Here is a 57671-nt window from a genome sequence, read left to right as displayed (position 1 = left end):
TCCCTTAAGTGCACTTCGAGGCCTCTGTTTTCCCTTGTCGTGCCGCATCGGTGCTCCTACGATCAGCAGCGGACGACGAGCGGCATTCGAACGCTCCGGTGCGGAGCGAGGCAAGGTCGTCGTGAAATTCCTGGCTCATTGAGCATTTCCACAAAGAGGTGAGTTGAGACGTCATGACCGCACACGAGCGCACCCGTCCGCAGAAAGAGAGTTCCGGCCTGGTGGTCGAGAGCGCTTTTCTCTGGCGGGCGCGGCGGGCCGACTGCCGCCATCGACTGATCTGCTTTCCGTACGCGGGTGGCGGCGCCGGCGCGTTCACCGGCTGGGCGAATGCGTTCCCCGACGGGATCGAGCTGACCGCCGTACAGTTGCCGGGCCGGCAGAACCGCCTGCTGGAGGACCCTGCGGCCGACGTGGACACCCTGGTCCGCGAGGTGACGCTCGCCCTGCGGCCGCTGCTCGACCGGCCGTTCTCCTTCTTCGGGCACTCCTGCGGCGCCCTGCTGGCCCACGAGGTGGCACGATCGCTGCGGGCCAAGGGCGAGCCGGGACCGGCCCACCTCTTCGTGTCGGGTGAATCCTCGCCCGCGGCGGCTCTGGACCGGCCCAGGCTGAGCGAGCTGTCGGACGGGGAATTCCGCTCGAAGGTGCTGAGCCTGGGCGGATTCGACGAAGAGGTCGTCGAGGACGAGGACGCCCTGGAGGTCCTGCTGCCGCCGGTGATGGCGGACTTCCGGCTGTGGGAACGGCACAGGACCGCGCCCGGTACCAGGCTCGACTGCCCGCTCACGGTGCTGGCCGGGGAATCGGACGAACGGGCGCCGCTGGAAACACTCGGTCAATGGCAGGATCAGACGACCGGGAAGTTCGAGCAGCGGATCTATCCCGGCGGCCACTTCTATCTTTTCGACGGCGATGGCGGCGCGAATGCCGAACTCGTCGCATTCATCAGCGATGAGCTGATGGCCGGACACGACCAGAACGTGGCCTAAGAAAAAGCCCGTTCAATTTCTGATGTGCACAGGAAAACGAGACCGGCGTTCGGTGTGCCGGAAAAACGGACCGTGAACGGTCCGGACGACATCACGTCCGACGTCAGGACCCCTGGGGGATGGTCGCTTTGTGCTCTGTTGAGAAGGCTGGGCAAGTGGGTAATCCCCGGAGCCCGGCGGTACCGGTGGCGACGATTCCCGAATTGTTCGAGCGCCGCGTCGCGGCGGCGCCGGACGCGCCCGCCCTGGTGTCCGGTGAACAGTCCCTGACGTACCGCGAGCTGGACGAGCGGTCGGGCCTGCTGGCCCGGGCGCTGACCGCCCGGGGCGTGGGACCGGAGTCGGTGGTGGGCGTATCGCTGCGGCGGTCCCCCGAGCTGTGGGTGACGGTCCTGGCGGTGCTCAAGGCGGGCGGCGCCTATCTGCCGCTGGACCTGGCGCACCCCGCCGAGCGGCTCGCCTTCATGGTCGAGGACTCCGCGGCCCGTCTGATCCTGGCCGACGCGGACACCGCCGAGCGGCTGCCGGAACTGCCCGCCCCCGTGCTCCGCGTCGCCGAACTGACCGACGAGACCCACCCGCCGGCCGACACCGTGCCCGTCCTGCCCGGGGCGGCCCGTGCCGCGTACGTCATCTACACCTCCGGCTCCACCGGACGCCCCAAGGGTGTGGTGGTCACCCACAACGGGCTGGCGAGCCTTCTCGCCGTGCACCAGGACCGGTTGAAGGTGACCGCCGGCAGCCGGGTGCTCCAGTTCGCCTCGCCGAGCTTCGACGCCTCGGTCTGGGAGATGTGCATGGGCCTGCTGTCCGGCGCCACCCTGGTGGTCGCCGACAGCGACGAACTGGCCCCGGGCAGCCCGGTCGCCGACACGATCGAACGGCACCGCGTCACTCATGTGACCCTGCCCCCGCCGGTGCTCGCCGCGATCCCCGCGGGCTCGCTGCGCACCGTACGGACCCTGGTCGTCGCCGGCGACGCCACCTCTCCGGAGCTGGCCGAGACCTGGGCACCCGGCCGCCGCATGATCAACGCCTACGGACCGACCGAGACGACCGTCTGCGCCACCATGAGCGAACCGCTGCCCGGTGACGGCACGATGCCGTCGATCGGCGGGGCCGTCACCGACAGCCGCGTCCATGTGCTGGACGACGGCCTGCGGCCCGTCGGCACCGGTGTGGTCGGTGAACTGTACGTGTCCGGTGCCTCGTTGGCCCGCGGCTATCTCGGCCGGCCGGACCTGTCCGCCGTGCGCTTCGTGGCCTGCCCGTTCGGCGGGGCCGGGGAGCGCATGTACCGCACCGGAGACCTGGTGGAGCGCACTCCGGGCGGCGACCTGGTGTTCCACGGCCGCGCCGACAGCCAGGTGAAGATCCGCGGCATCCGCGTCGAACCGCGCGAGGTCGAGGCGGTCCTGACCGCCCATCCCGGCGTCGCCCAGGCCGCCGTGGTCGGTGTCGAGGGACGGACGGCAGGCACCAGGCAACTGGTGGGTTATGTGGTCCCGGTCCGATCCGGCGACCACACGGTGACCGGCGGCACCGCGTACGGCGCCGTCTCGTTCGACTCCGGCTTCACCGCCGGCGAGCTGCGCGGTTTCGTGGCGCGGCGACTGCCGGACGTCATGGTTCCGGCGGCCTTCGTGGTGCTCGACGCGCTGCCGCTCAACCCCAACGGCAAACTGGACAAGGCCGCGTTGCCCGCACCGGAGTTCAAGGGCGGCGTGTACCGCGCACCGGGCACGGCGCGGGAGGAGATCCTCGCGGGACTGTTCGCCGAGGTCCTCGGTGTGGAGCGGGTCGGTGTCGACGACGACTTCTTCGCGCTGGGCGGCGACAGCATCCAGTCGATCCAGGTGGTCTCCCGGGGCCGCGCCCAGGGTGTGGACGTCGGCACGCGGGACGTCTTCGAGCACCGCACCGTCGCGGCGCTGGCCGCGATCTCCGAGACACGCGGACGGTCCGACGCCCAACCGGTGCTCGCCGAGCCGGACGGTGACGGCACCGGCTGGATGCCACTGCTTCCGGTGGCGAGCTGGATCCGCGATTGGGGGCCGGGTTTCGACCGGTTCCTGCAGGCGATGGTGCTGGAACTGCCGGCCGGCATGGACCGCTCCCGGCTGACCGCCACCCTCGGCGCCGTACTGGACCGCCACGACCTGCTCCGCTGCCGCCTGGCACCGAAGCCGGACGGGGAGACCGGCGACCCGACCGGCGGCACCGGCCTGCTGGTGGCCCCGCCCGGCACGGTCGACCCGGACGGGCTGCTCCGCCGGGTGGCCTGCGACGGGCGGTGGGAGCACGAGCCCTGGCGCGAGATGCTGCTCGGCGAGCTGGACGCCGCCGCGGAACGCCTCGCCCCCGCCGCCGGCACGGTCGCGCAGTTCGTCTGGTTCGACGCCGCGGAGGGTCCCGGCCGACTGCTCGTCGTGCTGCACCACCTGGTGGTCGATGGTGTGTCCTGGCGGATCCTGATGCCCGACCTCGCCGCGGCCTGGCAGGCCGTCCGCGACGGTGCCACCCCCCGGCTGCGGCCGGTCGCGACCTCGGTGAGGCGGTGGACGCACGCCCTGGCGGAGGAGGCCGCCCGCCCGCACCGCACGGCGGAGCTGGAGCTGTGGCAGTCGATCGTCACCGGCCCCGACCCGGTGCTCGGCACCCGGCGCCTCGACCCCGCCGTCGATGTGGTCTCCACCGTCCGCGAGACCCGCGTCGAGCTGCCCGTGCCGGTCACCGAGGCACTGCTCGGCACGGTGCCGGCCGCCTACCACGGCGGGGTCAACGACGGCCTGCTCGCCGCACTCGCCCTGGCGGTCGCCCGCTGGCGCCAGGACCGCGGCGTCGACGAACCGTCCGCGCTGATCCGCATGGAGGGCCACGGCCGTGAGGAGAGCGTCGCGCCCGGCGCCGATCTGACCCGCACCGTGGGCTGGTTCACCAGCGTCTTCCCGGTACGTCTGGACCTGGCGGGCGTGGACCTGGCCGACGCCTTCGCCGGCGGGCCCGCCGCCGGGACCGTCATCAAGACCGTCAAGGAGCAGCTCCGGGCCGTCCCCGACAAGGGCATCGGCTACGGTCTGCTGCGCTTCCTCAACCCGGACACCGCCGAGGCCCTGCGCGCCCACCCCATCGGCCAGATCGGCTTCAACTATCTGGGCCGCTTCTCGGCCGCCGACATGCCCGAGGAGTTCCGCGGGCTCGGCTTCACCCAGGTCACCGACGTGGCCGAACTCGCCGAACTCGACGCCGCCCAGGACCCGCGGATGCCCGCGCCCGCCGAGCTCGACATCAACGCCACGGTCACCGACACCCCCGAAGGGCCCCGGCTGTCCGCCCGGTTCACCGCCCCGGAGGGCGTGCTCGACCCGGCCGAGGTGGCGGAGCTGGCGCAGCTGTGGTGCGCCGCGCTCAAGGGCCTCGCCCGGCACGCCACCGCCCCCGGCGCCGGCGGTCTGACCCCCTCGGACGTGCCGCTGGTGCACGCACGGCAGAGCGACCTCGACGCCTGGCAGCGGCAGTACCCGGGGCTGACCGACGCCTGGCCGCTGACCCCGCTCCAGGCGGGGCTGCTGTTCCATTCCATGCTCAACGACTCCGAGTTCGACGCCTACCAGGTCCAGTACGCGCTGCATCTGTCCGGGCGGGTCGACGCCGACCGGCTGCGGGCGGCCGGACAGACGCTCCTGAACCGTCATCCGAGCCTGCGCACCGCCTATCCGACGGACGCCGGCGGTGACCTCGTCCAACTGGTCCTGGAGAGTGCCGAACTGCCCTGGGCGACCGTCGACCTGACGGGGCTGGACGAGGACGCGCGCACCGCGGCCTTCGAACGGGTGCTGGCGGACGACCTCCGGGCCCACTTCGACCCCGCCGCCCCGCCGCTGCTGCGGATGACCCTGGTCGGCACCGGCCCCGAGCGGGCCGAACTCGTCCTGACCGCCCACCATGTGCTGTTCGACGGCTGGTCGGTGCCGCTGCTGGTCCAGGACCTGCTGCGGCTGTACGGCTCCGGCGGCGACCCCTCCGTGCTGCCGCCGGCGCGAAGCCACCGGGACTTCCTGGCCTGGAGCGCCCGGCGGGACCCCGCGGAGTCGGCCCGGGTGTGGACCGCCGAACTGGAGGGGATCGACGAGCCCACCCTGCTGGTCCCGGGTGCGGAGGCCGCCGCGGGCGCCGGCACCGGCAAGGTCGACGTACCGCTGTCGGCGGACGACGCCCGGAGCCTGGTACGCCGGGCCGCCGAACTGGGTGTCACCCTCAACACGGTGGTGCAGGCGGCCTGGGGTCTCCTGCTGGGCCGGCTCACCGGACGCCAGGACGTGCTGTTCGCCTCCACCGTCGCCGGTCGGCCGCCCGCCGTGCCGGGCGTCGACTCGGTCGTCGGCACCTTCCTCAACACCCTCCCCGTACGGGTGCGGTGCACTCCCGCCAGCACCTTCGCCGAGCTGCTGACCGGCCTCCAGGACCGGCAGGCCGCTCTGCTGGATCACCATCACTACGGGCTCAGTGACATCCACCAGGCCGTCGGCCTCGACCGGCTGTTCGACACCATCATCGGCTTCGAGTCCTTCCCGATGGACCGTGCCGGAATCGTCGAGGCCAACCGGGCGGCCGGGATATCGATCACCGGCATCCGCTCCTTCACCGCGAGCCACTATCCGGTGACGGTGCTCGTCTTCCTGGACTCCGACCGGCTGCGGCTGACCGTGCAGTACCAGCAGCAGGCGCTCGACCACACGGCGGCGACCGCGATCGCCGGCCGCTACGGACGGATCCTGGGCGACCTCGCGGCCGACCCAGGGCGCACGGTGGGCACCGTCGACATCCTGACGTCCGCCGAACGCGAGCACCTGCTCGGTGAGCGGACCGCCACCGAGGAGACCGCCCAGGAGACCGGGACCGTCGTCGCGCTCTTCGAACGCCGCGCCGCCGCCTCCCCGGACACCACGGCCGTGGTGTCCGGAGAGGAGTCCCTGACCTACCGCGAGCTGAACTCCCGGGCGAACCGGCTGGCGCGCACGCTGATCGGGCGCGGCATCGGACCCGACGCCGTGGTGGCGGCGGCCCTGCCCCGCTCGGCCGCCATGGTGACCGCGCTGCTGGCCGTGCTGAAGGCCGGCGGCGGCTACCTCGCGCTGAACCCGGACGACCCGGGGGAGTACCGGCGCCACCTCGTCGCCGAGGCCGCCCCGGACCTGCTCCTCACCGCCACCGCCACCGCCACCGCCACCGCCTCCGGCGCCCCGCCCGGCGACGGACCGCCGCACCTGGGCCTCGACGAGATCACCCCCGTCGGAACGGACCCTGACCAGGGCGACACGGCCGACCCGGGCGACGCGGACCGCGTCGCGCCGCCGCACCCGGACCACCTGGCACTGGTGACGGTCACCTCCGGACATCCCGGCGGCCCGCGTGGTGTGGAGCTCACCCACGGCAACCTCGCAGCCGGGGTGGCCGGGCTGGCCGCGTGCCTCGGCGCCCCGGACGGCGCACGCCTGCTGGCCGGCGCGCCCGCCGCCTTCGAGGCCACCGTGTTCGAGGTCTTCGCGACGCTGTGCGCGGGCGGCACCGTCGAACTCGCCGCGGCCCCCGGCACGCCGGGCGAGGAGAAGGGCTGGCGCGGCGACGTCGTCAGCACCGTCCCCTCGGCGTTCGCCGCGCTGCTGGACCGCACGACCGGCGACATCGCCGTGGACACCGTGGTGTTCACCGGTGAAGCACCGACAGCCGCACTGGCGCAGCGCATCCGGGAGACGGTCCCCGGCGCCCGGCTGGTCGGCGCGTACGGCCTGAGCGAGACCGGCTACGTCGCCGCCCACATCACAGCCGGCGAGGACACCCGGCCCGGCCGGCCGGCCGCCGCCTTCGGCACACCGCTGGCCCGCGCCCGGCTCCACGTGCTGAGCACGGGACTCACGCCGGTACCGCCGGGCGCGGTCGGGGAGGTGTATGTCGCCGGCCCCACGGTGGCCCGCGGCTACCGGAACCGGACCGGCCCGACCGCTGAACGGTTCGTCGCCGACCCCTACGGTCCGCCCGGCTCCCGGATGTACCGCACCGGCGATCTGGCCCGGCGCACGGCCGACGGCAGGCTCGAACACATCGGCCGGTACGACTCCCAGGCCACGGTCCACGGCGTACGCGTCGAACCGGACACGATCCAGGCCCTGTTGGCCGCACAGCCCGGTGTGGCGGAGGCGGTGGTGGTGTCCGGCGAGGACCGGCGCGCCGGCGGAACCCCGCAGCTGGTGGCCTACGTGGTGCCCGGGGGCGCGGACGCGTCCGACGGGGCCGTGGGCACCGACAAGCTCGCCGGCCTCCTCGCCGAACGGCTGCCGCACCCTCTTGTGCCCGCCGCCCTGGTGGAGCTGGACCGGCTGCCGCGCAGACCCGACGGCCGCCTGGACCGGGCGGCCCTGCCCGCCCCGGACTCCGGCGGCCATGTGTACCGGCCTCCGAGGACACCGGAGGAGGAGGCGCTCTGCTCGCTGATGGCGGAGGTCCTGGAGCTGGAGCGGGTCGGTATCGGCGACGACTTCTTCGAACTAGGCGGCAACTCGATCACCGCCACCCGGCTCACCAGCCGCATCAGGAAAACACTCGGCGTGAACGTGCCGATCAGAGACATCTTCCAGTTCCGCACCATCGCCGAACTGTCGCGCACCGTAAAGAACGCGACGAGGTCGAGCCGGCCCCGTCTGCGCAAGATGAACAGGAGTGGACAGTAATGATCCCGTTGTCCTTCGCGCAGCGTCGCCTTTGGTTTATCGACCGCTTCGAGGGCCCCTCGGCGACCTACAACGTGCCGTTCGTCATGCGGCTCTCCGGCGAACTCGACGTGGTGGCCCTCGAATCGGCCGTACGTGACGTGGTGACGCGGCACGAGAGCCTGCGCACCCTGGTCGTCGAGGACGCACAGGGCGTGGCGTTCCAGCAGGTCGTGCCGGTCGCCGAGGCGACGGTCGACCTGCCGGTGACCGAGGTCGCCCCGGACCGGCTCGACGACACCCTCGCGGAGATGGCCGCGGCGCATCTCTTCGATCTCTCGGCGGAGATCCCGTTGCGCGCGCGGCTGTTGCGAGTGGGCGCGCACGAACACGTACTGCTGCTGCTGGTCCACCACATAGCCGCCGACGGCGAGTCGATGGGACCGTTGGCACGGGACCTGGGGGCTGCGTACTCGGCGCGGGCGCGGGGTGCCGCTCCGGGATGGGCCGATCTCCCGGTGCAGTACGTCGACTACACGATGTGGCAGCGCGAGGTGCTCGGGGACGAGTCCGATGCGCAGAGTGTGCTGTCGGGTCAGGTGGCCCACTGGCGCGATGAGCTGGCCGGAGTCCCGCAGCCGGTGCGGCTTCCGGCGGACCGCCCGCGCCCGCCGGTGGCCTCGCATCGGGGCAGCATGGTCGAGTTCGCGGTGGACGGCGGTCTGCTGGGGCGCGTGGAGTCGCTGGCGCGCGACCGGGACGTGACGGTCCCCATGGTGATGCAGGCCGCGCTGGCGGTGGCGTTGCAGCAGTTCGGGGCGGGCGAGGACATACCGATCGGGTCGACCATCGCCGGGCGTACGGACGACGAACTGGTCGACCTGGTGGGGTTCTTCGTCAACACGTGGGTGCTGCGCGCGGATCTGTCGGGGCGTCCGTCGTTCGTGGACGTTCTGGAGCGCGTGCAGGCGAAGGCGCTCGCGGCGTACGACAATCAGGACGCGCCCTTCGAGCGTCTGGTGGAGATGCTGAACCCGGAGCGGTCGACGGCGTACCACCCGTTGTTCCAGGTGATGTTCACCTGGGAGAACGATGCCTGGATCGATGTGGACATGCCGGGTCTGGCGGCGCGGTTCGAGGTCCTGTCGACGCCGACGGCGAAGTTCGATCTGGAGTTCAACTACTTCTCGGATCCGGCGAAGCCGGGGCTGCTGTGCTACCTGGAGTACGCGACCGATCTGTTCGACGCGGCGACCGCGCAGCGCATCGCGGACGGGTACGTGCGGGTGATCCGTGCGCTGGTCGAGGACCCGGCCCGCCCGGTGGCCGCCGTCCAGGCGCTGGACGACGCGCAGCGGGAGCTGGTGCTGCGCGGCTTCAACGCCACCGACGAGCCGACACCGCGCGTGTCCGTACCGGAGTTGGTGGCGCGCCGGGTCGCGGAGGCTCCGGACGCGGTCGCGGTGGAGTGCGACGGGACGACACTGACGTACCGGGAGCTGGGCGACCGGTCCGACGCACTCGCGTCGGTGCTGGCTGCGCACGGGGTGGGTCCGGGCGCGCTCGTCGGTCTCGCACTGCCGCGTACCGCGATGCTGCCGGTCGCGCTGCTGGCCGTCCTCAAGGCGGGCGGAGCCTATCTGCCGATCGATCCGCGGTATCCGAGTGGGCGGCTGGACTTCATCGTCGGCGATGCCGCTCCGGTGCTGCTGCTGACCGACCGGGACACCGAACACGTCCTGCCCGCCGGAGACACCCCCCGGCTCCACCTCGACTCCCTCGACCTCACCGAGCCGGATGAGCCGCACGACCCGGTCCGGGTCACCCTGCGGCCGGACGACGTGGCGTACGTGATGTACACGTCCGGCTCGACGGGCACCCCGAAGGGCGTCGCGGTCACCCACGGCAATGTCGTCAACGGCGTGCTGCGCCTGGCCACCACGATGGACATCGGCGCGCACACCCGGATGCTCGCCGCGACCTCGGTCAACTTCGACGTGTCCGTCTTCGAGGTCTTCACGACCCTTGCCGCGGGCGGCACGGTCGAGATCGCCCGCGACGTGCTGGTGATCGCCGAGCGCGGGGACTGGCAGGGCGGCGTCGTGTCCACCGTGCCGTCCGTGTTCTCCGAACTCCTCGACCAGGTGGCGGGGAAGATCACCGCCGACACCGTCGTGTTCGCGGGCGAGGCGCTGCCCGCCGCTCTGGTGACCCGGGTCCGCGAGGCCATCCCCGGCGTCCGGGTCGTCAACGCCTACGGGCAGACCGAGAGCTTCTACGCCACGGCGTTCCCGATCCCCGCCGACCAGGAATGGGCCGGTGCCTCCAGCGCGCCCATCGGGGCGCCGCTGGGCAACATGCGCACCTATGTCCTCGGCTCCGGTCTGGGGCCGGTGCCGGTGGGTGTGGTGGGTGAGTTGTACGTCGCGGGGAGCGTCGCGCGTGGTTATCACGGGCGGGCGGCGCTGACCGCGGAGCGTTTCGTGGCCGATCCGTACGGTCCGGCCGGGGCGCGGATGTACCGGACCGGGGACCTGGCCCGCTGGACCTCCGACGGGCAGCTGGAGTACGTCGGACGCGGTGACGCCCAGGTCAAGATCCGCGGCCTGCGTATCGAACCCGGCGAGATCGAGGCCGCCCTCACCGCACACCCCGGCATCACCCACGCCGCCGTCACCGTCCACGACGGTCCCGACGGCAGCAGACAACTGGTCGGTCACGTCGTCCCGGTGGACGCGGACGCCAGCGGCTTCGGCACCGTGGAGAGCCTGAGCGAGCTGGACGTGGACCTGACGACCGGACTGTCCGTCCGTGAGCTGCGCCGCTTCGTCGCGGGCCGGCTGCCGGAGTTCATGGTCCCGGCCACCTTCGTCGTACTGGACCGGCTGCCGCTCGCCCCCAACGGCAAGCTCGACCGCGCCGCCCTGCCCGCCCCCGAGTTCACCGGCCAGGCCTACCGGGCCCCGCGCACGCCTGCGGAAGAGATCCTGACCGCCGTCTACGCCGAGGTCCTCGGCGCCGACCGGGTCGGCGTCGACGACGACTTCTTCGCCATCGGCGGCGACAGCATCCGCTCCATCCAGGTCGTCTCCCGGGCCCGCGCCCAGGGCATCGAGGTCACCCCCCGCCAGATATTCGAATGCCGCACCGTCGCCGAACTGGCGCACCTGGCGGGGTCCGGCGACGGGCAGGGCGTCGAATCCGTCCTGGCGGAGCTCGACGGCGGCGGCGTGGGCCGGATGCCCCTGCTGCCGGTCGGCAGGTACCTGCTCGAACTCGGCGGCGGCATCGACCGGTTCGCCATGTCGATGACCGTCGACCTGCCGGACGGCATCGACCACCGGGCCCTGAGCGCGACACTGACCGCGCTCCTGGACCGCCACGACCTGCTGCGCTCCCGTCTCGACCGCCGGAACGGCGGCGCCCTGGAGGTGACCCCGGCAGGCGGCGTCGACGCCTCGGACCTCATCCACCAGGTCGCCTGCGACGGCACCTGGGACGAGGACTGGCAGCGCTCCGCCCGGGACGAGCTGGACGCCGCCACCGCCCGGCTGGACCCGGCCGCCGGAGTGATGGCGCAGTTCATCTGGTTCGACCCCGAACGGACAGGCACCCCCGGCCGGCTGGTGATCGTGCTGCACCACTTCGTGGTGGACGGCGTGTCCTGGCGCATCCTGCTCCCGGACCTCGCCGCCGCCTGGCAACAGGTCGAACAGGGCACCACGCCCGTACTCGCTCCGGTGACCACCTCCGCACGCCGCTGGGCCCACGCCCTCACCGACGAGGCGGCCGACCCGCAGCGGGTCGCCGAGCTGGACGCCTGGCGCGCGACCGTGGACGGCCCCGATCCGCTGCTCGGCGACCGGCGGCTCGACCCGGTGACCGACGTCGTCTCCACCGTGGCCCATGTCTGGGTCCGGCTGCCCGCAGCCGTGACGGAGGCGATGCTGACCACCGTGCCCGCGGCGTTCCGCACCGGCGTCAACGACGGGCTGCTCACCGCCCTCGCCCTCGCGGTGGCGCGCTGGCGCCGCGCCCGGGGCACCGAGGAGTCCTCGGCGCTGGTCCGCCTCGAAGGACACGGCCGTGAGGAGACCGTCGCCCCCGGCGCCGATCTGTCCCGCACCGTGGGCTGGTTCACCAGCATGTTCCCCGTCCGCCTGGACATCGCCGGAGCGGACCTGGACGAGGCCTTCGCCGGCGGCGCCGCCGCCGGAGCCGCACTCAAGGCCGTCAAGGAACAGCTCCTCGCCGTTCCCGACAAGGGCGTCGGCTACGGCCTGCTCCGCTACCTCAACCCCGAGACCGCCGACGTCCTGCGCCGGTACCCGACCGGCCAGATCGGCTTCAACTACCTGGGCCGGTACGCGGCTTCGGACATGCCGGAGAACCTGCGCGGTCTCGGCTGGACGCAGGCCGAGGGCACCGCGGAACTGGTCGCGGAACCCGACCCCGCCATGCCCGCCCTGTCCGTGCTGGACGTCAACGCACTGGTGACCGACACCCCGCAGGGCCCGCGGCTCGCCGCCCGTCTCGGCTTCGCCTCGGGCATCCTCGCCGAGGACGACGTACGGGAACTGGCCGACCTGTGGTGCGAGGCCCTGGAAGCCCTCGCCCGGCACGCCGCCGCCCCCGGCGCCGGCGGGCTCACCCCCTCCGACGTGCCGCTGGTACCCGTGACACAGGGCGAGCTGGAGACCTGGGAGCGGCGCCTCCCGGACCTGGCCGACGTGTGGCCGCTGACCACCATGCAGTCCGGGCTGCTGTTCCACGCGCAGCTCGCGGGATCGACCTTCGACGCCTATCAGATGCAGCTGGTGTTCCACCTCTCCGGCGACGTGGACGCCGACCGGATGCGGGCGGCCGGGCAGGCGCTGCTGGACCGCTACCCGAACCTTCGGGCCGCGTTCGTCCAGGACGCCGCCGGGGACCGGGTGCAGCTGGTGCCGGAACGGGTCGAGCTGCCCTGGCACGAGGCCGACCTCAGCACCCTCGGCGAGGACATCCGTGAGGAGACCCTCAAGCAGTTCCTGGCCGACGACCACGACGACCACTTCGACCTCGCCACCGCGCCGCTGGTACGGATGAGCCTGCTGAAGACCGCCGAGGAACGCTGGGAACTGGTCTTCACCGCGCACCACGTCCTGTTCGACGGCTGGTCGGTGCCGCTGCTGATGAAGGACCTGTTGCGGCTGTACGCATCCGGCGGCGACGCCTCCGCGCTGCCCCGGGCCCACGGCTTCCGCGAATTCCTGGAATGGCTGAACGGGCAGGACCGTGCGGCGGCGGCCCGCGCCTGGTCCGCCGAGCTGTCAGGCGTGGAGGAACCCACCCTGCTCGCCCCCGACGCGCTGTCCGGCGCCGACCCGGCCGGCATCGGACAGGTCGACGTGCCGCTCACCGCCGACGCCGCGCGCGAACTGGCGCGCCGCGCCGCCGAGCTGGGGCTGACGCTGAACACGCTGGTGCAGGGCACCTGGGCCGTCCTGCTCGCCAGGCTCACCGGCCGTGAGGAGGTCGTCTTCGGCGCCACCGTGTCCGGCCGCCCGCCGGCCGTGCCGGGCGTCGACTCGATGGTCGGCCTGTTCATCAACACCCTGCCCGTGCGGGTGCGCTGCGCCCCCGCCGACACCCTGCGCGGCATGCTCGCCGACCTTCAGGAGCGGCAGAGCGCGCTGCTGGACCATCACCACCACGGGCTGCTGGAGATCCACAAGGCCACCGGGCTGAACGTGCTGTTCGACACCCTGGTCGGCTTCGAGTCCTACCCGATCGACAGCGTGGGCCTGACCGAGGCCAACCAGGCGGCCGGCATCGAGGTGACCGGCATCAGCCCGCTCAGCGGCGCGCACTACCCGCTGGTCGTGATGGCCTTCGCCGAACCGCACCTGCGGGTCGGTCTCCAGTACCAGCACCACCTGTTCGACCGCGAACGGGCGGAGGGCATCGCCGCCCGGTTCGCCGCTGTGCTGCGGCAGCTGGTGACCGACCCCGACACTCCCGTCGGCGCACTGGACGTCCTGGAGCCCGCCGAACGGGACCGGCTGCTGCACGGCCTCAACGACACCGGCGCACCGGTCCCCGAGCGGACCGTGCACGAACTGTTCGCCGAACAGGCCGCCGCCACGCCCGACGCGACGGCGGTGGTCTTCGGCGACGAGGAGCTGACCTACCGCGAACTCAACTCCCGGGCCGGCCGGCTGGCCCGGGTGCTGGCCGACCGCGGAGTGCGGTCCGAGTCCGTCGTCGGGCTGGCCCTGCCCCGTTCCACGGAACTGATCGTCGCCCTGCTGGCCGTTCTCAAGGCAGGCGGGGCCTATCTTCCGATCGACCCCGACTACCCGTCCGGGCGCATCGAGTTCATGCTGGCCGACGCCCGGCCCACGGTCCTCCTGACCGACCGGGAGACCGCCGCGAAGCTGCCCGCGGGCGACTGCCCGCAGCTGGTCCTCGACGATCCCGCGACACGGGAGGCCGTGGACCGCGCGCCGGACGACTCCGACCTGCCAGCCGGGCCCGGGTCCGGTGACCGGCTCGCCTACGTGATGTACACCTCCGGCTCCACCGGCGTCCCCAAGGGTGTCGCGGTCACCCACCGGGCCGTGGCCGGACTGGCCCTGGACCGCCGCTACCGCGGCGCCGCCCACCAGCGGGTGCTGCTGCACTCACCACAGTCCTTCGACGCCGCGACGTACGAACTGTGGGCCCCGCTGCTGGGCGGCGGCAGGGTCGTCGTGTCCCCGCCCGGCCGGCTGAGCCCGGCAGAGCTGGGCGCGCTGCTGGTCCGGCACCAGGTCACCGCGCTGTGGCTGACCGCCGGCCTGTTCAAGTCGATCTCCGACGAGGACCCGGAGTGCTTCGCCGGCGTGCACGAGATCTGGACCGGCGGTGACGTGGTCTCCCCGGCCGCCGCGCGGCGCGTGCTGCGGGCATGCCCGGACGTCACGATCGTGGACGGTTACGGACCCACCGAGACCACCACGTTCGCCACCTGCCACCCGATGCCCACCGCCGAGGACGTCGGCGAGACGGTGCCGATCGGCCGGCCCATGGACAACATGCGGGTCTATGTGCTGGACGCCGCACTGCGCCCGGCGCTGCCCGGCGTGCCCGGCGAGCTGTACATCGCGGGTGCCGGACTGGCCCGCGGCTATGTGAACCGTGCCGCGCAGACCTCGGACCGCTTCGTGGCCTGCCCCTTCGGCGAGCCCGGGACACGCATGTACCGCACCGGCGACATCGTCGTCTGGACCGAGGACGACACCCTGGCCTTCCGTGGCCGCGGCGACACCCAACTGAAGATCCGCGGCTTCCGCATCGAGCCCGGGGAGGTCGAGGCCGCCCTGATGTCCCACCCCGGCGTGGCCCAGTCCGTGGTCACCTGGGACGAGGACCGGACCGGCGACCGGCGCCTGGTGGGCTATGTGGTGCCCGCCGCGGACGCCTCCGACACCGCGGGTGCCGAGGAGCAGGTCGACGAGTGGGAGCAGATCTACGACGACATGTACGCCGTCTCCGACGCGCGTTGGGGCGAGGACTTCTCCGGCTGGAACTCCAGCTACTCCGGGCAGCCGATCGCGCTGCACGAGATGGCGCTGTGGCGGGACGCGGCGGTGGAACAGATCACCCGCTGGTCCCCGCGCCGGGTGCTGGAGATCGGCGTCGGCACCGGCCTGCTGATGTCCCAGCTCCTGGAGCGCACCGAGGAGTTCTGGGGAACCGACATGTCGTCCGCGGTCATCGGACGGCTCGGTGAACAGGTCGCCCGGACCGGGTTCGCCGACCGGGTGCACCTGCGGCACCGGCACGCCGACGACATGTCGGGCCTGCCGCGCGAGCACTTCGACATCGTGGTGCTGAACTCGGTGGTGCAGTACTTCCCCGACGCCGACTACCTGGACCAGGTGCTCACCCGGGCACTGGAACTGCTGGCACCCGGCGGCCGGGTCCTCGTCGGCGACGTACGCAACGCCGGCTCGCTGAGACTGTTCAGGACCGGCGTGCAGCGCGCCCACCACCCGGAGGCCGCCGCGTCGGCGACCCGCGCCGCGGTCGCCCGCGCCATGCTGATGGAGAAGGAACTCGTCCTCGACCCCGAGTGGTTCGCCCGCTGGGGCGAGCGGCGGGGCGCGGGCGTCGACATCCGCCTCAAGCCCGGCCGGTTCCACAACGAACTGACCCGGCACCGGTACGAGGTCGTACTGCACAAGGCGTCGGCCGACGCGCTGCGGCTGGACGACGCCCCCGTCGTGCGGTGGGGCCGCCCGGTGGACGACCTGACCGGTCTGGAACACGCGTGCCGCACCCTCGGCGACGGGCCGGTGCGCGTCACCCGTATCCCCAACGCCCGGCTGGCCGCCGAGGTCGAGGCCGCCGCGGCGGTCTCGCTGATCCCCGAACCCGCCGCAGGCGGCGGCCCCGCGCTGGATCCGCAGGAGGTGTGCGACTGGGCCGCGGAACACGGCTGGGGCGCGCTGGTGACGTGGTCCGCGGACGCCGCGGAGTGCTTCGACGCGGTGCTCCTTCCCGGCGGCCCCGCCGCCGACCGGGTGACCACCGGCGGCTTCGCGCCGTCCGGCCGCGCCGACCGGACGCTGGCCAACGAGCCGGCCGCCGCCGGCCGGATCGGCACCCTGGTCACCTCGCTGCGCGGCTACCTCAAGGACCGGCTGCCGGACCACCTGGTGCCCTCGACGGTGATCGCCATCGCCGAGGTCCCGCTGACCGTCAACGGCAAGCTGGACCGGCGGGCCCTGCCCGCGCCCGACTACACCGGCACCGCCGGCGGCCGGGCGCCACGCACCCCGCAGGAAGAGCTGCTGTGCGGGCTGTTCGCCGAGGTGCTGGGTCTTGACCGGGTGGGCATCGACGACGACTTCTTCGCACTGGGCGGCCACTCGCTGCTCGCCACCCGCCTCGTCAGCCGCATCCGCACGGCGCTCGGCGCCGAACTCCCCATCCGGGTGGTCTTCGAGTCGCCCACGGTCGTGGAACTGACCGCGCAGTTGTCGGCCGGCGCGCCGGTACGGCCGCCCCTGCGGCGCGCCGAGCACCGCGGGGAGAACGTCCCGCTGTCCTACGCGCAGCGGCGGCTGTGGTTCATCGACCGCTTCGAGGGCCCCTCGGCGACCTACAACGCCCCGTTCCCGCTGCGGCTGTCCGGCGCACTCGACCCGGCCGCCCTGGAGCTGGCGGTGCGTGACGTGGTCGCACGGCACGAGAGCCTGCGCACCCTCATCACCGTCGACGACCAGGGCATTCCGTCCCAGCGGATCCTCCCGGTGGCACAGGCGCACCTGACGGTCCCCGTCGTGGACGTGGCGCCCGACGGTTTCGACGACGCCATGGCCGAGGCCGCGGGCCAGCCGTTCGACCTTGCCACCGAGATTCCGCTGCGGGCCACCCTGCTGCGGCTCGGCGCACAGGAACACGTCCTGATGCTGCTGATCCACCACATCGCCAGCGACGGCTCGTCCATGGCTCCGCTCGCGCGGGACCTGACCACCGCCTACGCCGCCCGCCAGGAGGGCACCGCCCCCCAGTGGCCGGAACTGCCGGTGCAGTACGTGGACTACACCCTGTGGCAGACCGAACTGCTGGGGGAGGAGTCCGACCCGGACAGTGTGCTGGCCGGCCAGGTCGCCTACTGGCGTGCGGAACTGGCCGATGTGCCGCAACCGCTGCGGTTGCCGTCGGACCGGCCCCGGCCGCCGGTGGCCTCGCACCGGGGCGCGGCGGTCGAGTTCGCGCTGGACGCGGAGACGACGGCGGCGGTGGAGGACCTGGCGCGGGAGCGTGGTGCTACGGCGTCGATGGTGCTGGAGTCGGCACTGGCGGTGCTGCTCCACGCGCTCGGCGGCGGGGACGACGTGACGATCGGTTCGCCGATCGCGAACCGGACCGATGAGGCGCTGGCCGATCTGGTCGGGTTCTTCGTCAACACCTGGGTGCTGCGGGCCGACCTGTCGGGCAATCCGTCGTTCACGGACGTGCTGGCGCAGGTGCGGGGCAAGTCGCTGGCCGCGTACGACAATCAGGACGTGCCGTTCGAGCGGCTGGTGGAGGTGCTGAACCCGGAGCGCTCGACGGCGTACTCGCCGTTGTTCCAGGTGATGTTCGCCTGGCAGAACTTCGCGCGCAGGGACTTCGCGCTGCCCGGTCTGCGGGTGGAGTTCGAGCGGGTCCGCACCGAGACCGCCAAGTTCGATCTGTTCTTCAACATGGCGGACCTCCCGGGCCGGGGCGTGGTGGGGCTCCTGGAATACGCCTCCGACCTCTTCGACCACGACACCGCCCAGGCGGTCGTGGACCGCTATCTGCGCCTGGTCCGCGAGCTGGTGGTCGAGCCGTCGCGGCCGGTGGGCCTCGCCGAACTGCTGGAGCCTGCCGAGCGCGAGCTGGTGCTGTACGGCCTCAACGACACCGCGCAGCCCACCCCCGCGGTGACCGTGCCGGGCCTGGTGGAACGGCAGGCGGCCCTGACCCCGCAGGCGAAGGCGGTGGTCTTCGGCGAGGACGCGCTGAGCTATCTCGAACTGGACGCACGGTCCGACGTCCTCGCGTCGGTGCTGGCCGGGCACGGAGTGGTGCCCGGGTCGGTGGTGGGTGTCGCGCTGCCGCGTACCGACTCGCTGCCGGTCGCGTTGCTGGGGGTCCTCAAGGCGGGCGGAGCCTATCTGCCGATCGATCCGCGGTATCCGAGTGGGCGGTTGGACTTCATCGTCGGCGATGCCGCTCCGGTGCTGCTGCTGACCGACCGGGACACCGAACACGTCCTGCCCGCCGGTGACACCCCCCGGCTCCATCTCGACGACCTGGACCTCACCGAGCCGGATGAGCCGCACGACCCGGTCCGGGTGGCGCTGCGGCCGGACGACGTGGCGTACGTGATGTACACGTCGGGCTCGACGGGCACTCCGAAGGGCGTCGCGGTCACCCACGGCAATGTCGTCAACGGCGTGCTGCGCCTGGCCGCGACGATGGACGTCAGTGCGCGGACCCGGATGCTGGCCGCGACCTCGGTCAATTTCGACGTGTCCGTGTTCGAGATGTTCACGACCCTTGCTGCGGGCGGCACCGTCGAGATCGTCCGGGACGTGCTGGCGGTCGCCGAGCGCGGCGGCTGGCAGGGCGGCGTCGTGTCCACCGTGCCGTCCGTGTTCTCCGAACTCCTGGACCAGGTGGCGGGGAAGATCACCGCCGACACCGTCGTGTTCGCGGGCGAGGCGCTGCCGGCCGCTCTGGTGACCCGGGTCCGCGAGGCCATCCCCGGCGTCCGGGTCGTCAACGCTTACGGGCAGACGGAGAGTTTCTACGCCACGGCGTTCCCGGTCCCCGCCGGTGAGGAGTGGGCGGGTGGCGGGAGCGCGCCGATCGGAGCCCCGCTGGGCAACATGCGCACCTATGTCCTCGGCTCCGGTCTGACCCCGGTGCCGGTGGGTGTGGTGGGTGAGTTGTACGTCGCGGGGAGCGTCGCGCGTGGTTATCACGGGCGGGCGGCGCTGACCGCGGAGCGTTTCGTGGCGGATCCGTACGGTCCGGCCGGGGCGCGGATGTACCGGACCGGGGACCTGGCCCGCTGGACCTCCGACGGGCAGCTGGAGTACGTCGGACGCGGTGACGCCCAGGTCAAGATCCGCGGCCTGCGTATCGAACCCGGCGAGATCGAGGCCGCCCTCACCGCACACCCCGGCGTCGCCCAGGCGGTCGTGATCAGCCACCAAGGCCACGAGCGGAGCGGCAGCAGGCAACTGGTCGGCTATGTCGTCCCGGTGAGCACCGACTCCGGCGGCACGGTGGACGAGCAGGGCGTGTTCGCGGCCCCGATGACCGCCGGTGTCTCCGATCGCGAGCTGCGCCGCTTCGTCGCGGGCCGGCTGCCGGAGTTCATGGTCCCGGCCGTCTTCGTCATGCTGGACCGGCTGCCGCTCGCCCCCAACGGCAAACTGGACCGCGCCGCGCTGCCCGAACCCGACTTCGGGGGCGAGTCGTACCGCGCGCCCCGTACCGAGGCCGAACACGTCCTGGCCGCCGTCTACGCCGAGGTCCTCGGCGTGGACCGGGTCGGCGTCGACGACGACTTCTTCGCCATCGGCGGCGACAGCATCCGCTCCATCCAGATCGTCTCCCGGGCCCGCGCCCAGGGCGTCGAGGTCAACGCGCGGCAGATCTTCGAGCTGCGGACCGTCGCCGAACTGGCCGAGGCGGCGGGCGGCGAACTCACCGCCGGCCCGGTGCTCACGGAACTGGCGGGCGGCGGCGTCGGCGAGCTGCCCCTGCCTCCGATAGGCCGCTACCTGCTCGAACTCGGCGGCGGCTACGACCGGTTCGCCATGTCGGTGGCACTGGAACTGCCCGCCGGCATCGACGAGGACGGGCTGCTCGCCACCCTCGGCGCGGTCCTGGACCGCCACGACGTGCTGCGCTCCCGGCTGGACCCGGAGGGCGACGCCCTGGTGGTGGCCCCCGCCGGCACCGTCGACCTCGCGAGCCTGGTCCGCACGGTGGCCTGCGACGGCACCTGGGACGAGGACTGGCTGCGGACGGCCAGGTCCGAACTCGACGCCGCCACCGGCCGACTGGACCCGGTCGGCGCGGTGATGGCGCAGTTCGTGTGGTTCGCCCCCGAGCAGGCCGGCGTCCCCGGCCGGCTGCTGGTGGTCCTCCACCACTTCGTGGTCGACGGCGTGTCCTGGCGCATCCTGGTGCCGGACCTCGCCGCCGCCTGGGAGCAGGTCCGTGCAGGCAGGACCCCCAGCCTGCCCGAGGTCGGCACCTCGGTGCGCCGCTGGGCGCACGCCCTGCAGGACGAGGCGTACGAGGAGGACCGCCTCGCCGAACTGCAGCACTGGCTCGACACGGTCGAGCGCCCCGACCCGCTGCTCGGCTCACGCGCGCTGAACCCGGCCGTGGACCTGATGTCCACCGTGGAGTCCGTCTCGGTGGAGCTGCCGGAGCCGCTGACCGAGTCGCTGCTGACCACCGTACCCACGGCGTTCCACGGCGGAGTCAACGACGGACTGCTGTCCGCGCTGGCCGTCGCCACCGCCAAGTGGCGCGCCGCCCGGGGCATCGAGGAGACCTCGGCGCTGATCCGCCTCGAAGGACACGGCCGCGAGGAACAGGTCGTGCCCGGCGCCGATCTGTCGCGCACCGTGGGCTGGTTCACCAGCATGTTCCCCGTCCGGGTGGACACCGCGGGCGTCGACCTCGACGACGCGCTGGCCGGCGGACCGGCCGCCGGGCGGGTGATCAAGAACGTCAAGGAGCAACTGCTGGCCGTCCCCGACAAGGGCATCGGCTTCGGTCTGCTGCGCCATCTCAACCCGGCGACCGCGGCCGAACTGGACTGGCAGCCGACACCGCAGATCTCCTTCAACTATCTGGGCCGGGTCTCGGCCGACGACATGCCGGAGCAACTGCGCGGCCTGGGCTGGACACCGGCCGCCGACGCACTCGGACTGACCGCGGACCTCGACGCGAACATGCCGGCGATGGCGACCCTGGACATCAGCGCCTACGTCACCGACACGGAGCGGGGCCCGCGGCTGAGCGCCCGGATCGCCTTCCCCACCGGACTGCTGTCCCGGGCCGACGCCCAGGAACTGGCAGACCTGTGGCGCGACGCCCTGGAGGGGCTGACCCGGCACGTCGCCGCCCCCGGCGCCGGCGGACTCACCCCCTCCGATCTGCCGCTGCTGACCGTGGCCCAGAGCGAGATCGAGCGCTGGGAGCGGCAGTACCCCGGTCTGACCGACGCATGGCCGCTCGCCCCCCTCCAGTTCGGTGTGCTGTTCGAATCGATGCGGCTGGAGGAGGGCGCGTTCGACCCGCATCTGGTGCAGGTCTCCTTCCACGCCCAAGGACGGATCGACTCGGCCCGCATGCAGGCCGCGGCCCAGGCCCTGGTGGAGCGGCACGCCAACCTCCGCGTCGCGTTCATCACCGACGTCCAGGGCGACCTGGTGCAGCTGGTGGTCGACGAGGCCGAGGTGCCCTGGCGCGAGGTCGACCTCAGCGGACTCGACGAACCGGAACGCGAGGAGGCGTACGAGCGGCTGCTCGCCGAGGACCACCATGTGCACTTCGACCCGCAGAAGCCGCCGATGCTGCGCGTCACCCTCGTCCGGCTGAGCCCGGTCCGGTCCGAGCTGGTGCTGACCGTCCACCATGTGCTGTTCGACGGCTGGTCGTTCCCGATGCTGGTGCGCGACCTGCTCCAGCTGTACGCGGCCGAGGGCGACGGCACCCTGCTGCCCAAGGCCCCCGAGTACAAGGACTTCCTGCGCTGGCTCGCCCGGCGGGACGACGAGGCGGACGCCAGGGCCTGGGCGAAGGAACTCGACGGCGTGACCGAACCCACGCTGCTGACACCCGACTTCGAGGGCGGCACCGGCGAGGACCAGCGGGCCGGGACCGTCGACGTCCCGCTGTCGCCGGAGGCGGCCCGTGCGCTGAAGCGGCGCGCCGCCGAGCTCGGGGTGTCCATGAGCACCCTGGTGCAGGGCATCTGGGCGCTCATGATCGGGCAGCTGACCGGACGGCAGGACGTGCTGCTAGGCACCACCGTCTCCGGCCGGCCGCCGGAGGTGCCCGGGATCGACTCCATGGTCGGCCTGTTCGTCAACTCCCTGCCCATCCGCGTGGAGTACGCGCAGCACGACACCTTCACCGAGGTGCTGCGCGGCCTCCAGGACCGGCAGACGGCGCTGCTGGACCACCACCACTACGGGCTCTACCGCATCCAGCGGGAGACCGGGCTGACGAACCTGTTCAACACCATCGTGCTCTTCCAGTCCTTCCCGGTGGACCGGGAGGGCATGGGCGAGGCCGACGCGGCGGCCGGGCTGTCCATCACCGGAATGCGCCCGGCCACCGGCGCCCCGTACCTGGTCGGTCTGGCGGCGGACGCCGAACCCGACCTGCGGATGATCCTCCAGTACCAGCGCAACGGCATCCGCGAGGAGACGGTGCAGCTGATCGCCACCCGGCTGCTGCGGCTGCTGCGGCAACTGGTGGCCGATCCGGACGTCCCGGTCGGCGCGGCGGACGTGCTCGCCCCGGCCGAGCGGCATCAGCTGCTCGACCAGTTCAACGACACCGCCGCGGCCGGCCCCGCGCGGACCGTCCCGGAGCTGTTCGAGCGGCAGGTGTCGGCCGCGCCGGACGTCGCCGCCGTGCTGTTCGAGAACGAGTCGCTGAGCTACCGGGAACTGGACGCCCGCGCCAACCGGCTGGCCCGGGTGCTGGCCTGGCGCGGCGTCGGACCCGAGACGGTCGTCGGCGTGGCGCTGCGCCGCTCGCCCGACTGGTGCGTGGCGGTGCTCGCGGTGATGAAGGCGGGCGGCGCCTATCTGCCGCTCGACCCGGCGTACCCGGCCGAGCGGCTCACCTTCATGGTCGAGGACTCGGCGACGGACCTGATCCTGGTGGACGAGGAGACCGACGGCCGGCTCCCGGAGCTGTCCGCCACCCGACTGCGCCTGGACGAGGCGGAGTTCGTCGCGGAGCTGGCCGGGGCGAGCCCCGACCCACTGACCGACGCGGACCGCTCCTGCCCACTGTCGGTGGCCAACGCGGCGTACGTCATCTACACCTCGGGCTCCACCGGACGACCCAAGGGGGTGGCGGTCACCCACACCGGCTTCGCCAACGTGGTGGCGGTGATCGTCGACCGGATGAAGGTCTCCTCCGGCAGCCGCGTGCTCCAGTTCGCCTCCCCGAGCTTCGACGTCTCGGTGGGCGAGATGTGCATGTCACTGCTGGCCGGGGCCACCCTGGTGATGGCCGGCAAGGACCGGCTGACCGCCGGCGACCCGCTGGTGGAGACCGTCGGCGAGTACCGGGTGACCCACGCGATCCTGCCGCCGGCCGTGCTGGCGGCGCTCCCGGAGGGCTCCCTGCCCTCCGTGGAGTCCCTGATGGTGGCCGGTGAGGCGACCTCGCCGGAGCTGGCGGCCACCTGGTCGGCCGGGCGGCGGATGTTCAACGGCTACGGGCCGACGGAAGCCACCGTCGGTGTGACCGTCAGCGAACTGACCGGGGACGGCCGGGTACCGATCGGCCGGCCCATCCCGAACACCCGCATCTATGTCCTGGACTCCGCGCTGCGACCGGTGCTCCCGGGCGTGCCCGGCGAGCTGTACATCGCCGGCGCCGGCCTGACCCGCGGCTACCAGCACCGGACGGGGCTGACCGCGAGCCGCTTCGTGGCCTGCCCGTTCGGCGGGCCGGGCGAGCGGATGTACCGCACCGGAGACCTGGTCGCCTGGACCGCCGACGGCGAGCTGGACTTCTACGGCCGCACCGACAACCAGGTGAAGATCCGCGGCTTCCGCGTCGAACTCGGCGAGATCGAGGCCGCGCTGACCGCGCACGACGCGGTGGACCGGGCGGTGGTGGTGGCCCGGGAGAACGAGGAGGGGGACAAGCAGCTGATCGGGTACATCGTCCCGGCGGGCGGTGCGGTGGCCGTGGAGGAACTGCGCCGGCAGGTCTCGGAACGCATGCCCGAGTACATGGTCCCGGCGGCCTTCGTCACCCTGGAACAGCTGCCGCTGACCCCCAACGGCAAGCTGGACCGGGACGCGCTGCCCGACCCCGACTTCAACAGCGTCGCCTACCGCGCACCCCGGACCCCGCTGGAGAGGACCCTGGCGGAACTCTTCGCCGAGGTGCTGGAGCTGGACCGGGTGGGCATCGACGACAACTTCTTCGACCTGGGCGGCCACTCGCTGCGGCTCACCCGACTCCTCAGCCGCATCCACGCACTGCTCGACATCAAGGTCCCGATCCGGGTGATGTTCGGCTCCTCGACCGTGCTGCAGCTGGCCGAGTACATCGAGGAACGGACCGGCACCGAGACACCCGCCTTCACCGATCCCTTCGCGGTGGTGCTGCCGATGCACGCCGGCGGCAGCGAGCCGCCCGTGTGGTTCATCCATCCCGGGGTGGGGCTGTGCTGGTCCTACCTGGGCTTCGCGGACCGGCTCGGCGACCGTCCGGTCTACGGAATCCAGTCACGCGGCTTCGACGGATCACTCCGGATCGAGTCCACCGAGGCGGTCGTCGACGACTATCTGGAACAGATTCTCGCGGTCCAGCCGGACGGGCCCTTCCATCTCGTCGGGCACTCCTCGGGCGGTACCTACGCCCAGGCGATCGCCGCCCGGCTGCGGGCACTGGGGCACGAGGTGCCGCTGCTCGCGCTGCTGGACAGCCCGCCCAGCAGCTGGTTCCGGCGCGTCACCGAGCCGGTGAACATCGCCGAGGTGCGGGCGTTCTTCGACGAGTTCTTCCTCGCCTCGGTGGGCGAGGACAGCAGCCGGAAGGAACTGGTGACGAACGCCAGCGCCGTGTTCAAGGCACATTCCGAGAGGCTCCCGGAGTTCGACTCACCCCGGTTCGACGGCGACGCGCTGTTCTTCTACGCGACGCTCAACCCGGACGACTCCTACGCGGCCGACTGGGAACCGCTGATCGGCGGCACCGTGCACCAGTACGACATCGCCGCCACGCACATGGACCTCGCCAAGCCAGGACCCGCGGCCGAGATCTGCCGCATCCTCACTCGCCACCTTGCGGAGAACTGACCCATGACCACAGCATCGGCCACCCATCAGGCGGACGGCGCGAAGGCCGCCGCGTTCGCCGACCGCCTGGGCATCAACCCCGCCTTCTTCTGGATGCGCGGACACAGCCCCGAGCGGCCCGTCGAAGTCGACGGCTTCGGTGTCTGCAACGTCTACGGCTACCGGGAGATACTCGAAGTCCTGCGCGACCCACGGTCGTTCTCGAACAACATCGCCAGTCTGCTGGCCGCCACCGAGATCGACGAGTCGTTCAGCGAGGGCGCGCTGACCATGACCGACCCGCCCGAACACACCAAGCTGCGCAAGCTCATCGGCAAGGCGTTCACCCCGAAGGTGGTGGCCGAGCTGGAGCCGCGCATCGTGGCGATCACCGACGAACTCCTCGACGCCGTCGACGGCCGGGGCAGCCTGGAACTGGTGAACGACCTCGCCTACCCGATGCCGGTCATGGTCATCTCCGAACTGCTGGGCGTACCGACCAGCGACCGCCACCTGTTCAAGCGCTGGGTGGAGCGGATGTCCTCCAGCGCGATCGAACTCACCTCGGGCGAACGCAACCCGAACAGCGACGCGGACCCGCAGGCCGCGATGCGGGTGGTGCCGGAACTGTTCGACTATCTGCGGGCGCACACCGCCGAACGGCGCGTGAAGCCGCGCGAGGACCTGATCACCAAACTCGTCGAGGCCGAGGTCGACGGAGAACGCCTCAGCGACGGCGCCGTGGTCAACTTCGCCAACGAACTCCTGGTCGTCGGGCACGCCACCACCAGCGCGCTGCTCGGCAACGCCCTGCTGTACCTGGACACCGACCCGGAACTCGCGGCACGGGTACGCGCCGACCCCGCGCTGACGCCGGCGGTCGTCGAGGAGACGCTGCGGCTCATGCCCCCGATCGCGGTCGCCTACAAGGCGGTGCTGGCCAGGACCGAGATCGGCGGGGTGCCGGTGGTGCCCGGCCAGATGGTCGCCCTCTCGATCGGCGCCGCCAACCGGGACGAGCGCCAGTTCGACCGGCCGCACGCCTTCGACGTGACACGGGACCCCAACCCGCACCTCGGCTTCAGCCGCGGCATCCACTTCTGCCCGGGCGCCCCGCTGGCCCGGATGGAGGGCCGGGTCGCGCTGAACGCCGTCCTGGCCCGCTTCCCCGGGCTGCGCACCGACCCGGACCGGCTGCCGACCTTCCTCCCGCTGCCCCACGTCATCACCGCCTCGGAACTGCCCCTCCTCACCTCATGAGCGGTCGCCCCGCGCCCGTCGCCCTGTCCGCGAAAGGGAAGACCCCATGACAGGTCCCGTAGACCAGTGGGACATCCACCCGAAGCACTTCTGGCTGCGCGGGAAGCAGCCCCCCCGACCGATCGAGTACGACGAGGAGGTGGGGATGTGGAACGTCTACGGCCACCCGGAGTCGCTGGAGATCCTCGCCGACCCCGGCACCTACTCCTCCGCGGTCGCCACCCGGTTCGTGCCGCCGGAACAGGCGAAAGCGGCGTTCGACGGCAATCTGACCCAGGTCGACCCGCCGGACCACAAGAAGCTCCGCAAGCTGGTCAGCCGCACCTTCACCCTGAAGATGGTGGCCGGCCTGGAGACCCGGATCGCCGAACTCACCCATGAACTGCTCGACCAGGTCACCGGCGACTCCTTCGACCTGGCGGACGTGCTGGGCTACCCGCTGCCGGTCATCGTCATCTGCGACATGCTGGGCATCCCCAACAGCGACCGCGACCTGCTCAAGGGCTGGGCGGACGAGTCGCTGGCGGCCCGCGGCCAGCTCACCACGCACGAAGGGGACAGCGGACAGCAGCAGTCCCTGGAGGACCAGGCCGAGTCCGCCATGGAGATGGGCTTCTACTTCCTGGAACAGGTCGCCGAACGCCGCGCCAGGCCGCGCGAGGACCTGCTCACCAAACTCATCGAGTCGGAGGTCGACGGTGAGCGGCTGACCGACCGGCAGATCGTGAACTTCACCAATCTGCTGATCTTCGCCGGACACATCACCACCACCATGCTGCTCGGCAACACCGTGCTGTGCCTGGACGCCTTCCCGGAGGCGGACGCCCGCGTACGCAAGGACCGGGACCTGGTGCCGACCGTGATCGAGGAGTCGCTGCGCTATCTCAGCCCGCTGGCGGCCGGCTACCGGATCACCACCAAGGACGTGGAGATAGCCGGGCAGAAGGTGCCCGAGGGCCAGGTGCTGGAGGTGTGGTTCTCCGCGGCGAACCGGGACGAGCGGGTCTTCGCCGACCCGCAGCTCTTCGACCCGGCCCGCGACCCCAACCCGCACCTGGGCTTCGGCCGCGGCATCCACTTCTGCCTGGGCGCGCCGCTGGCCCGGCTGGAGGGGCGGGTGGCGCTGAACATCCTGCTGGACCGCTTCCCCCGGCTGCGCACCGACCCGGCCGACCGGCCGACCTTCCTGACGCCCCCGGACTTCACCGGCGTCTGGACCCTGCCGCTGCGGACGACGTCCTAGCCGTGTCCGCGAAGTCCCGCCGGCCCGGCTCCGGCCGCCCCGGGCCGGAGCCGGCTCACCCGGCACAGGGCGGCACCATCCGACGCAAGACAAGGAGCGTCTCGTGTACGACGTGATCGTGGTGGGCGCGCGCTGCGCCGGGGCGCCGGCCGCCATGCTGTTCGCGCGCGCCGGGTACCGCGTACTGCTGGTCGAGCGCAGTACGTTCCCCCGGGACACCCTGTCCACCCTCTACATCCACCAGCCCGGTGTGGCCCTCCTGCACCGCTGGGGTGTGCTGCCCGCGGTGGTCGGCACCGGCTGCCCGGCCATCGACAGGGTCAGTTACTCGGTGGCCGGCCTGCGGCTGGAGGGCGCCTCCTGGCCGGCCGACGGCCAGCCGGCCGCCTACGCCGCCCGCCGTCATCTCCTCGACCCCATCCTGGCGCAGGCCGCGGTCGACGCCGGGGCGGAGTTCCGGGACGGCTGCACCGTGCGCGATCTCGTGTACGACGGGGACCGGGTGGCGGGCGTCCGGCTCAGCACCGGCGGGGGAGCGGAGACCGTGGAACGCGCCCGGCTGGTCGTCGGCGCAGACGGCATGCGCTCCACGGTGGCGGCCAAGGTCGACGCCAAGACGGAGATCGAGGACCCGACACTCACCTGCGCCTACTACTCCTACTGGTCGGACCTGCCGGCGCAGTTCCGGCTCTACGAGATCCCCGGCCACTGGATGGGCACGGTGCCGACCAATGACGGCGCGACCCTGGTGGCCGGCTACTTCCCGCAGCACCGGTTCGCCGACGTCCGCGGCGACGCGCTGAACTCGCTGCTGTCCCTCGTGGAGCGGATGTCCCCCGAGGTACGTGAACAGATGGCGGCGGGCAGCCAACTGGAGCGGCTGCGCGGCACCGGCGACCAGCGGAACTTCTTCCGGCAGGCGGCCGGTCCCGGCTGGGCGCTGATCGGCGACGCAGGCCACCACAAGGACTCCATCACCGCGCGCGGCATCACCGACGCCTTCTTCCAGGTGCAGTTGCTGGTCGACTGCGTCGGTGACGACCTGCGGGACCCCGGCCGGCTGGCCGCCGCGCTGGAGCGTTTCGCCGCCGAGCGCACCGAGGTCCTGATGACCGACTACCAGGCCACCCTGAAGACGGCCCGGCTCGATCCGCCGGAGCATCAGCTGGCACTGCTGCGCGCGGTCGCCACCCGCCCCGAACTCGTCGACCGGTACTTCTCGACGATGTCGGGGGTCTGCCCCATCGACGAGTTCGTCACCTTCGAACTGCTCGAACTCATGGACGCACAGTGATCCGCAGGCAGCACTGGCAGGGCCGGGCACAGGCTAGGAGAGAGAACGACATGACCGATGTGACCACCGGCGCGAAGCCGGCCGCGGAACTCGACCACTGGCGGGAACGCCTCGCCGATCTGCCGGAACTGCGGCTGCCCGCCGACCGGCCCCGGCTCGCCGGGCACGTACCGGCCACCGCGCGGGAGACGTTCCGGGTGCCGGCCGCCGCGGTGAGCGGACTGACCGCCCTGGCCGGCGAGCACGACGGCACCCTGTTCACCGGCCTGTTCACCGCCCTCCAGGTCCTGCTCGCGCGCTACAGCCGCCAGCAGGACCTGGCCCTGGGCACAGCCGACGACCGGGCCAACCCTCTGGTGCTGCGGGGCACGGTGCTGCCGCAGACCCCGTTCGGGCAACTGCTGGCCGACAACGCCCGGGTGGTGCGGGACGCCCTCGCACACCGTGGGGTGCCCTACCGGCAGGTCGTCCAGGTCCTGGGGGTCCGCGCCGAGGTCGGCCGGGACCCGCTGGTGCAGACCCGGATCCTGCTGGCCGGTGCCGCCGACGGTGACGTGCTCGGCGCCGCCCCGGACGACCGCGCCCTGCCGGAGTGCGAGCTGAGCTTCGAGTTCACGGCTGCCGACGACGGCGGGCTGACCGCCGCCCTGGTGTACGACGGCGCGCTGTTCGAGGCGGCCACCGCGCGGCGGCTGACCCGGAACCTGCTGGTGCTGCTGACCGCCGCGCTGCGCGCCCCCGGGCAGCCGGTCGGTGAACTGCCCCTGATCCACCCGGAGGAGCTGGACACGCTGCTCCACGCCTGGGGCGTCAACCGGAGCCCGTATCCCGCCGACCGCTGTCTGCACGAACTGGTCGGCGAGCACGCCCTGGCCCGTCCCGACGCGGTCGCCGTCGTGCACGGCACCACCACCATGACGTACCGCGAACTGGACGAGCGGGCCGACCGCCTGGCCCGGCTGCTCCTGGCCCAGGGGGTGCGACCCGGGTCCTTCGTCGGTGTCTGCCTGCCGCGCGGCCCCGAGCTGTTCGCCGCGCTCCTCGCGGTGCTCCGGGCCGGCTGCGCCTATCTGCTGCTGGACATCGACTACCCGTCCGACCGGCTGAGCTTCATGCTCACGGACACCGGGGCGGCGGCCTGCCTCACCCGGCGCGAGCTGACCGCGAAACTGTCGGCCCCCGAGGCGCGCATGATCTGCCTGGAGGAACACGAGCAGGACATCGCCGCGCCGCCGGCCGGCCCGCCGGGGGTCCCGGTCACCTCGGCCGACGGCGCCTACGTCATCTACACCTCGGGCTCCACCGGCATGCCCAAGGGCACCGTGGTCACCCACCGGGCGTTCGTCCGGCTGCTGCGGGACGCCGACTACCTCACGCTGCACCCGGACGACGTCTCCGGCCAGGGTGCCGACGTCACCTTCGACGCGGCGGCGTTCGAGATCTGGGCCCCGCTGGTCGCCGGGGCGCGGCTGGTGGTGCTCGACAAGGAGACCCTGCTGGACCCGGCCGCGCTGACCGCCGCCCTGGAACGGCACCGGCTCACCACGCTGTTCCTGACCACCGCGCTGTTCAACCAGGTCGTCGCCGCCGACCCCGGCGCGTTCCGCGGCCTGAGGCACATGCTGTTCGGCGGCGAGGCCGTCAACTCCGCCCGGGTGGCCCAGGTGCTGGCCGCCGGCCCGCCCGGACGCCTGGTGCATCTGTACGGCCCCTCCGAGACCACCACCTTCGCGACATGGCATCTGGTGCGGGAGGCCGACGAGCACACCGCCGTCCCGATCGGCGGGCCGGTCGCCAACACCACCGTCTATGTGCTGGACGAGCTGCTGGAACCGGTGCCCGTCGGCGTGGTCGGCGAGCTGTTCATCGCCGGCCCCGGGGTCGCCCACGGCTACATGGACCGTCCGGAGCTGACCGCCGAGCGCTTCCTGGCCAACCCGTTCGCCGGGCCGCCCGACGAGCGGCTCTACCGCACCGGCGACCTGGTGCGCTGGTCCGCCGCCGGCGCCCTGGAGTACGTCGGGCGGGCCGACCACCAGGTGAAGATCCGCGGCTACCGGATCGAACCGAGCGAGATCGAACGAGTGCTCCAGCAGCATCCGGACATCGAGGCCGCCCTGGTGGTCGCCCGGGCCGAGGGCGAGCACAAGCGGCTCGTCGGCTATGTACGCCCGGCGGCCGGCCGGCAGACCGAGCCCGCCGGACTGCGCGCGTTCGTGGCCGCCCGGCTCCCGGAGTTCATGGTGCCGTCCGCGCTGGTCACACTCGCCGAGTTCCCACTGCTGCCGAACGGCAAGATCGACCGCGCGGCCCTGCCCGCCCCCGAGCGGACCACCGGCGGCGACGGCTCCGCGCCGCGCAACGGCACCGAGCGGGTGCTCGCCGTCATCTGGGCGGAGGTGCTCGGCGTCCCGAGCGTCGGCATCACCGACAACTTCTACGAGCTGGGCGGCGACTCGATCCTCGGCGTCCGGGTGGTCGCCCGCGCGAAGAAGGCCGGCCTGTCGATCTCCGCGAAGGACGTGTTCCGGCGGCAGACGATCGCCGAACTCGCCTCCGTGGCCGTGAGCGACGGCAACTGATGGCACCGGCCCGCGATTTGGAGGACATCCCCGCATGACCACGCAGACGCAGCCGGCGGCGGATCCGGACACCCTGGATCTGACCGACCCGCAGACGTTCCTCGACAACGACCCGCACCGGATGTGGCAGCCCTACCGCGACCAGTACCCGGTGTTCTGGCATCCCGGCCGCGACGAGCTGCCCGGCTTCTGGGTGCTGACCCGCTACCAGGACGTCCTGGACGCCTACCGCGACAACAGGCGCTACACCTCCGAGCAGGGCAACGTGCTGGCCACGCTGCGCCTGGGGGAGGACTCCGCGGCCCGCAGGATGCTCGCCGTCACCGACGGGCCGCGGCACCGCGCGGTCCGCAACCTCATGATGAAGTCCTTCTCGCCGCGCGTCCTGGCACCGGTGGTGGCCAACGTCCAGCGGCGCACCGACACCCTGGTCGCCCACGCGGTCGAGCGCGGCGAACTCGACTTCGTCACCGAGGTCGCGGACCGCATCCCCATCCACACCATCGGCGATCTGATGGGCATCCCGGCGGCGGACCGGGAACAGGTGGTGGACTGGAACGCGCAGACGTTGTCCCGGTACAGCTCGCAGGACAGCGAGCAGGAATCGGTGATGGCCCGCAACGAACTCGTGCTCTACATCTCCGACCTGGTCGCCGAACGGCGCCGCAACCCGGGCGAGGACGTGCTCTCCACGCTGGCCGCCGCCACCGTCGACGGCAAGCCGCTCTCCGACGACGAGATCGTGCTCCAGTCCTACAGCCTGATCCTCGGCGGCGACGAGTCCAGCCGGGCGACGGCCGCCGGTGCCGTACGCGCCTTCCACGACCACCCCGACCAGTGGCGGCGGCTGAAGAACGGCGAGGTGACACTGGAGAGTTCGGCCGAGGAGGTGGTGCGCTGGACCACGCCGGCCATGCACTTCGGCCGGCACGCCCTGGTCGACGTGCCGCTGCGGGAACACACCGTCAGGGCCGGCGAGATCATCACGCTGTGGAACAGCTCGGCCAACTTCGACGAGGACGTCTTCGACGACCCGTACACGTTCGACCTGGGACGTACGCCCAACAAGCACGTCAGCTTCGGGCACGGGCCGCACTTCTGCCTCGGCGCCTATCTGGGGCGGGTCCATATGCACGCCATGCTGGAGGCGCTGCGCACCCAGGTCGCGGAGATCGAGGTGCTCGGCACCCCCGCGCGACTGTTCTCCAACTTCGCCAACGGCCACACGGCCATGCAGGTCCGGATAACCCCCGAACCGACCGCCTCCTGACCGCTTCCCGGTGGCGCGCGCCGCGCGCCACCGGGGCCGTCAGCGGGCCGTCAGCGCTTGCGGGCGGCGGCCCGGGCGGCGGTGAACGCCGCCACGTCACGGGAGATGGCGCGGGCCACCTCGCGCTCGCCGGACTGGATGTAGAAGTGCCCGCCCGGGAAGAACCGGGACGTGAACCCCGCCGTCGTGTGTTCGCCCCAGGCGAGGACACCCTCGGCCGGCACATTGACGTCGGACTCGCCGCAGTAGGCGCTGATCGGGCAGTCGAGCCGGGTCCCCCCGGTGTCCTGGTAGGTCTCCGCGGCCTTGAAGTCGGAGCGCATCGCCGGGATGACCACAGCCAGCAGATCCTTGTCGTCCAGCAGCGCAGTCGGGGTGCCGGCCAGGTCGGCCATGGTCGCGACGATGCCCTCGTCGCCCAGCAGGTGCAGCCCCCGGTCATGGCGCACGGACGGCGCCGAACGCCCCGATCCGATCACGCCGATCGGTGGATTGCCGGGCCACAGCCGCTCCAGCCGCAGCGCGATCTCGTAGGCCAGTACCGATCCCATGCTGTGGCCGAACAGCGCGATCGGCCGGTGCCGCCAAGGGGTCAGGGCCGCCACGACGCTGTCCGCCATCTCCGCGATGCTCTCCACCGGAGGCTCCAGCAGCCGGTCCTGCCGGCCCGGATACTGCGTGATCAGCACCTCGGTGGTGGCGGACAGCGCCGCCGACAGCGAGTGGTACGCCACCGCGGACCCGCCGGCGTGCGGACAGCAGACCAGCACCGGGCCACCGCCGCGCGGCGGGTGGTACTGCCGTATCCAGCCGTCCTGGCCGGTGTCCCGCCGGTTTCTGACCGGCCCGCCCGGGATGTTCGGCGGGGTGGGCCTGTGCGGGGTGCTGGTCATCGCGGTACGCCGTCCTTCGGACTCGCAGAAAGTGGTGGGGTGGTGGGTCGGTGGGGTCACCAGTCGACGCGGAGCAGGGACAGCCCACGGGTCGCCAGGCCGTCCTTCCAGACCACCGGGGTGTCGACGGCGGCGAGCCGCAGCGCGGGGAAACGGTGCAGCAGACGTTCGAGGACCAGGCAGACCTGGAGGCGGGCCAGCGGCGCGCCCAGGCACCGGTGCACGCCGTGCCCGAACGTGAGATGGACCGCGTCGTGGCCGGTCAGGGCGAGGGACTCCGGCTCGGCGAACACCTTGCCGTCGCGATTGCCGTGCACCAGCGCGACCAGGACGGCCTCACCGGCCTGGACGGTGACGCCGCCCAGTTCCACCGGCTGCACCGCGACCCGGGGAAAGGCGAGGGGCGTGGCGGGGCTGATCCGCAGCAGCTCCTCGACGACGGCCGCCGTCCGCTCGGGCCGTGCCACCAGTTCGCGGTGCGCGTCCGGGTCGGAGAGCAGCGACAACAGGGAGAGGCTGAGCTGTCCCGCGGTGGTCTCGTAGCCCGCCATCAGCAGCGTGAGCCCGAGGGTGAGCAGTTCGCTCATGGTGAGTTCACCCTGGTCGTGCAGCCCGATCAGGGTGGTGAGCAGGTCGTCCTCGGGCCGCTGCCGTTTGCGGTTCACCAAGTCCGTCATGTAGTCGGCGAGTTCGACGCGCCGGCGGGCCTTCTCCCGGGGACTGCTCGCGGAGATGTCGAACAGCACCTCGACCCAGTCCCGGAAGCGGGAGCCGTCCTCGGCCGGGATGCCGAGCAGGGAGCACAGCACGGCGAGCGGGAGCGGGGCGGCGAGGTGCTCGACGAAGTCGGCGCCGGGACCGTGCGCGGCCATCGCGTCGAGATGCCGGTCGGCCAGCTCCGCCACGAAGGGCCGCATCGCGGCGATCCGGCCGGTGGAGAACGCGCCGCTGACGATGCGCCGCAGCTGGGTGTGCCGGCTGCCGTCCATGCTCATCATCGAATTCGGCGTCGGCTGGGCGTCGTTGAACTTGGGTGCCGCAGGCAGGACCGCGCTCGCCCGGCTGAACCTCTTGTCCGTCAGTACCGCGCGGCCCAGTGCGTAGTCGCGCACCAGCCACATCTTGTCGCCGGCGGGCGTGACGACGGGTACGACGTCCTCGCTGCCGGCCTGCAGGAACTCCGGAAGCGGCCCCAGTTGGCCGGCCGTGCGCTGCCTCATACGGGTCTCCCCTCTAGGTTGTCGGCGTCAGCCGTCCGGATCGGGCGCCCCGCCGCGCGGCTCGGCCCGCCCGTCGCACGTGATGCGTGGGTGCTGCCGGGCCGGCTGCTGCGGCCCTGGGGCGGCGGCCGATGGATGAGGGGAACTCGCCCCGGGAGTACGTCGGTTGCCACGCACTCGCCCGGCGCCGGTGATCCGGCGGTTCTCCCGTCAGCCTTCAACCTACCCACCGGAAGGTGGCCGGTGAACCGTGGAACAGCCCGTACGCGGACCCGGTCGCCGTCCCGCCGACAGGACAGCGGCGAGGCCCTCAGGACGCCCCGGACCGCACCAGCCGCCCCCGTACGAGTTCCGCCACCCGGCCCCAGTGGGAGCTGAGGTAGAAGTGTCCGCCGGACAGGACCGTCAACTCGTGCGCGCCCGCGGTGTGGGAGGCCCAGCCGCGCGCCTGTGCCGGGGTGACCTGCGAGTCCTGGTCCCCGGTGAGGACGAACAGCGGGCAGCTCAGCGGCGGACCGGGGACGTACCGGTAGGTCTCGGCGGCCCGGTAGTCCGCCCGGATCGCGGGCAGGACCAGTTCCAGCACTTCCGGGTCGTCGAGAATCCGCGCGTCGGTACCGCTGAGCGCGCCGATGTGCGCGACCAGGGTGGCGTCGTCGGCGAGGTGGATGCCCTTGTCGTGCGGCAGCGTCGGGGCACGCCGGCCCGAGACGTACAGCGCCTGCGGGCCGCTGCCCGCCGCCTCCAGCCGCCGGGCCGTCTCGAAGGCCACGGAGGCACCCATGCTGTGCCCGAGGAGGGCGAACGGACGGTCGAGCCGGCCCCGCAGCTCCTCGGTCAGCGCGTCGGTGAGCGCCGACACGCTGTCCAGGCACGGCTCGTGGCGCCGGTCCTGACGGCCCGGGTACTGGACCGCCAGGACCTCGACGTCCGGCGCCAGACCGGCGGACAGCGGAAAGAAGAAGGAGGCCGAACCCCCGGCGTGCGGCAGGCAGATCAGCCGGGTCGCGGTGTCGCGGCCCTCATGGAAACGGCGCAGCCAGCCGCCGTCGGCCGAGGCACGCCCCGGCGCGCGGGGACCCGTTCCTGTCTCGTTCACGTCAGTGCTCCGTCCCGTCCGAGAGGACCCGAGGATACGAGCAGATCCCCGGAGACGTCACGGACGTCGCCGCACCCGCTCTGCGCCAGGACGAGGTCGAACTCCGCGAGCAGACACCGCAGGACATGCCGTACGCCCTCGCGCCCGCCCAGTGCCAGGCCGTACTGGTAGGGCCGGCCCAGCAGCACGGCGTCCGCGCCGAGCGCCAGGGCCTTGAACAGGTCGCTGCCGGTGCGCACACCCGAGTCGAGCAGCACGGGCACGTCGTCACCCACGGCCGCGCGTACCGCGGGCAGACAGTCCAGAGCGGCGGCGGAGCCGTCGAGCTGGCGCCCGCCGTGGTTGGAGACGATCACGCCGTCGGCGCCGCCCGCGAGCGCCAGCCGGGCGTCCTCGGGGTGCAGCAGGCCCTTGACCAGGATCGGCAGGCCGGTCAGCTCGCGCAGCCACGGGAGGCGGTCCCAGGTCAGGGACGGGTTGGCGGAGACGGCCGCCCAGTGTCCGGCCACTGTCCGGTCGTCGGCATCCGGGGGCAGCGTCGCCCGGAAGACGGGATCGGTGGTGAAGTTGGCCAGCCCGGCGCCGTGGAGGAACGGCAGATAGCCGTGGTCCAGATCCACCGGACGGTACGCGAAGGCCGGGCTGTCGACGGTGAGGACCAGGGCGGAGTATCCGGCCGCCTCGGCCCGGCGCACCAGGGAGGCGGCGATCTCCTGGTCGGACGGCCAGTACAGCTGGAACCACCGCGGCTGCGGACCGGCCGCCGCCGCGACCTCCTCCATGGAGTGGGAGGCGAAACACGACAGGACGAACGGCACCCCCGCGTCGGCGGCGCCGCGGACGGCCGCCAGCTCGCCCTCCGGATGGACGACGGTCTGCGCGGCGATCGGCGCCAGCAGCACCGGGGCGGTCAGGTCACGGCCGAACAGACGGACCGACAGCTCGCGCCGGGTGACGCCGCGCAGCATGCGCGGCAGGATCCGCCACCGGTCGAACGCCGCGCGGTTGGCACGTGCCGTGCCCCCCGTCCCGGCGTCGCCCGCGACGTACCCGTACGCGGACGCGGGCAGCACCTCACGGGCCGCCTCCTGGAGGGTGGTGAGATCGGTGGACGGACGGCCGGTGCCTCCGTCGGGTCCGGCGAGGTAGATCTCGCGCACCAGCTCGGGCCCCGGCCCGGCCGTCCGGGCGGCCAGGTCCTCGCGCAGCCTGCGGCACAGCAGTTCGGCGGTGCCGGCGGCATGTCCGGTCAGCGCGAAGTGACCGCCGGGGTGCACCTCCACGGTGTGCGCCGCGGTGGTGTGCCGGGACCAGTCCCCGACCTGCTCCAGGGTGTTCTTCGGGTCGTCGGCCGCGAGCAGCACCGTGACCGGCGCGGTGAGCACGGTGTCCGGCGCGCACCGGTAGCGCTGGAGCAGCCGGTGGTCGGCACGCAGCAGGCGCAGCACCTCGGCGCGAAGCTCCGGGTCCGCCAGCAGCACGTCCGGCACTCCGCCGAGCAGCCGCAGTCCGGCCACCAGCTCGTCGTCGTGCAGGGCGTCGAGGTCGGGTTCCTCCCAGTCGTGGGAGGGCGGCCGGGCGGCCGAGACGAACAGCCGTGCCACAGCGCCGTGTTCCTCCAGCAGCCGGGCCGTCTCGAACGCGGCCAGGGCGCCCATGCTGTGGCCGAGGAGGAACAGCGGGCGGTCGGTGTACGGCGCGAGGGCCGCCGCCGTGTGCCGGGCGATCGTGCCGATGTCGTCCGCGCAGGCCTCGGCGCGGCGCTCCTGCCGCCCGGGGTACTGCACCGCGAGCAGTCCGATGTCCTCGGGCAGCGCGGCGGCCAGCGCGGTGAACGCGGTGGCGGTGCCGCCCGCGTGCGGGAAGCACACCAGACGGGCGGCCGGTTCCCCGCTCGTGGGGAAGGTCCGCAGCCAGCGGGGGTCCCCGGCCGGTGGCGGGGCGGTCACGGTGCTGCCGGGGTGGGCGGGGGCCGCGGGCGCGGCGGTGCGGTCGGTCATGTCCTCGGTGTCCTGTCCTCGGTCGTGGTGGACAGCTGGTCCAGCAGATGGTGCAGACGCTCACGCAGCCGGGTGCGGCCGGCGTCGTCCAGGACGCGTCCGGCGACGGCCGCCTCGACGCCGTCCAGCGCGCCGAGTGCGTCGGCCGTGTCGGTCGTGTCGGCCGGGGAGCCGTTCGCGTCGTCCTGCGGGGCGGCGGACGGCGAGGCCGCGGGGGCCGGTCCGGTCCGCAGGTGGCCGACGAGATCGCGCGGTGTCGGCCAGTCGAAAATGAAGGTCGCCGGCACCCGGATCCCGGTGGCGGCCGTGACGCGGTTGCGCAGTTCGACGGCGGTCAGTGAGTCGAAGCCGATCCGGTCGAAGACGCTGTCCGGGGTGAGCACGGTCTGCGAGGCGTGGCCGAGAACCGTGGCGGCCTCGCGCAGGACCAGGTCCATGAGGTCGTCCCCGGCGCCGTTCTCGCCGTCGCCGTCGCCGTCGCCGTCGTGCCGCGCCGGGTCGGCGGCGCCCGCCCCCGTCGCCCGGTCCGTCGGGCCGGCGGCCGGGGGCGCCGCGGCGGGCGCCACCTCCGTCAGCAGCGTCGGCAGGGTGCCGTCGCGGCGCTGTTCGGCCAGCCGGAACCGGTCCCAGCGGGCGGCCACGGCGACCGGCGAGCGGCTCTCCAGCGCGGCGTCCAGCAGCGCGAGTCCCCGGTCCGCCGGCAGCGGCCGTACCCCCAGCCGGGCCATCCGGGCGAGGTCGGCGTCGCTCAGCGCGCTGCCCATGCCGTCGGCCACGTCCCACAGGCCCCAGACGACGGACACGCCGGGCAGGCCGGCCGTACGGCGCCGCTCCGCCAAACCGTCCAGGAACGCGTTGCCCGCGGCGTAGCCCGCCTGTCCCGCGGCGCCCAGGGTACCGGCGAGCGAGGAGTAGACGACGAACGCGGACAGGTCGAGCCCGGCCGTCAGGTCGTGCAGATGGACCGCCGCGTCGATCTTCGGCCGCAGTGTCCGGTCGAGCTGTTCGGGCGTGAGGGCGGACAGCAGCCCGTCGTCGACGACGCCCGCGGCGTGCACGACACCGCCGAGCCGGACGCCCGCGCGGCCGAGCCCGTCGAGCGCCGCGGCCAGCGCGTCGCGGTCCGCCGCGTCGCACGCCAGGGTGCGCACCTCGGCGCCCAGAGCGCGCAGTTCGTCGAGGTCGCGCGCCGCGTTCCCGCCGGGAGCCCCTCGCCCCATCAGGACCAGTCGGCGCACCCCGTGCCCGGTGACCAGGTGACGGGCGGTCAGCCGGCCCAGCCAGCCCAGGCCGCCGGTGATCAGCACGGCGCGTCGGGTGTCCCAGACGGGGCCGGGCAGTTCCAGGACCACCTTGCCCACGTGCCGGGCCTCGGCGAGCTGCCGGAACGCGTCCGCCGCGCGGTCGATCCGCCAGGAGGTCACCGGCGGTGGCGTCAGCTCCCCGGACTCGAACAGGGCGAGCAGGGCGCGCAGCATCTCCTGGATCCGGTCGGGCCCCGGCTCGCGCACGTCGTACGCCCGGTACGTGACGCCGGGATGCCGGTCCGCCACCTCGGCCGGGTCCCGCAGGTCGGTCTTGCCCATCTCCAGGAAGCGGCCGCCCCGCGGCAGCAGCCGCAGCGACGCGTCGACGTAGGGGCCGGCCAGAGAGTTGAGGACGACGTCGACGCCCGCACCGCCGGTCGTGCCGAGGAACCGCTCCTCGAAGCCGAGGTCGCGCGAGGAGGCGATGCGCCCGTCGGGCAGCCCGGTGTCCCGCAGTGTGTCCCACTTGCCGGGGGAGGCGGTGGCGTGGGGCACGGCGCCCAGGTGCCGGGCGAGTTGCAGCGCCGCCGTGCCGACGCCGCCGGTGCCCGCGTGCACCAGGACCGACTCGCCCGCGCGCAGCCCGGCCAGGTCCACCAGCCCGTAGTAGGCGGTCAGGTAGGCCACCGGGACGGCGGCGGCCTGCTGGAAGGTCCAGCCGGCGGGGACCGGGCACACCAGCCGCCGGTCGGTCACCGAGGTCGGTCCGATGCCGGAGAACAGCCCCAGGACCCGGTCCCCGGCGCGCAGGTCGGTGACCCCCTCGCCGACCTCCAGGACCACGCCGGCGCCTTCGCCGCCCTGGCCCCGGTCGGCGGCGTCGGGGTCCACGGACGGCGGTATGACGCCGAGGGACAGCAGCACGTCGCGGAAGTTGAGGCCCGCGGCCCGCATGCCCACCCGGATCTGACCGGGTGCCAGGGGCAGGTCCGCCTCCGGCCAGGGCTCCAGCGACAGGTTCGCGAAGGACTGCTTGGCGACGTAGTCCAGCCGCCAGTTCCCCGCCCCGGCCGGCGGCCGCAGTCCGTCGTGGCCGGGCGCCGGGGCGAGGACGGGCCGGTGGGCCGTGCCGTCGCGCAGCGCGAGCTGCGGCTCCGCGGTGGTCACGGCACAGGGCACGGCGGCGCCGGAGGCGGCGGATCCGTCCTCGTCGAGGAGGGCGAAGCGTCCCGGGTGCTCGCTCTGGGCGGACCGCACCAGGCCCCACACCGCGCGGTGGGCGAGCCGGGCGGGCGACTGTGCGCCGGACACGTCGACGGCCTCGCGGGTGCGGACCACCAGCCGGGTGCCGGCCAGCCGCCGGTCGTCCAGCAGCAGCCGGGCCGCGACCAGCACCTCGTGCAGCACGCCCCGTACCGCGGCCGGGTCGTCGTCGGCCTCGCCGCAGCTCAGCAGCACGACCTCGGGGGCGGGCGCCCCCGCCGCCAGCGCGGAGGTCAGGGATGCCACGTCGGGAAGGGCCTCGCCGGGGCCGACCCGCGTCCAGCGGTCGGTCGCGGGCGCCGCGGGCAGGCCGGACAGGGCCGTCCAGCGCGGCAGCAGGAGGTCGTCGGCCGCGGCGGCGGTCACCGGGACCGGGCGCAGGGAGAGCGAGCCGATCGTGGCGACCGGCCTGCCGTCGGTGTCGGTCACCTCGACGGTGACCGTGTCGGGACCGGCGGGGGCCAGCCGGACCCGCACCTGGTCGGCCGCGGCGCGGTGGATCCGTACACCTGACCAGGCGTACGGGACGAGGCTCCGGCCGTCCGCCGCCGCGCCGACGGCCGCCAGGGGGTGCAGGCAGGCGTCGAGGAGGGCGGGGTGCAGGGTGTACCCGCCGCCCGTCCCGTGCTCCGCCGCGGGCGCCACCTCGGCGAAGACCTCCTCGCCGCGCCTCCACATGGCGCGCACACCGCGGAAGGCGGGCCCGTACTCCAGCCCGCGCGCGGCCAGGTCCGTGTAGAGGTCGCCGGGTGGCACCGGGACGGGTTCGGCGTCCTCGGGCGGCCACCGGCCGGCGTCGTTGCCGTCACCGGCGGGCGGGGACTGGGCGAGTGTGCCCCGGGCGTGGCGTGTCCACGGCGTCGGCCCGGTGCCGTCGGCCCGGCGGGCGTGGACGGTGACCGTGCGCCCGCCGTCGGCGCCTGGCGCGGCGATCAGTACCCGCAGCTGGATCTCGGCGTCCCGGGGCACGGGCAGGGGCGCCTCCAGGACGAGGTCCTCGACCAGGTCGTAGGACTCGGCGCGGGCGGCACTCGCCACCAGGTCGAGCAGGGCGGTGCCGGGGAGCAGTACCTGTCCGGCGACCCGGTGGTCCGCCAGCCAGCCGTGCGTGGCGCCGGACAGCCGTCCGGAGTACAGGGTCCCGCCCGGTTCCGGCACATCGGCGACGGCGGTCAGCACGGGGTGGTCGAGATGGCCGAGGCCGGCCGACCGCAGATCGCCGGGGGCGTCGGCGGTGCCGATCCAGTAGGTGCGGCGCTGGAAGGCGTACGTCGGCAGCGGGACGCGGCGGGCGCCCCGGCCGGCGAACACCGCCTCCCAGTCGACCGGGGTGCCGCAGGCGTGCAGCCGGGCGAGCGCGGTGAGCGCGGTGGGCGCTTCGGGCCGGGAGCGGTGCTGGGCCGGGACGAGTTCGTGCGCGGCCGTGTCGGCGAGGCAGTCGGCGCTCGTCGCCGTGAGGTCCCCGGCGGGCCCCAGGTCGAGGAACCGGGTGCAGCCGATCTCCGCCAGGGTGCGTACGCCGTCCTGGAAGCGGACCGTCTCGCGGGCGTGGCGGACCCAGTACTCGGGGTCGGCGAGCTGACCGGGCAGGGTCGGCCGGCCGGTCAGGTCGGAGACGACGGTGAGGTGCGGCGCCTCGAACGTCAGCTTCGCCACGACGGCCCGCAGGTCGTCCAGGGCCGGCTCCATCAGCGGTGAGTGGAAGGCGTGACTGACCGGCAGCCAGGTGGCCTTGCCGCCGGAGCGTTCGAACTGCGCGACCACCTCCGTCAGATCGCGGTGGTCCCCGGAGAGCACGGTGGCGGCCGGACCGTTGACGGCGGCGACGGAGACACGGTGGGTGCGCCCGGCCAGCAGTTCGGCCGCCTGTTTCTCGTCCGCCCGCAGCGCCACCATGGCGCCGCCCTCCGGCAGGCGCTGCATGACCCGGCCGCGGGCCACGGCCAGTTCGGCGGCGTCGGACAGGGAGAGGACCCCCGCGGCGTGGACGGCGGCGAGCGCGCCCACGGAGTGCCCGAGGACCGCGTCCGGCCGGACGCCCCACGACTCGAACAGCCGGAACAGGGCGACCTCGCAGGCGAGCAGCGCGGGCTGGGTGTACTCGGTGCGGCTCAGCAGCACGGCCCCGGCCGGGTTCTCGGCCGCGTACAGCACCTCGCGCAGCGGACGGTCCAGCCGGGCGTCGAGCTCGGCGCACACGGCGTCGAAGGCCGCCGCGTACGCGGGGAACGTCCCGTACAGCTCGCGGCCCATACCGAGTCGCTGGGCGCCCTGTCCGGCGAAGAGGAACGCGGTCCGGCCGTCGGCCGCGGTGCCCCGGACGACGGCGGAATGGCCGGTGCCGTCGGCGAGCGCGCGCAGCCCGGCGCGCAGTTCCGCCTCGTCCCGCGCGAGGACGGCGGCACGATGGCCGAGGTGGCTGCGGGTGGTGGACAGCGAGAGGCCGAGGTCGACCGGCCGGGACGGTTCGGCGGTCACCCGGTCGAGGAGCCGGGCGGCCTGGTCGCGCAGTGCCGGCCCGCCGCTCGCCGACAGGACGACGGGCACGACGGGCAGTGGCGCCGCGTGAGCCGTGCCGGAGGGCTCGGTCCCGGCCGCGGACACCTGTTCCAGGATCACGTGGGCGTTGGTGCCGCTGATGCCGAAGGAGGACACCGCCGCCCGCCGGGCGTGCCCGCGGTCGGGCCACGCCGTGGCCTCGGTCAGCAGGTTCAGCGTGCCGTCGGCCCAGTCGACGTGCGGGTTGGGCTCGTCCGCGTGCAGGGTCCGCGGCAGCACGCCGTGCCGCATCGCGCAGACCATCTTGATGATGCCGGCCACACCGGCGGCGGCCTGTGTGTGACCGATGTTGGACTTCAGCGACCCCAGGTGGAGCGGGCGGTCCGCGGGACGGCCGACGCCGTAGGCGGCCTCCAGGGCCTGCGCCTCCATGGGATCGCCCAGGGAGGTGCCGGTGCCGTGGGCCTCGACGGCGTCGACCTCGACGGCGGGCACACCGGCGTCCGCCAGCGCGTCGGCGATGACGCGTTCCTGGGCCCGGCGGCTGGGCGCAGTCAGCCCGTTGCTGTCGCTGTTGTGGTTGACGGCGGTGCCGCGGACGACGGCGAGCACCGGATGGCCCAGGCGGCGGGCGTCCTCCAGCCGCTCCAGCAGCAGCACGCCGGCACCCTCCGACCAGCCGGTGCCGTCCGCCGACGCGGCGAACGACTTGCAGCGGCCGTCGGCCGCCAGCCCGCGCTGCCGGCTGAACTCCACGAACGGCATGGGCGTGGCCATGACGGTCGCCCCGCCGGCCAGGGCCAGCGAGCACTCGCCCCTGCGCAGCGCGGCGCACGCGAGGTGCAGCGCCACCAGGGAGGAGGAGCAGGCGGTGTCCACGGTCATGGCCGGGCCCTGGAGACCGAGCGTGTAGGCGACGCGCCCCGAGGCGAGACTGCCCGCGCTGCCGAGCCCGAGGTAGCCCTCGTAGTCGGCGGGGGCGGGCGTCAGACGCGAGCCGTAGTCGCCGTACATGGTTCCCACGAAGACCCCGGTGCGGCTGCCGCGCAGGGACGCCGGGTCGAGACCGCCGTCCTCCAGGGCCTCCCAGCTGGTCTCCAGCAGCAGCCGGTGCTGCGGATCCATGGCATGGGCCTCGCGGGGCGATACGCCGAAGAACTCGGCGTCGAACCGCGCGGCCTCCCCGAGGAACCCGCCCTCCTTGACGTACGAGGTGCCGGGGGAGTCGGGGTCCGGGTCGTAGAGGGCGGCCAGGTCCCAGCCGCGGTCGTCGGGGAAGGCGCCGATGGCGTCGACCTCGTCGGCGACCAGCCGCCACAGGTCCTGCGGGCTGCCGACCCCTCCGGGATACCGGCAGCCCATGCCGACGATGGCGATGGGCCCGTGGGCACCTCCGGCGTCACGGGCGGCGGTCCTCAGACGCTCGTTCTCCTTCAACGCGGCCCGCAGCGCGTCGACGACTTGCTCGTGGGATGTAGCCGTCATCGTGTCTCTCCGTAACTAACTGCTAGAGCTGATCGGGGCGGGCCTCGCCCATGGCCAGGCGGACCAGTTCGTCCGTACTCATCGAGTCCACGGCGCTCGTGCCGTCGCCGTCCGCGCCGTCCGCGCCGTCCGGAGCGGCCGCGCCGTCCGGCGGGGCGGTGTCCGGGGAGAGCCCGGTGACCAGCCGGTCCGCCAGCGCGTCGGGGCTCGGGTGGTCGAAGACGAGGGTGGGAGGCAGTCTGACGCCGGTCACCGAACTGAGCCGGTTGCGCAGTTCGAGGGCGGTCAGCGAGTCGAAACCCATGTCCTGGAAGCGGCGGCCGGCCGGCACCCGGTCCTGGGTGACGTGTCCGAGGACGCCGGCGACCTCGGCGCGCACGGCTTCGAGGATGATGTGCCGCCGCTCCAAGGGAGGTGCCTGGGACAGCCGGTCACGCAGTTCGGTAGCCGGGTCGGCGGCCTGCCGCGCGGGGTGCGCGCGTGTGGCGGCGGCCGGAGCCAGCGCCCGCAGCACGGGGGGCGCCGTGCCGGGGTCGACGGCACGCAGGTCGAAACGGCCCGGTGCCAGGACCGGCGCGCCGTCGGCGACCGCGGCGTCGAACAGGTCGAGCCCTTCCTCGGCGGTGAGGGTGCCGATGCCGGCCCGTGCGAGCCGGAGCAGATCGGTCTCCCCGAGCCCGCCGGTCATCTCCCCCTCGCCCGCCCACAGCCCCCAGGCCAGCGACACGGCGGGCAGTCCCGCGGTGCGCCGCTCCAGTGCCAGGGCGTCGAGGTAGGTGTTCGCCGCCGCGTAGGCGCCCTGTCCGGCGGTGCCGAGCATGCCCGCGAGGGAGGAGAACAGTACGAACGCACGCAGGTCCTGATGACGCGTCAGCTCATGGAGATGACGGGCAGCCGCCGCCTTCGGCGCCATGACCCGGTCGAGATGTCCGGGGGTGAGGCCCGCGACGACGGTGTCCTCAAGGACGCCGGCCGCGTGCAGCACCGCGGTCAGCGGACGGTCGTCGGGCACGGCGGCCAGGACGGCGGCCAGCGCCGAGCGGTCGGCGGCGTCGCAGGCCGCCACCCGCACCGAGGCTCCGCGAGCCCGGAGACCGGACACGAACTCCGCGGCGCCCGGAGTGGCCGGGCCCCGCCGGCCGGTGAGCAGCAACCGCCGTACCCCGTGACGCTCCACGAGATGCGTGGCGAGCAACCGGCCCAGGGTGCCCAGGCCCCCGGTGATCATGACATGACTGTCCTCGTCGAACGGCACCGCACCGGTCCGGTCCGCGCCGGAGGCGGTCGCCGGGCCGCCGTGCAGCCGCAGCAGCGGCACCCGGGTCACGCCCCGGCGTATCGCGCACTGCGCCTCGGCCGAGGCCAGGGCCGCGGCGAGGGCCCGATGGGAGGACGAGTGGCCGTCGGTGTCCACGAGGGCGAGCCGTCCGGGGTGTTCGGACTGCGCGGACCGGATCAGTCCCCAGACCGCGGCGGAGGCCGGGTCGGGCCGGTCGTCGGCGGCGGCAGGTACCGCTTCACGGGTGACCAGGGCCAGCCGGGAGGCGTCGAGCCGCTCGTCGGCGAGCCAGCGCCGGACCAGGTCGAGAGCGGCGTGCGGAGCGGTGGTGTCGACCTCGGCCGTTCCCCCGACTTCGTCCGTTCCCCCGGGCCGCCCGGCTTCGCCGGGTTGGACGGGTTCGCCGGGTGGCGCGAGCGCGCCGGACATCCGGGCGACGATGAGCGCGGGGGGCCGCGCGCCGTCCTCCAGCGAACGCAGCAGGTCGTCCAGCCCGGAGTGGCCGTCGACCCGGGCGCCGGCGGCGCGCAGGGGCACGCGCAGCGCGTCGGCGTCGGGTCCGATCACGGCCCACAGATCGTCCGGTACGGGCGCGTCGAGCTCCCGCTCCGTCCAGTCGAGGGCGAACAGCGCGGCGCCGTCGGAGGGTGTGACCGCACCGCCGGTCAGCTCGCGCAGGACGAGCGCGTCCACGGTGAGGACGGGCACGCCGCCGGCATCGGCGACGAGGAGCCCGTAGGTGTCGCCCGCGCCGCGCCGCAGACGCACCCGCAGCGGACCGCTGCCCGCCGGCCGGTACCGGGCCAGCCCGCTCCACACGAACGGCACCAGCAGTCGGTCCTCCTCTCCGGTGGCGCCGAGGAGGGTGTGCAGCGCCGCGTCCAGGGCGGCCGGGTGCAGCGCGAAACCGTCGCTGTCGGTGGGTGGCGCGACCTCCGCGTACAGATCGGTGTCCTGGCGCCATAGCGCCGTCAGCCCCTGGAAGGCGGGGCCGTAGGCGTAACCGCGGTCGGCGAGCCGGTCGTAGAGACCGTCGAGGGGGACGGCGACGGCGTCCGCGGGCGGCCAGGCGGTCAGGCCGGCCGGCTCCGCGGCCGTGTCGGCCGCGGACGACAGCACGCCGGTGGCGTGCCGGGTCCACTCGGCGCCCGGCGTGTCGGCGGGCCGTGCGTGCAGAGCGAGTTCGCGGCTGCCGTCCTCGGCCGGAGGGCCGACCATGAGCTGCAGCGCGCAGGCCTCGGTGAGCTGCAGCGGCTGCTCCAGGGTCAGTTCGGCCACCCGGCCGCCGCCGGTGCGCAGGGCCGCGTGCAGCGTGAGATCGGCGACGGCCGCACCGGGCAGCCGGGCGGATCCGGCGATCACGTGCTCGGCGAGCCACGGCGAGGCGCGCGGATCGAGCCGCCCGCTGAACAGCGTGCCCGCGCCCCCGGCCAGGTCGACGCCGTCGTCGAGCAGCGGGTGACCGCCACCGGTCCGGACCGCGGCGGTGCCGGCCGGCTCGCTCAGCCAGTGGCGCTCGCGCTGGTAGGGGTACGTGGGCAGCGGCACCGTACGGGCCTCGGGGAAGAAGCCCTGCCAGTCGACGTGGACGCCGCGGACGTGGGCCGTGGCGAGCGCGATGGCCAGAGTCCGGCTCTCGGGGTGGTTGTGGTGGAGGAGGGGGGTGGCGGTGGGTGGGGGTGTGTCGGGGTGGGTGGTGTGTTGGGTGTGGGGGGTGAGGGTGGGGTGGGGTCCGAGTTCGAGGTAGGTGGTGGTGCCGGTGGTGTTGAGGTGGGTGATGGCGTCGTGGAAGCGGACGGTGTGGCGGAGTTGGTTGACCCAGTAGTCGGGGTCGGTGAGTTGTTGGGTGGTGGCGGGTTTGCCGGTGAGGTTGCTGATGATGGGGGTGTGGGGTGGGTGGTAGGTGAGTTGGTGGGCGGTGGTGCGGAATTCTTCGAGGATGGGGTCCATGTGGGGGGAGTGGAAGGCGTGGCTGACGTGGAGTTGTGTGGTGTGTCGGCCTTTGTTTTTGAAGTGTTGGGTGATGGTGTGGGTGGCGTTTTTGTCGCCGGTGATGACGGTGGAGTTGGGGCTGTTGATGGCGGCGATGTCGATGTGGGGTTTGTGGTGGGGGTGTTGGTCGATGGTGGTGCGTATTTCTTGTTCGGTTGCCTGGATGGTGTGCATGGTGCCGCCGGTGGGGGCGGTTTGCATGAGGCGGCCGCGGGTGGTGATGAGGGTGGCGGCGTCGTGGAGGTCGAGGACTCCGGCGATGTGGGCGGCGGTGAGTTCGCCGATGGAGTGGCCCAGGAGGTGGTCGGGGGTGATGCCGTGGTGTTCGAGGAGTCGGTAGAGGGCGACTTCGAGGGCGAAGAGGGCGGGTTGGGTGATGTGGGTCTGGTGGAGGAGTGCGGCTTGTGGGGTTCCTTCGGGGGCGAAGAGGATGTCGCGGAGGTTGTGGCCGATGAGGGGGTCGAGGGTGGTGCAGAGGGTGTCGAGTGCGGTTTTGAAGGCGGGGTGGTGTGCGTAGAGTTCGCGTCCCGCGCCGGGGCGTTGACTGCCCTGACCCGTGAACAGGAACACCGTCTGCGCAGGACCCTCGGCACGTCCCGTCACCACGTTCCTGGCCGGCCGGCCCTGCTCCAGCGCCTCTAGACCGGCGAGGAGTTCGGCACGGTCGGACGCGAGGACCACCGCCCGGTCGGGAAGCGCGGCGCGGGACGTGACCAGGGAGTGACCGACGTCGAGGTGCCGGAGCCCGAGACCGGAGGACTCGGCAGACTTGGCGGTCCCGTTGGCCTCGGCGGTCTCGGCGGACTCGGTGGTGCCGTCGGTCCCGGTGGCGAGCGGTACGAGCTGGGCCGCCTGGGCCCGCAGGGCCCGGGTTCCGCGGGCGGAGACCACCCACGGCAGTGGAAGGGCCGGGACGACCGTGCGGGTGTCGGGCGTCGTGACGGGTGGTTGTTCGAGGATGACGTGGGCGTTGGTGCCGCTGATGCCGAAGGAGGAGATGGCGGCGCGGCGGGGGTGGTGGGTGTCGGGCCAGGGTTGGGTGTGGGTGAGGAGGTTGATGTGTCCGGTTGTCCAGTCGACGTGTGTGGTGGGGGTGTTGATGTGGAGGGTGCGGGGGAGTGTGGCGTGGTGCATGGCCTGGATGATTTTGATGATGCCGCCGGCTCCGGCGGCGGCTTGGGTGTGGCCGATGTTGGATTTGAGGGAGCCGAGGTGGAGGGGGCGGTCGGTGGGGCGGTCGATGCCGTAGGTGGCGAGGAGGGCCTGGGCTTCGATGGGGTCGCCGAGGCGGGTTCCGGTGCCGTGGGCTTCGACGGTGTCGATGTCCTGGGGGGTGAGGTTGGCGTTGTGGAGGGCGTCGCGGATGACGCGTTCCTGGGAGGGGCCGTTGGGTGCGGTGAGGCCGTTGCTGGCGCCGTCCTGGTTGATGGCGGAGCCGCGGATGACGGCGAGGACGGTGTGGTGGTTGCGGTGGGCGTCGGAGAGACGTTCCAGGAGGAGGACTCCGGCGCCCTCGCTCCAGGCGGTGCCGTCGGCGTCGTCGGAGAACGCCTTGCAGCGGCCGTCCGGAGCCAGCCCACGCTGTCGGCTGAACTCCACGAAGGTGCTGGGTGAGGACATCAGGGCGACGCCGCCGGCCAGAGCCAGATCCACCTCGCCGGACCGCAGCGCCTGCGCGGCCAGATGCAGCGCCACCAGCGACGAGGAGCAGGCGGTGTCCACCGAGATGGCGGGGCCCTTCAAGCCGAGCGCGTAGGAGACCCGGCCGGACACCACGCTGGGGGCCGTGTTGACGAACTGGTACGCCTCCACACCGTCCGGGGTCGTCCGCAGCCGTGAGCCGTAGTCGCTGTACATCACGCCGCAGAACACTCCGGTGCGGCTGCCGTGCAGGGCGGTCGGCGCGATGCCCGCGCTCTCGATGGTCTCCCAGCTGGTTTCCAGCAGCAGCCGCTGCTGCGGGTCCATGCCGGCGGCCTCGCGCGGGCTGATGCCGAAGAACTCGGCGTCGAACCGGTCGGCGTCGTACAGGAAACCCCCGTACCGGGTGTACGACTTCCCCGGCCGGTCAGGGTCGGGGTCGTACAGGTCGTCGACCTGCCAGCCACGGTTCTCCGGGAACGGGCCGATGGCGTCGACGCCGTCGGCGACCAGCCGCCACAGATCGTCGGGCGTCCGGACGCCGCCCGGGTATCGGCAGGCCATCCCGACGATCACGATGGGATCGTCCTGTTCCCCGCCGGAGGCGCTCACGCCCGCCGTCGTCCCGGCCGTGGAGACGGCGGGCGCCGTCGCGAGCCGCTCCATCAGATGACCGATGAGCGCCTGCGGGCTGGGATGGTCGAAGACCAGGGTGGTGGGCAGGGTGACACCGGTCAGCGCGCCGAGCCGGTTGCGCAGTTCGAGGCCCGACAGCGAGTCCACGCCGACGTCGCGGAACGCGGCCGTCAGGTCGACGCTCCCGGCGCCCGGCAGCGCGAGCACCGCGGCGACCGTGGTGCGGACCAGGTCGGTCACCGCACGGCGCCGTTCGGCCTCGGGCAGCTGAGCCTGCTGCCGGGCCCAGGAGACGCCACCGTCCTCGGCCGCGGCGCGACGACGGGCCGGGGGCGCCAGGGCGTGCAGCAGCGCGGGCGGCGTGGCGGCGGCGCGCAGTGCCGCCCGGTCCACCACGACGGGCACGAGCAGGGGTTCGTCCGTGGACAGCGCCGCGTCGAACAGACGCAGACCGCGCTCGACGGACAGCGGCCGGATTCCGGCACGGCTCCAGCGGGCGATGTCCGACGCGCCCAGCCGGGCGGCCATACCGCCCGCCGTGGTGTCCCACATGCCCCAGGCCAGCGAGGTGGCGGGCAGACCATGGGCACGGCGGTGCTGTGCGAGCGCGTCGAGGTGGGCGTTGGCCGCCGCGTAGGCACCTTGACCGGGGGTGCCCAGCAACCCGGCGACGGAGGAGAACACCACGAACGCGGCGAGCGGCGCTCCGGCGGTGAGGTCGTGCAACTGCCAGGCGCCGTCCGCCTTGGCGGACAGCACCCGGTCGGTGTCCTCGGCGCCGAGGTTGTCCAGCATGCCGTCGGCGAGGACACCGGCGGTGTGCACCACCGCGGTCAGCGGCCGGTCCCTCGGCACGGCGGCCAGCACCTGGGCGAGCCGGTCACGGTCCGCGGTGTCACAGGCCACGACGGTGGCTTCGGCACCCGACTCGGCCAGCTCGGCGACGAGTTCGGCGGTGCCGGGGGCGTCGGGGCCGCGGCGGCTGATCAGCAGCAGCTGCCGGCAGCCGTGCCGGACGGCCAGATGGCGGGCGATGTGCCGGCCGGTCCCGCCGGTCCCGCCGGTGATCAGGACAGTGCCGTTCGGGTCGAGAGCGGTCGGCCCGTCCGCGGTGGTCCGCCCGCGCGTCAGCCGCGGCGTCACCGTCCGGCCGTCCCGCAGCGCCAGTTCGAGCCCTTCGGCGACGGCGGTGGCCGCGGCCGCGCGCAACCCGTGCGGGACGGTGTCCCGGTCGGGTTGCGGGCCGGGATCCGGATCGACGTCCAGGAGGGCGAAGCGGCCCGGGTGTTCGCTCGACGCGGTGCGCACCAGTCCGCGCACCGCGGCCATCGGCAGGTCGTGGACGTCCTCACCGGGGGCGGCGCTCACCGCACGACGGGTGAGAAGCAGATACCGGGTGGCCTCCAGCCGCTCCTCGGCGAGGCAGCCCTGGATCGTGGCGAGGAACTCCCGGACGGCGGACCGCACTGCCGCCGGATCGCCGGTCCGGCCCGCCGGGGACGCCAGCACCAGCACGTCGGGAACCGGCTCGCCCGCGTCCAGGGCCGCGCCGAGGGCGTGCCCGTCCGTGTACAGGGTGGTGGTGAGGCCGGGGACGGCGGAACCGAGGGCCGCCCACCGCTCGGACCCGGGCGGCCCGTCCGGCGTCGGCACGGGCTGCCACTCCACACGCAGCAGTCCGTCCGGGGAGCCCGCCCGTGCGGCGATCCGGTCGGCGGACACCGGCCGCAGGGTCATGGAGTCGACCGTCAGCACCGGCTGTCCGGCGGGGTCGGTGGCCGTGAGGGCGGGACGGCCGGCCGCGACCTGGGTGAGCTTCACCCGGAGCCGGGTGGCGCCGGAGGCGTGCAGGGTCACCCCGTCGTAGGCGAACGGCAGACGCAGGGTGCCGTCCTCGCCGGGATCGGCGAGCAGCAGGGTGTGCAGCGCGGCGTCGAGGAGCGCGGGATGGATGCCGTACTCGGCGGCCTCCGCGTGCTGCGCCTCGGGCAGTGCCACCTCCGCGTACAGGTCGCCGCCCGACCGCCAGGCGGCCGTCAGCCCTTGGAAGGCGGGGCCGTAGGCGTAACCGCGGTCGGCGAGCCGGTCGTACACCCCCTCGACGGGGAGCGGTCGGGCGTCCGGCGGGAGCCAGCCGTCCTGTCCGGCGGGCACCGACCGGCCGCGCGGGGCCAGCAGGCCGGTGGCGTGCCGGGTCCACTCGTCCTCCGTACGGGCGGAGTGCAGCGAGACCGGGCGGGCGCCGTCCTCGGCCGGCGGGCCGACGGTGATCTGGAGGCGGATTCCGTCCTCGGGCAGCGACAAGGGTTCCTCAAGGACGAGTTCGCGCAGCGTGCCGGTGCCGACCCGGTCGCCCGCGGCGACCGCCAGCTCCACGAGCGCGGCACCGGGCAGCAGCGTCGAACCGGCGATGACGTGCTGGCCGAGCCAGGGGTGGCCGTGCGGCGTGAGACGACCGGTGAGGAGCAGTCCGTCGCCGTCGGCGAGGCTGGTCATGCCGCCGAGATGCGGATGACCGGCGGGCGCGAGCCCCAGACCCGTGGCGTCGCCCGTGGGCACCGGTGTGTCCAGCCAGTAGCGGCGCCGCTGGTACGGGTACGTGGGCAGCACGGTCCGCCGGGCACCGGGGAAGAGCTTCGCGGTGTCCAGCGGCACTCCGCCCAGGGCCAGCCGTGCGAGCGCGGTGCTGAACGTATGTGTCTCGGGGTGGTTGTGGTGGAGGAGGGGGGTGGCGGTGGGTGGGGGTGTGTCGGGGTGGGTGGTGTGTTGGGTGTGGGGGGTGAGGGTGGGGTGGGGTCCGAGTTCGAGGTAGGTGGTGGTGCCGGTGGTGTTGAGGTGGGTGATGGCGTCGTGGAAGCGGACGGTGTGGCGGAGTTGGTTGACCCAGTAGTCGGGGTCGGTGAGTTGTTGGGTGGTGGCGGGTTTGCCGGTGAGGTTGCTGATGATGGGGGTGTGGGGTGGGTGGTAGGTGAGTTGGTGGGCGGTGGTGCGGAATTCTTCGAGGATGGGGTCCATGTGGGGGGAGTGGAAGGCGTGGCTGACGTGGAGTTGTGTGGTGTGTCGGCCTTTGTTTTTGAAGTGTTGGGTGATGGTGTGGGTGGCGTTTTTGTCGCCGGTGATGACGGTGGAGTTGGGGCTGTTGATGGCGGCGATGTCGATGTGGGGTTTGTGGTGGGGGTGTTGGTCGATGGTGGTGCGTATTTCTTGTTCGGTTGCCTGGATGGTGTGCATGGTGCCGCCGGTGGGGGCGGTTTGCATGAGGCGGCCGCGGGTGGTGATGAGGGTGGCGGCGTCGTGGAGGTCGAGGACTCCGGCGATGTGGGCGGCGGTGAGTTCGCCGATGGAGTGGCCCAGGAGGTGGTCGGGGGTGATGCCGTGGTGTTCGAGGAGTCGGTAGAGGGCGACTTCGAGGGCGAAGAGGGCGGGTTGGGTGATGTGGGTCTGGTGGAGGAGTGCGGCTTGTGGGGTTCCTTCGGGGGCGAAGAGGATGTCGCGGAGGTTGTGGCCGATGAGGGGGTCGAGGGTGGTGCAGAGGGTGTCGAGTGCGGTTTTGAAGGCGGGGTGGTGTGCGTAGAGTTCGCGTCCCGCGCCGGGGCGTTGACTGCCCTGACCCGTGAACAGGAACGCGGTGCGACCACCCGGGCGGGACACCACGTCACGGACGACGTTCGCCGACGGCTCGCCCTCGGCCAGCGCGGTCAGAGCCCGTACGTATCCCTCACGGTCCTCGGCCACGACGGCGGCGGCGTGCTTGAACCGTGTGGACCCGGTGGCGAGCGTCAGACCGATGTCTCCCAGGGACAGCTCGGGATGGTCCATGACGTGCTCGCGCAGTCGCACGGCCCGGGAGCGCAGGGCCTCCTCGCTCCGCGCGGACAGCAGCCACGGGCCGGGCACCGCCGGACCGCCGTCCGCGGCGCCCCGCCGATCGTGGGTGCCGACCGGTGGTTGTTCGAGGATGACGTGGGCGTTGGTGCCGCTGATGCCGAAGGAGGAGATGGCGGCGCGGCGGGGGTGGTGGGTGTCGGGCCAGGGCTGGGTGTGGGTGAGGAGGTTGATGTGTCCGGTTGTCCAGTCGACGTGTGTGGTGGGGGTGTTGATGTGGAGGGTGCGGGGGAGTGTGGCGTGGTGCATGGCCTGGATGATTTTGATGATGCCGCCGGCTCCGGCGGCGGCTTGGGTGTGGCCGATGTTGGATTTGAGGGAGCCGAGGTGGAGGGGGCGGTCGGTGGGGCGGTCGATGCCGTAGGTGGCGAGGAGGGCCTGGGCTTCGATGGGGTCGCCGAGGCGGGTGCCGGTGCCGTGAGCTTCGACGGTGTCGATGTCCTGGGGGGTGAGTCGGGCGTTGTGGAGGGCGTCGCGGATGACGCGTTCCTGGGAGGGGCCGTTGGGTGCGGTGAGGCCGTTGCTGGCGCCGTCCTGGTTGATGGCGGAGCCGCGGACGACGGCGAGGACGGTGTGGTGGTTGCGGTGGGCGTCGGAGAGACGTTCCAGGAGGAGGACTCCGGCGCCCTCGCTCCAGGCGGTGCCGTCGGCGTCGTCGGAGAACGCCTTGCAGCGACCGTCCGGAGCCAGCCCGCCCTGCCGGCTGAACTCCACGAACATGCCCGGACTCGACATCACCGTCACGCCGCCGGCCAGAGCCAGATCCACCTCGCCGGACCGCAGCGCCTGCGCCGCCAGATGCAGCGCCACCAGGGATGAGGAGCACGCGGTGTCCACCGTCACGGCCGGACCGCTCAGACCGAGCGTGTAGGACACCCGGCCCGAGAGCACACTCGTGAAGTTTCCCGTGAGCAGATAACCGCCGGAACCGTCGTCCGCCTCGTGCAGACGAGGGCCGTAGTCCTGGCCGATGGCACCGAAGTACACGCCGGTGCGGCTGCCGTGCAGAGCCGCCGTGTCCACCCCGGCCCGTTCGAGGGCCTCCCAGCTGGTCTCCATGACCAGCCGCTGCTGCGGGTCCATCCCCAGGGCCTCGCGCGGACTGATGCCGAAGAACTCGGCGTCGAACCGGTCGGCGTCGTACAGGAAACCCCCGTACCGGGTACTCGACGTGCCCGACCGGTCCGGGGCCTCGTCCAGCAGACTCTCCAGGTCCCATCCGCGGTTGTCGGGGAACTCACCGATGACGTCCCGCTCGTCGAGCACCAGTTGCCACAGCTCCTCCGGCGTGGCCACCCCGCCCGGGAAACGGCACGCCATGGAGACGATCGCCACGGGCTCGTCGGATGCCACGACCGTACGACGCGGCGCCGCACGGTCGGCGGGCCCGGCACCGCTCAACTCACCCTGGAGGAACGCCACCAGCCGCTCCGGAGAGGGATGGTCGAACAGCAGGGTCGCCGGCAGCCGCAGCCCGGTGGCGGCCACCAGACGGTTGCGCACCTCCACGGCGGTCGCCGACTCCAGCCCCAGATCCCGGAACGCCCCGGACGGGTCGCCGGCGCGGAGGTCCTCGCGGCCGAGGACCGCGGCGGTCTCGGAGAGCACCAGCTCCAGCAGGAAGCGGGCGGTCTCCTCCTCACTTTGGTCCAACGTCCGCAGCCCCGCCGGAATGTGCCCGGCTCCGGGCGCCGCCGCCCCGTCGTCGGCGCCCGGCACCTGCGCGGCGCGGCCGAACGGATAGCCGGGCAGGTCGACCGGCGCGGCATCGGCGGGGAACGCCGGGCGCCAGTCCACCGCGGCGCCGGCCGTGTACAACTCGGCCAGTGAAGTGAGGAAGCGGCGCGGACCGTCCTGGTCGCGGCGCAGCGTACTCACCACCGTCGCCGTCGACTCCTCCTCATCCAGCGTCTGTTCGAGCGCCATGGTCAGCACCGGGTGCGGGCTGATCTCGACGAAGGCGTCGTGGTCCGCCAGCGACCGGACCACCTGCTCGAACGCGATGGTGCTGCGGAGATTGCGGTACCAGTAGCCCGCGTCGAGGGCGGTCGTGTCCAGGACCTCGCCCGTGACCGTGGAGTGGAACGGCACGGACCCGGCACGTGGCGCCACAGGTGCCAGGTCGGCGAGCAGTTCTTCGCGCAGCCGCTCGATGTGCGCCGAGTGCGCGGCCACGTCGACCGGGATGCGCCGGGCCCGGACGCCTCGGGCGGTGAACTCCGCCAGCAGTTCGTCGACGACCTCGCGATCGCCCGACAGCACCACCAGCCGCGGTCCGTTGACCGCCGCGAGGGACAGCCGCCCGGGATGACGTTCCAGCAGCGGCCGCACCTCGGCCGACGGCAGCGGAACCGAGATCATCGCGCCGAGGCCGGCGAGCCGGGCCTGTGCCTTGCTCCACAGCGCGACCGTGCGCGCCCCGTCCTCCAGCGACAGGCCGCCCGCGACCACGGCCGCGGCGATCTCCCCGTTGCTGTGCCCGACCACCGCCGAGGGGCGCACGCCGAACGACCGCCACAGGTCGGCGAGCGCCACCAGCACGGCGAACAGCGCGGGCTGCACCACGTCGTCGCGGGTCAGCGGCGGCGCGCCGGGCACGTCGCGCAGTACGTCCTCCAGGGACCAGTCGATGTACGGGGCGAGGGCCCGGGCGCAGTCGTCGATGCGGGCGCGGAACACGTCCGAGCTGTCCAGCAGGTCGCCGGCCATGCCGGCCCACTGCGAGCCCTGGCCGGGAAAGACGAACACGACACGGTCACGGGGCCCGGCCGCACCGCCGATCCGGCCCGGGCTGCGGCGGTCGGCTGCCAGCGCGGCCAGTTCACCGGTGAACTCCTCGCGGGTCCCGGCCAGTACGATCGCCCGGTGCCGGAAGGCGGTGCGGGACACCGCCAGCGCGCGGCCGTACCCCGCGACGATCGGCGCGTCGGCCGCGACGGCGTCCCGGAGTGCGGCGCCGTCCGAAGGCCCGACAGCGTCACGGAGTTCGACAGCGTCCGGAAGCTCCGTGGCGTCCGCGAGTTCGGCGGCCTCGGTGAGGTGGGCGAGCAGCCTGCTCCCCTGGGCGCGCAGCGCCGCGGCGGTGTGCCCGGACAGCACCCAGGGCAGCACGCGGCCACGGAATGCGGCCGGCGTGTCCGTCCGCACCCGCTCCGGCCGTGCCCCGTCGTAGTCGCGGATCCGCTCGACCAGAGCGGCCAGGTCGGCGGCGTCCCCGCCGTCCTCGGTGCCGTGCAGCACCGCACGGACCCGGTCGCCGTCGGCCAGCGCACGGGTCAGTGTCTTGAGCACCAGCACGGCGCCACCCGTGGTGCCCGCCCCGTCGGCCGCCGGCTCGCCACCGGTGAGCGCGCTCTCGCAGTCGCCCGCCCGCAGCCGCGCGCAGGCCCGTCGCACCGCGGCCAGCGCGGGGACGTCGCCCGTCGTGATCGTCTCGCGGGGGCCCCGCAGGCCGAACACCGAGGACACCGTGTCGGCCGCGCCGTCCCGTTCCGCGTCGGCCCGTTCCGCGTCGGCCCGTTCCGCGTCGGCCCGTTCCGCCCCGAGAAACACCCCGGTACCGCCGCCGCGGAGCCCCGCGGGCAGCACTCCGGCCGATTCCAGCGCCTCCCAGC

Annotated in this window: 13 protein-coding genes and 1 pseudogene (1 of these 14 only partly in view); 8 read left to right on the top strand and 6 right to left on the bottom strand. The window is 73.1% G+C overall.

All coding sequences use genetic code 11. The features are described 5' to 3' along the window. The first annotated feature begins 173 nt into the window (after positions 1-173). The 8 genes from J8N05_RS36875 (at position 174) to J8N05_RS36840 (ending at position 32918) form a co-directional block, all read left to right on the top strand. Complete coding sequence (locus tag J8N05_RS36875) at positions 174-992, top strand: thioesterase II family protein (protein ID WP_210890947.1); 819 nt, start codon at positions 174-176, stop codon at positions 990-992. A 203-nt stretch (positions 993-1195) separates the two neighbouring features. Then, positions 1196-7720, top strand: coding sequence for a non-ribosomal peptide synthetase (locus J8N05_RS36870; protein WP_210890945.1), 6525 nt, complete (start codon positions 1196-1198; stop codon positions 7718-7720). Further along, positions 7720-25290 (top strand): non-ribosomal peptide synthetase, encoded by a 17571-nt coding sequence (locus J8N05_RS36865; protein ID WP_210890942.1) that lies wholly within the window; start codon positions 7720-7722, stop codon positions 25288-25290. The genes J8N05_RS36870 and J8N05_RS36865 overlap by 1 nt, the downstream gene beginning before the upstream one ends. A gap of 3 nt (positions 25291-25293) precedes the next feature. After that, entirely contained in the window at positions 25294-26529 is a 1236-nt protein-coding gene (locus J8N05_RS36860) for a cytochrome P450 (RefSeq protein ID WP_210890940.1), read from the top strand. A gap of 46 nt (positions 26530-26575) precedes the next feature. Beyond that, positions 26576-27772, top strand: coding sequence for a cytochrome P450 (locus J8N05_RS36855; RefSeq protein ID WP_210890938.1), 1197 nt, complete (start codon positions 26576-26578; stop codon positions 27770-27772). A gap of 103 nt (positions 27773-27875) precedes the next feature. After that, positions 27876-29066 (top strand): FAD-dependent oxidoreductase, encoded by a 1191-nt coding sequence (locus J8N05_RS36850; protein WP_210890936.1) that lies wholly within the window; start codon positions 27876-27878, stop codon positions 29064-29066. 50 nt (positions 29067-29116) lie between these two features. Next, positions 29117-31648: a non-ribosomal peptide synthetase gene (locus J8N05_RS36845; protein ID WP_210890934.1), complete on the top strand. Its 2532-nt coding sequence runs from the start codon at positions 29117-29119 to the stop codon at positions 31646-31648. Between the two features lie 34 nt (positions 31649-31682). After that, positions 31683-32918 (top strand): cytochrome P450, encoded by a 1236-nt coding sequence (locus tag J8N05_RS36840; RefSeq protein WP_210890933.1) that lies wholly within the window; start codon positions 31683-31685, stop codon positions 32916-32918. Positions 32919-32968: 50 nt separating this feature from the next. Here the strand turns inward: J8N05_RS36840 and J8N05_RS36835 are convergent, their stop codons facing one another. From J8N05_RS36835 to J8N05_RS36810, 6 genes and pseudogenes are all read right to left on the bottom strand, one after another. After that, positions 32969-33811, bottom strand: a complete 843-nt coding sequence (locus J8N05_RS36835; RefSeq protein WP_210890931.1) for a thioesterase II family protein — start codon at positions 33809-33811, stop codon at positions 32969-32971. Positions 33812-33867: 56 nt separating this feature from the next. Next, complete coding sequence (locus tag J8N05_RS36830) at positions 33868-35031, bottom strand: cytochrome P450 (RefSeq protein WP_247706837.1); 1164 nt, start codon at positions 35029-35031, stop codon at positions 33868-33870. A gap of 310 nt (positions 35032-35341) precedes the next feature. Further along, positions 35342-36130 (bottom strand): thioesterase II family protein, encoded by a 789-nt coding sequence (locus tag J8N05_RS36825; protein ID WP_210890929.1) that lies wholly within the window; start codon positions 36128-36130, stop codon positions 35342-35344. Further along, entirely contained in the window at positions 36127-38130 is a 2004-nt protein-coding gene (locus J8N05_RS36820) for an alpha-hydroxy-acid oxidizing protein (RefSeq protein WP_210890927.1), read from the bottom strand. Before J8N05_RS36820 ends, J8N05_RS36825 begins: the two co-directional genes overlap by 4 nt. Continuing rightward, positions 38127-44588, bottom strand: a pseudogene (locus J8N05_RS36815) (type I polyketide synthase); the annotation flags it as partial. The pseudogene J8N05_RS36815 and the gene J8N05_RS36820, both read right to left, overlap by 4 nt. A 58-nt stretch (positions 44589-44646) precedes the next feature. Beyond that, positions 44647-57671 carry the 3' portion of a type I polyketide synthase gene (locus tag J8N05_RS36810; RefSeq protein WP_210890923.1) on the bottom strand. It continues 217 nt past the right edge of the window, so the window shows 13025 of its 13242 coding nt (coding positions 218-13242); the start codon falls outside the window, past its right edge; its stop codon occupies positions 44647-44649.

Origin of the sequence: Streptomyces liliiviolaceus, from assembly GCF_018070025.1 — a bacterium.
In the GTDB taxonomy this organism is placed as follows: Bacteria; Actinomycetota; Actinomycetes; order Streptomycetales; family Streptomycetaceae; genus Streptomyces; species Streptomyces liliiviolaceus.
The sequence above is the reverse complement of the archived record's forward strand: the minus strand, read 5'-3'. Positions and strand labels throughout refer to the sequence as shown.

What these genes read in the sequence shown, in the direction of transcription:
- J8N05_RS36875 (WP_210890947.1), top strand. Translation starts at nt 174, where the DNA reads ATGACCGCACACGAGCGCACCCGTCCGCAGAAAGAGAGTTCCGGCCTG.
- J8N05_RS36865 (WP_210890942.1), top strand. Translation starts at nt 7,720, where the DNA reads ATGATCCCGTTGTCCTTCGCGCAGCGTCGCCTTTGGTTTATCGACCGC.
- J8N05_RS36860 (WP_210890940.1), top strand. Translation starts at nt 25,294, where the DNA reads ATGACCACAGCATCGGCCACCCATCAGGCGGACGGCGCGAAGGCCGCC.
- J8N05_RS36855 (WP_210890938.1), top strand. Translation starts at nt 26,576, where the DNA reads ATGACAGGTCCCGTAGACCAGTGGGACATCCACCCGAAGCACTTCTGG.
- J8N05_RS36845 (WP_210890934.1), top strand. Translation starts at nt 29,117, where the DNA reads ATGACCGATGTGACCACCGGCGCGAAGCCGGCCGCGGAACTCGACCAC.
- J8N05_RS36840 (WP_210890933.1), top strand. Translation starts at nt 31,683, where the DNA reads ATGACCACGCAGACGCAGCCGGCGGCGGATCCGGACACCCTGGATCTG.
- J8N05_RS36835 (WP_210890931.1), bottom strand. Translation starts at nt 33,811, where the DNA reads ATGACCAGCACCCCGCACAGGCCCACCCCGCCGAACATCCCGGGCGGG.
- J8N05_RS36830 (WP_247706837.1), bottom strand. Translation starts at nt 35,031, where the DNA reads ATGAGGCAGCGCACGGCCGGCCAACTGGGGCCGCTTCCGGAGTTCCTG.
- J8N05_RS36820 (WP_210890927.1), bottom strand. Translation starts at nt 38,130, where the DNA reads ATGACCGACCGCACCGCCGCGCCCGCGGCCCCCGCCCACCCCGGCAGC.